Source organism: Camelimonas sp. FR25 (assembly GCF_059740505.1).
Window position 1 is genome coordinate 1 of record NZ_JCAWFG010000082.1, and the last position, 57,283, is coordinate 57,283.

46 protein-coding genes, 1 tRNA gene and 1 other RNA gene (1 of these 48 cut by a window edge) are annotated in these 57,283 nt (G+C 67.6%); 23 read left to right on the forward strand and 25 right to left on the reverse strand.

All coding sequences use genetic code 11. The annotated features are described in order from the left end of the window. Window positions 1–737: 737 nt before the first annotated feature. Complete coding sequence (locus AC6A67_RS10665; protein WP_498036538.1) at window positions 738–1,871, forward strand: helix-turn-helix transcriptional regulator; 1,134 nt, start codon at window positions 738–740, stop codon at window positions 1,869–1,871. A 155-nt stretch (window positions 1,872–2,026) separates the two neighbouring features. Here AC6A67_RS10665 and AC6A67_RS10670 read toward each other — a convergent pair. Further along, a tRNA-His gene (locus tag AC6A67_RS10670) sits at window positions 2,027–2,103 on the reverse strand. 389 nt (window positions 2,104–2,492) lie between these two features. On the opposite strand from AC6A67_RS10670, the gene AC6A67_RS10675 reads away from it, so the two are divergent. Next, window positions 2,493–6,014, forward strand: coding sequence for an ATP-binding protein (locus AC6A67_RS10675; protein ID WP_498036539.1), 3,522 nt, complete (start codon window positions 2,493–2,495; stop codon window positions 6,012–6,014). 173 nt (window positions 6,015–6,187) lie between these two features. Here the strand turns inward: AC6A67_RS10675 and bfr are convergent, their stop codons facing one another. The 7 genes from bfr to AC6A67_RS10710 form a co-directional block, all read right to left on the reverse strand. Further along, complete coding sequence (gene bfr, locus AC6A67_RS10680) at window positions 6,188–6,682, reverse strand: bacterioferritin (RefSeq protein WP_498036540.1); 495 nt, start codon at window positions 6,680–6,682, stop codon at window positions 6,188–6,190. A gap of 268 nt (window positions 6,683–6,950) precedes the next feature. Further along, window positions 6,951–7,427 carry a (2Fe-2S)-binding protein gene (locus AC6A67_RS10685; RefSeq protein WP_498036541.1) on the reverse strand — a complete coding sequence of 159 codons (477 nt, stop codon included), beginning with the start codon at window positions 7,425–7,427 and terminating at the stop codon, window positions 6,951–6,953. A gap of 552 nt (window positions 7,428–7,979) precedes the next feature. Then, the gene (locus tag AC6A67_RS10690) at window positions 7,980–8,231 is read right to left on the reverse strand and encodes a hypothetical protein (RefSeq protein WP_498036543.1); all 252 of its coding nucleotides are present in this window, start codon (window positions 8,229–8,231) and stop codon (window positions 7,980–7,982) included. Between the two features lie 114 nt (window positions 8,232–8,345). Next, window positions 8,346–9,032 (reverse strand): LutC/YkgG family protein, encoded by a 687-nt coding sequence (locus AC6A67_RS10695; protein WP_498036544.1) that lies wholly within the window; start codon window positions 9,030–9,032, stop codon window positions 8,346–8,348. Next, window positions 9,029–10,501, reverse strand: coding sequence for a LutB/LldF family L-lactate oxidation iron-sulfur protein (locus AC6A67_RS10700; protein WP_498036545.1), 1,473 nt, complete (start codon window positions 10,499–10,501; stop codon window positions 9,029–9,031). Before AC6A67_RS10700 ends, AC6A67_RS10695 begins: the two co-directional genes overlap by 4 nt. Then, window positions 10,498–11,331, reverse strand: coding sequence for a (Fe-S)-binding protein (locus AC6A67_RS10705; RefSeq protein WP_498036546.1), 834 nt, complete (start codon window positions 11,329–11,331; stop codon window positions 10,498–10,500). Before AC6A67_RS10705 ends, AC6A67_RS10700 begins: the two co-directional genes overlap by 4 nt. A gap of 283 nt (window positions 11,332–11,614) precedes the next feature. Further along, entirely contained in the window at window positions 11,615–12,049 is a 435-nt protein-coding gene (locus AC6A67_RS10710) for a c-type cytochrome (protein WP_498036547.1), read from the reverse strand. Between the two features lie 463 nt (window positions 12,050–12,512). On the opposite strand from AC6A67_RS10710, the gene AC6A67_RS10715 reads away from it, so the two are divergent. Next, window positions 12,513–13,415 carry a DUF2076 domain-containing protein gene (locus tag AC6A67_RS10715; protein ID WP_498036548.1) on the forward strand — a complete coding sequence of 301 codons (903 nt, stop codon included), beginning with the start codon at window positions 12,513–12,515 and terminating at the stop codon, window positions 13,413–13,415. Between the two features lie 124 nt (window positions 13,416–13,539). On the opposite strand, the gene AC6A67_RS10720 is transcribed toward AC6A67_RS10715, so the two are convergent. Both AC6A67_RS10720 and AC6A67_RS10725 read right to left on the reverse strand, forming a co-directional pair. Beyond that, window positions 13,540–14,406 (reverse strand): L,D-transpeptidase, encoded by an 867-nt coding sequence (locus AC6A67_RS10720; protein ID WP_498036549.1) that lies wholly within the window; start codon window positions 14,404–14,406, stop codon window positions 13,540–13,542. Between the two features lie 211 nt (window positions 14,407–14,617). Then, window positions 14,618–15,172 carry a MarR family winged helix-turn-helix transcriptional regulator gene (locus AC6A67_RS10725; protein ID WP_498036550.1) on the reverse strand — a complete coding sequence of 185 codons (555 nt, stop codon included), beginning with the start codon at window positions 15,170–15,172 and terminating at the stop codon, window positions 14,618–14,620. Between the two features lie 568 nt (window positions 15,173–15,740). Here AC6A67_RS10725 and groES point away from each other — a divergent pair. The 4 genes from groES (at window position 15,741) to AC6A67_RS10745 (ending at window position 21,571) form a co-directional block, all read left to right on the forward strand. Beyond that, entirely contained in the window at window positions 15,741–16,028 is a 288-nt protein-coding gene (groES, locus tag AC6A67_RS10730) for a co-chaperone GroES (RefSeq protein WP_498036551.1), read from the forward strand. A gap of 143 nt (window positions 16,029–16,171) precedes the next feature. Then, window positions 16,172–17,818, forward strand: coding sequence for a chaperonin GroEL (groL, locus tag AC6A67_RS10735; protein ID WP_498036552.1), 1,647 nt, complete (start codon window positions 16,172–16,174; stop codon window positions 17,816–17,818). 1,314 nt (window positions 17,819–19,132) lie between these two features. Then, window positions 19,133–20,908, forward strand: coding sequence for an ABC transporter ATP-binding protein/permease (locus tag AC6A67_RS10740; protein ID WP_498036553.1), 1,776 nt, complete (start codon window positions 19,133–19,135; stop codon window positions 20,906–20,908). Between the two features lie 276 nt (window positions 20,909–21,184). After that, entirely contained in the window at window positions 21,185–21,571 is a 387-nt protein-coding gene (locus AC6A67_RS10745) for a tudor domain-containing protein (protein ID WP_498036554.1), read from the forward strand. 239 nt (window positions 21,572–21,810) lie between these two features. Here the strand turns inward: AC6A67_RS10745 and AC6A67_RS10750 are convergent, their stop codons facing one another. The 6 genes from AC6A67_RS10750 to AC6A67_RS10775 form a co-directional block, all read right to left on the reverse strand. Beyond that, a complete protein-coding gene (locus AC6A67_RS10750) occupies window positions 21,811–22,218 on the reverse strand; it encodes an META domain-containing protein (protein WP_498036597.1) in 408 nt (135 codons plus the stop codon). Between the two features lie 294 nt (window positions 22,219–22,512). Beyond that, window positions 22,513–23,499 (reverse strand): ATP phosphoribosyltransferase, encoded by a 987-nt coding sequence (hisG, locus tag AC6A67_RS10755; RefSeq protein WP_498036555.1) that lies wholly within the window; start codon window positions 23,497–23,499, stop codon window positions 22,513–22,515. Window positions 23,500–23,514: 15 nt separating this feature from the next. After that, window positions 23,515–24,651: an ATP phosphoribosyltransferase regulatory subunit gene (locus AC6A67_RS10760; RefSeq protein ID WP_498036556.1), complete on the reverse strand. Its 1,137-nt coding sequence runs from the start codon at window positions 24,649–24,651 to the stop codon at window positions 23,515–23,517. Window positions 24,652–24,805: 154 nt separating this feature from the next. Next, a complete protein-coding gene (gene hisS / locus AC6A67_RS10765; protein ID WP_498036557.1) occupies window positions 24,806–26,353 on the reverse strand; it encodes a histidine--tRNA ligase in 1,548 nt (515 codons plus the stop codon). A gap of 236 nt (window positions 26,354–26,589) precedes the next feature. After that, window positions 26,590–27,120, reverse strand: a complete 531-nt coding sequence (locus AC6A67_RS10770) for a hypothetical protein (RefSeq protein WP_498036558.1) — start codon at window positions 27,118–27,120, stop codon at window positions 26,590–26,592. 21 nt (window positions 27,121–27,141) lie between these two features. After that, a complete protein-coding gene (locus AC6A67_RS10775; RefSeq protein ID WP_498036559.1) occupies window positions 27,142–27,459 on the reverse strand; it encodes a hypothetical protein in 318 nt (105 codons plus the stop codon). Between the two features lie 218 nt (window positions 27,460–27,677). Between AC6A67_RS10775 and AC6A67_RS10780 the strand changes: the two genes are divergently transcribed. Further along, window positions 27,678–28,373 carry an alpha/beta fold hydrolase gene (locus tag AC6A67_RS10780; protein WP_498036560.1) on the forward strand — a complete coding sequence of 232 codons (696 nt, stop codon included), beginning with the start codon at window positions 27,678–27,680 and terminating at the stop codon, window positions 28,371–28,373. Window positions 28,374–28,504: 131 nt separating this feature from the next. Next, a complete protein-coding gene (locus AC6A67_RS10785) occupies window positions 28,505–29,416 on the forward strand; it encodes a 50S ribosomal protein L11 methyltransferase (protein ID WP_498036598.1) in 912 nt (303 codons plus the stop codon). 481 nt (window positions 29,417–29,897) lie between these two features. Here AC6A67_RS10785 and AC6A67_RS10790 read toward each other — a convergent pair whose 3' ends face one another. Beyond that, window positions 29,898–30,122 carry a hypothetical protein gene (locus AC6A67_RS10790; RefSeq protein WP_498036561.1) on the reverse strand — a complete coding sequence of 75 codons (225 nt, stop codon included), beginning with the start codon at window positions 30,120–30,122 and terminating at the stop codon, window positions 29,898–29,900. A gap of 413 nt (window positions 30,123–30,535) precedes the next feature. On the opposite strand from AC6A67_RS10790, the gene AC6A67_RS10795 reads away from it, so the two are divergent. Further along, window positions 30,536–32,371: an aminopeptidase P family protein gene (locus AC6A67_RS10795; protein ID WP_498036562.1), complete on the forward strand. Its 1,836-nt coding sequence runs from the start codon at window positions 30,536–30,538 to the stop codon at window positions 32,369–32,371. A 288-nt stretch (window positions 32,372–32,659) separates the two neighbouring features. On the opposite strand, the gene AC6A67_RS10800 is transcribed toward AC6A67_RS10795, so the two are convergent. Next, on the reverse strand, window positions 32,660–33,091 hold the full coding sequence (locus tag AC6A67_RS10800) for a hypothetical protein (protein ID WP_498036563.1): 432 nt from the start codon (window positions 33,089–33,091) through the stop codon (window positions 32,660–32,662). A 231-nt stretch (window positions 33,092–33,322) separates the two neighbouring features. Further along, entirely contained in the window at window positions 33,323–35,857 is a 2,535-nt protein-coding gene (locus AC6A67_RS10805) for an ATP-dependent helicase (protein ID WP_498036564.1), read from the reverse strand. A 607-nt stretch (window positions 35,858–36,464) separates the two neighbouring features. Here AC6A67_RS10805 and AC6A67_RS10810 point away from each other — a divergent pair. The 4 genes from AC6A67_RS10810 (at window position 36,465) to AC6A67_RS10825 (ending at window position 43,878) form a co-directional block, all read left to right on the forward strand. Beyond that, window positions 36,465–36,875: a hypothetical protein gene (locus tag AC6A67_RS10810; protein ID WP_498036565.1), complete on the forward strand. Its 411-nt coding sequence runs from the start codon at window positions 36,465–36,467 to the stop codon at window positions 36,873–36,875. Window positions 36,876–37,122: 247 nt separating this feature from the next. Next, entirely contained in the window at window positions 37,123–38,103 is a 981-nt protein-coding gene (locus tag AC6A67_RS10815; RefSeq protein ID WP_498036566.1) for an NADPH:quinone oxidoreductase family protein, read from the forward strand. Window positions 38,104–38,420: 317 nt separating this feature from the next. Continuing rightward, window positions 38,421–39,845, forward strand: coding sequence for an FAD-binding oxidoreductase (locus AC6A67_RS10820; RefSeq protein ID WP_498036567.1), 1,425 nt, complete (start codon window positions 38,421–38,423; stop codon window positions 39,843–39,845). A 250-nt stretch (window positions 39,846–40,095) separates the two neighbouring features. Continuing rightward, a complete protein-coding gene (locus tag AC6A67_RS10825; RefSeq protein ID WP_498036568.1) occupies window positions 40,096–43,878 on the forward strand; it encodes a hypothetical protein in 3,783 nt (1,260 codons plus the stop codon). Window position 43,879: 1 nt separating this feature from the next. Here the strand turns inward: AC6A67_RS10825 and AC6A67_RS10830 are convergent, their stop codons facing one another. The 5 genes from AC6A67_RS10830 to ssrA all read right to left on the reverse strand — a co-directional run bounded on the left by AC6A67_RS10830 (window position 43,880) and on the right by ssrA (window position 47,087). After that, window positions 43,880–44,158 (reverse strand): ribbon-helix-helix domain-containing protein, encoded by a 279-nt coding sequence (locus AC6A67_RS10830; RefSeq protein ID WP_498036569.1) that lies wholly within the window; start codon window positions 44,156–44,158, stop codon window positions 43,880–43,882. 136 nt (window positions 44,159–44,294) lie between these two features. Further along, entirely contained in the window at window positions 44,295–44,498 is a 204-nt protein-coding gene (locus AC6A67_RS10835; RefSeq protein WP_498036570.1) for a DUF4169 family protein, read from the reverse strand. Between the two features lie 379 nt (window positions 44,499–44,877). After that, window positions 44,878–45,498: a glutathione S-transferase family protein gene (locus AC6A67_RS10840; protein WP_498036571.1), complete on the reverse strand. Its 621-nt coding sequence runs from the start codon at window positions 45,496–45,498 to the stop codon at window positions 44,878–44,880. A gap of 541 nt (window positions 45,499–46,039) precedes the next feature. Beyond that, window positions 46,040–46,711 carry an SspB family protein gene (locus AC6A67_RS10845; protein ID WP_498036572.1) on the reverse strand — a complete coding sequence of 224 codons (672 nt, stop codon included), beginning with the start codon at window positions 46,709–46,711 and terminating at the stop codon, window positions 46,040–46,042. Between the two features lie 23 nt (window positions 46,712–46,734). Further along, window positions 46,735–47,087, reverse strand: a transfer-messenger RNA (tmRNA) gene (gene ssrA, locus AC6A67_RS10850). Between the two features lie 268 nt (window positions 47,088–47,355). On the opposite strand from ssrA, the gene thyA reads away from it, so the two are divergent. The 8 genes from thyA (at window position 47,356) to AC6A67_RS10890 (ending at window position 55,412) form a co-directional block, all read left to right on the forward strand. Further along, window positions 47,356–48,198: a thymidylate synthase gene (gene thyA / locus AC6A67_RS10855; RefSeq protein WP_498036573.1), complete on the forward strand. Its 843-nt coding sequence runs from the start codon at window positions 47,356–47,358 to the stop codon at window positions 48,196–48,198. Between the two features lie 167 nt (window positions 48,199–48,365). Further along, the gene (locus AC6A67_RS10860) at window positions 48,366–48,743 is read left to right on the forward strand and encodes a hypothetical protein (RefSeq protein ID WP_498036574.1); all 378 of its coding nucleotides are present in this window, start codon (window positions 48,366–48,368) and stop codon (window positions 48,741–48,743) included. 150 nt (window positions 48,744–48,893) lie between these two features. Continuing rightward, entirely contained in the window at window positions 48,894–50,027 is a 1,134-nt protein-coding gene (locus tag AC6A67_RS10865; protein ID WP_498036575.1) for a copper chaperone PCu(A)C domain-containing protein, read from the forward strand. A gap of 223 nt (window positions 50,028–50,250) precedes the next feature. Then, window positions 50,251–50,823 carry a dihydrofolate reductase gene (locus AC6A67_RS10870; RefSeq protein WP_498036576.1) on the forward strand — a complete coding sequence of 191 codons (573 nt, stop codon included), beginning with the start codon at window positions 50,251–50,253 and terminating at the stop codon, window positions 50,821–50,823. A 439-nt stretch (window positions 50,824–51,262) separates the two neighbouring features. Then, window positions 51,263–52,408 carry an FtsH protease activity modulator HflK gene (hflK, locus tag AC6A67_RS10875; RefSeq protein WP_498036577.1) on the forward strand — a complete coding sequence of 382 codons (1,146 nt, stop codon included), beginning with the start codon at window positions 51,263–51,265 and terminating at the stop codon, window positions 52,406–52,408. Further along, window positions 52,405–53,313, forward strand: coding sequence for a protease modulator HflC (gene hflC, locus AC6A67_RS10880; protein ID WP_498036578.1), 909 nt, complete (start codon window positions 52,405–52,407; stop codon window positions 53,311–53,313). Before hflK ends, hflC begins: the two co-directional genes overlap by 4 nt. Before the next feature lie 262 nt (window positions 53,314–53,575). After that, window positions 53,576–53,761: a DUF2065 domain-containing protein gene (locus AC6A67_RS10885; RefSeq protein WP_498036579.1), complete on the forward strand. Its 186-nt coding sequence runs from the start codon at window positions 53,576–53,578 to the stop codon at window positions 53,759–53,761. Between the two features lie 181 nt (window positions 53,762–53,942). Beyond that, window positions 53,943–55,412 (forward strand): Do family serine endopeptidase, encoded by a 1,470-nt coding sequence (locus AC6A67_RS10890; RefSeq protein ID WP_498036580.1) that lies wholly within the window; start codon window positions 53,943–53,945, stop codon window positions 55,410–55,412. A gap of 133 nt (window positions 55,413–55,545) precedes the next feature. On the opposite strand, the gene serB is transcribed toward AC6A67_RS10890, so the two are convergent. Continuing rightward, window positions 55,546–56,496 carry a phosphoserine phosphatase SerB gene (gene serB, locus AC6A67_RS10895; RefSeq protein WP_498036581.1) on the reverse strand — a complete coding sequence of 317 codons (951 nt, stop codon included), beginning with the start codon at window positions 56,494–56,496 and terminating at the stop codon, window positions 55,546–55,548. Window positions 56,497–56,549: 53 nt separating this feature from the next. Here serB and miaA point away from each other — a divergent pair, with 53 nt between their 5' ends. Further along, window positions 56,550–57,283: the 5' portion of a tRNA (adenosine(37)-N6)-dimethylallyltransferase MiaA gene (gene miaA, locus AC6A67_RS10900; RefSeq protein ID WP_498036599.1), read on the forward strand. It continues 154 nt past the right edge of the window; 734 of the gene's 888 nt are visible here — the first part of the coding sequence; it begins with the start codon at window positions 56,550–56,552; the stop codon falls past the right edge of the window.

Here is a 57,283-nt window from a genome sequence, read left to right on the forward strand (position 1 = left end):
GCGGCTGTCTGGTCAAAAATTCAGGACCACCTCTCAGTATGCACGCTGTGCGGAAGCACGCGGACGCTGAAGCGCGGCGAACAGGGGTTCATGCCAGAGCCCTGTGACCCTGTCTCATCGGGTTCTGGTCTAGGCCGGGCGGCGCCTGGGCTTTGCAGGTCGCGGGTGCGCCAGCATCTGCATGGCCTGCCAAAAGGTGCGCCACTGGCGCTATCGCCCTCATGGGCCGCGCGGCTTTGCGACCGGGCGTTGCGACACGCTTGTGCAACTCCCCTACGGGAAGTTTCGAAGTGTGGCGTTTGACTGTCGCGCATCTCTGCGCCGGTCAGGTGGGGCGGGCAGGGTTCAGACGTCAGGCGCCGGCGAGGCGCGGGGCGACGCCAAGGTGCATGACGCCAAGGTGGATGACGCCAAGGTCATTGTTGTCTGCGGCGCTATAAATTGCGCGGCGTCGCACAAGTGCAATCCGCATCTTCAAGATCCGGCGCCACAGCTTTGGCCCCGGAGCGAGCGGGGTCTGGCGCTTCGGGGGGATTGGCGCCACCTGGCCGGTTTCGCCATGGCGCGCGTAGCTTCCGCTACGTCGCGGATTACTGGTGTAAGTCGCAATCATTAATCAAAGTAGTAATTTGCATTATTTGCCGATTGATCCAAAAATTGCTTGAATTGACGTTGAATATTTGACACGTGGCGTAGATCGAATTCATGAGAGCTGGGTGGGGAAGTGGTGGTGAGCGGTGGTTTTATTATTTTCCAACGATTCTGCGACCGGAATTGCTCCAGCTGAGCGGTTGCGGGCCTGCGGCGAGGTGCTGGTGAATCTTGCGGCGAGCCGCGCCGGCCTGTTGATGCTTGTGGATGTCTCTGGTGAGATACGCGGTCGCCTGCTGGTCGGCACAGCATCTGGCGATGACAGTCATTGTAGCTCGGCAGAGCTCAGTCTGCTGGCGCGGCAGGCGCCGCCGGGTGAGTGTGACTTCGTCGGCCTGCCGCCCTGCCATACCCTGGTGCAGCGCCTGCTCGGGGAGCCTCCAGCCGGGTTTGGCCATGCGGTGATCGGCCGGATTGCCTGCGACAATGGGCTTGCGCTGATTGTCGTGGCCGGCTGGCGCGCCAGTCCGCCCGATGCGCTGGAGTGCGCCATCCTCAAGCGCGGCGGGGTGATCTGCCGCGACGCCATGCGCGAGGTGCTGGCCAGTAGCGGCGGCGGCCTTGCGGAGGGCGGTCGGGGAGCTGGCTATTTCGATTTCCTCAACGCCGTGGCCTCACCGGTTTTCCGGGTTGACGAACGTATGACCATCATCACCCGCAATGAGGCAGGGCGTCGCGAGTTGCAGCATGGCGCGGTGTTGCAGGAACTGGCAGGAAGGCTGACCCATGCCTCGTGCCATGGCATGGAGGAATTGCGCACGGCGGTGCGGCGTTCCTTGCGCGATGTGGCGGGGGAGGGGCGGCGATCTTCGATCGTGCCATTGACCAGCGAGTCCGGTCTGCCGCGTTTCGCGATTGTCGCGCCCTCGCCATTGCATGGCAACGATCCCACCTGCCTGGTGGTGTTGCCGGTGGTGGATTCCGACGAGGGCGCGCGGCGGCTCGCGGCGCTGTATCATCTGACGCCGGCTGAGGAGAAGGTGGTGCGGCTTATTCTGACCGGCGCGTCGCCGGTGGCCATAGGCGCCGAGCTGACACTGACGGAGGCGACGGTGCGCACTTATCTCAAGCGCATTATGCTCAAGCTGGGCATTAACCGCCGTTCTGAGTTCTTCCTGCTCTACATCCTTACCATGTCGCCGTTCCGCTTCGGCGGCGACAGCTGCCATCCGGTGACGCAAAACCGGGGACGGCGCGCCGACAGCGGCGAGCGCCGCTAGGGCCATGACCATCGGTGGCGACGCGGGCGCACCAGGCGCGCGTCGCCGCTGGCCAACAAGGCGCGGGTGGACTGACTGCTGAGTGGATGTGGGCAAAAAAACAAGGCCGCACGCTGGCGGCCTTCCTGGTCACATCGCCCTCGCCATGGAGGGGGTGGTACAGCTACCCCGGCTCGAACGGGGGACCTCTAGATCCACAATCTAGCGCTCTAACCAACTGAGCTATAGCTGCATTGACGAGCGGAACCTATGGCGGGCGCTGCGAATTGGCAAGCCCTTTGCGCCGCCGCAGCGGCAGTTATTCAGCGCGATCTCTTGCGACATGCAGTCCCATAGGCTTAGCCTGGGGACAACTGGCGGCTGGCCTGTCGGTTGGCTGGCAGGCGATGGCGCAGGACGATTGACCTGACGCTTGCCCTGACCATTGCCCCGACACGCGGCGACCGGGCCCTGCGCGCTGAGGCTGGGTGACCGCGCCGCACTGAGCTGCGGTTTTGCCCCTCATTAACCGTGCCGCACTGCTTCGGCAGGCCAGGTCTCGGGTCGGGCGACATTGTCTGCTAGACTTGTTGCGCGTAACCACCGCCGTAGCAATGACCGCATGAGCGGGCAGAAATGGGTATGAGCGCAACGAGCGACGCCACATCCGGATCGGGCGACACGGCGGCCTTCGGGCCGGACGCATTCGCGTGCCTGATCGGCGCCGATGGCGCGCTGCTGCGGGCGTCTCCACAGGGGCGGGCGCTGCACGCGCGGCTCGATCGCCCATCGCGGGCGCGCATCCAGGCGTTGGCCGCGCAGGCGGCCACCGATATGCCGCCGCGAGCCGTCGCCTTACGGGCCGGAGGCGTGAATTTCGCGGCGCTGGCCCAGGCGCACCCGCTGGCGGATGGCGCAAAGGCGCTCCTGCTCGAGATTGATGGTCAGGCGCCGCGCGGGTGGAGCCAGATGGCGGCGGCGCTTCCCGCGACGCCAGCCAGTGGCGCGACTGGCGCGGCCACGACGAGGCCCCCGTCTGCGCTTGAGAACATGCAAGCGGCGGCCAACGGGCGGCCCAGCCTCCGGTTTGTCTGGAAAACGCATCCAGATGGCGTCATCGCCGCGCTGTCGGCGGCGTTCCTGCGCGCGGCGCCAGAGGCCGCCGGCTTCATTGGCAAGAGCTGGGCCGAGCTCGGCGCGTGGCTCGACAAGGCCGCCGGGATTGACGCCCAGGCGCGCTCCGGGCGGGCATGGTCGGGCGTGGTGGCGACGCTGCGCCTTGACGATGGCCGGCTTATCGCCCCGCTGGAACTGGGTGGGGCCCCGATGCGGGATGCCTCAGGCGCCGACGCCGGGCAGCGGGGCTATGGTTTCCTGCGGGTGAGCGCCGCACTCGAAGCTGCGCGTCCGGCCCGCGCCAGCGCGCTGGATATGCCGGTGGGCGACGCCGTCTATCTTGCTGCAGATGACGATGACGTTCTCCCCGGAGAGGCCAATGACGCGGCCCCGACCGCCGGCTTCGGCCACGCCGCCGTCGCCATTGACGCCGCCAGCCTCGGCGAGGGAGCGACGGATAGGCCCGCCCCACACGGGGAAACTGCAGCCGCCCAGCCCGGCGCAGCGCCGATTGACGCCAGACCACAGACGACGACCAGCCGGCGTGCTCCGGTTGAGACGGCTGTGGCGCCTGAAGCTGCTGGCGCGACTGCCGCTGGTCGTGACGGGGCGTCCGGTCTCAGCGTTGGCGAGCGTCAGACCCTCAGGGATATTGCCCGTGCGCTGGGCGCGCGCCCGGTCGCGGAGCGCAAGTCTGAACTTGCGCCCCCTGCGCCCCTCCAGCAGCAGGCCAGCGTAGCGTCAATCGCAGCCGTAGGGACCCCGCCCGCCCGGCGCAGTCTGCGCGATGTAGTGCAGGAGGTCACGGCGCGCCCGGCCGCCGTCGCCGGTGTGAGCGCTGGTGAGCGCGGTGATGTGACCGTCGATGACGCCGTTCCCGCTCCACAGACGGGTGAAGGCGGCCAGCCATTGTTGCCGGGGTTCGGGCCTCCGGCGGGTCAAAACGGCGAGGCGGCGGCCAGGGACGCGGCGACGCTCTCGGCGCAAGTGTGGTCGCTAACCTCGTCGCAAGTGTCGTCGCAAGTGTCGTCACAAGCGTCGTCACAAGTTTCGCCGCAAGGCCTGCCCGACGAACCGCCGCCAGTCGCCAAGCCAGGATCGGCGCAAACGAAGTCTGCCGCCACGGCGTCAGAATCCTTGCTTCCGCCAGAGATCCGTTCAGCCGATGACCGTAATAGCGGTCCGACTTCGGCGTTGGCTGCGGATGAGACAGACGCGACAGCAGGCCTTGATCGGGCGCAACAGGCCGCAGCAGGGCTATCTGCTGACGCCGATGCGCATAACGCAGCGCATCACCCGCATGAGGCCGGTGACCAGGGTGCGGCTGACGCCCATGACGCTGGAGCCTCTGGGCGCGCAGGCGCGGTCGCCCAGGCAGCGCCGGTTGAGCAGCACGCTCATGCGATCACAGCGTCCAGGGCGCGGCCACGACGCGATCCGGTCGCCGAGATGATCGTGGCGGCGGCGCAGGACGCCATGCCTGGAGCGGTCAATGACGCCACCCCTGGCGCGGCCACGACGCTGATGCTGTCGGCGGCGTCCCCCGGCGCCTCATCCAGTGACGCCGCAGCGGAGGCGGTGCGGTTGTTGCTTCAATCGGCGCCGGTGGCCGCCGTGGTCTGTCGCGGTGAACAGGTGCTGCACGCCAATCAGGGCTTTGTAGCGCTGTCGCGCTATGGCGGCGCGGCGGAGGTGATGCAGGTGGGGCTGTCGACGCTGCTGCCCGAGATCGCCCCCCACACCCGTTCAACTCGCAGCGCGACTGACCGCGCCACGCTGGTGGGCGCGCGCGGCGTGCGCACGCCGGTGCTGCTGGCGCGCATGCCGGCGCCCTGGCGTGATGGACCAGCGGAGCTAATCCTGGTCATCGGCGATGACAGCGCCGAAATGGAGGCGCGGGCGCGTCACCTTGAGGCGGAGGCGCTGGCGCATCGCGAGCGGGCCAGCGAGCTGGCCGCCATACTCGACACCGCCACCGACGGCGTGCTGCTGCTGGACGGCCAGGGGCGGATCCTTTCGCTCAACCGCCCGGCTGAGGCCCTGTTCGGCTATGAGCAAAACCAGCTGGTTGGCGAACCCCTGACCCGTCTGCTCGATGGCGAGAGCCATCAATTGGCGCTGGATTATCTGGCCAGTGTGCGCGGCGGCGGCGTCGCCGGCATGCTCAATGATGGCCGCGAGATTGTCGGCCGGGTCCGGCAGGGCGGCGTCTGTCAGCTGTTCATGACCATCGGTCGCGTAGAGACCGCCACGGGCCTGCGCTTCTGCGCCGTGTTGCGCGATGTCACCGCCTGGAAGCAGACCGAGCACGACCTGATTGAAAAAAGCCAGCGGGCCGAGGCGGCCAATGCGCAGAAGTCGGATTTTCTGGCGCGCATGAGCCATGAGGTGCGGACGCCGCTGGGCGCGATGATCGGCTTCGCCGAGCTGATGCTGGAAGAGCGGCTCGGCCCCATCGCCAACCCGCGCTATCGCGAATATGTCCGCGACATCCATGAATCCGGCCAATATGTCATCAGCCTGGTCAATGATCTGCTCGATCTGGCCCGCATTGAAGCGGGCAAGATGGAGCTGACCTTCGCCAGCATCGATCTGAACGCCGTGCTGACCTCCTGCGTGACGCTGATGCAGCCCCAGGCCGCCAAGGCGCGCATCGTGCTGCGCAGTTCGCTGGACGCAGCGTTGCCGCCAGTGGTGGCCGATGAGCGCTCCATGCGTCAGATCACGCTCAATGTGCTGGGCAATGCGCTGAAATTCACGGATGCCGGCGGCCAGGTGATCGTCTCGTCGCTGCGCAATGAGGCGGGCGAAGTGGTGATCCGGGTGCGCGACACCGGCATCGGCATGACCGAGGCTGAAACCGAAGAAGCGTTGAAGCCGTTCCGCCGGCTGGCGCGCGGTCGCAAGACGCCTGGCACCGGCCTTGGTCTGCCGCTCACCGCCGCCCTCACCGAGGCCAATCGCGGCGCGCTGCGCATCAGCAGCCGGCCCGGCGAGGGTACGCTGGTGGAGGTCGCCTTGCCGACGACCCGCGTGCTGGCCCATTAATCCAGTGTCGCGTCGCGCCCGACCGCCAGGCTGCGGCGGGGTGCGTCTGGCGCCGGCAAATATGGAAAAGGCCGGACAATGCCCGGCCTTTGATCTTCTGTCGTCCGCCACGCCTGTTTGCGCAGCGCTGCGCCAGGGAGCGCCGCAATTGGGCGCGCTCCACGTCAGGCGGATTAGTCGCCGGTCGCGCTTTCGCCGAGGGCGCCCATGTGGTGCTGGCAATACAGGGCTTCGCCGAGGCGGTTGATCAGGTCGAGCTGGGTCTCAAGGAAGTCGATGTGACCTTCCTCATCCTTCATCAGATCGACGAACAGATCGCGCGACGGATAGTCCTTGACCTCAAGGCAATAGGCGGCGGCTTCCTGGTACAGGGCGCGCGCTTCTAACTCGGCCGCAAGGTCAGCCTGGATAACCTCGGTCACGGTCTGGCCGATGCGCAGGGGGTCGAGCACCTGCATGTTGGGGAAGCCCTCAAGGAACAGGATGCGGTCGGTGAACCGGTCCGCGTGCTGCATTTCCTCGATCGATTCCTTGCGCCAGAACTGGGCGAGCTTCTTCAGGCCCCAATTGTCCAGAATGCGGAAGTGCAGCCAGTACTGGTTGATCGCAGTCAGTTCACTACGCAGGCCACGGTTTAGATACTCAATGACCTTCTGGTCGCCTTTCATCACGGGCTCCTTGTTTAGGATCATTCTAATCTAGGGCATTTGCTGCGCCGACGCAAGGGCATCGTAGGTCACGCGCCGCCGTGCGGCTTGAGGCTTTTGCTGAGGCCTGCGGGCAGGCGTGCCGGTGCGCGAAAAGGCGCAGTCTTGCGCGGCGCGGAAAGCGCGCGCGACGGCGCCCGCGCAGACCAGTGGGCCTGCGTGCTGCGCCGGATGGCTCGCTTATACTGAACTGGAATTGCGCCCTGGCGTTCCGTTGCACGCGCCAGGCTTATTCGGCGGCGATCAGCGCGGGGTGATCGTCGTTGGCGCCATGGCGCTGGGCTGGAGCATGCTGATGCGGGCCACGGCTGGCGCACGTGTGAGCCGTGGGGGGCTGGGCGAAACGCTGGGCCGCAGGCACCGCAAACTGGCGGCGGCCGATGACGGGGCTGGCAGGCTGGCCAAACGCCGGCTGCGCGGCTGGCGTGGCGAGCACAGGCGCATTGTTCGCCCCGGCGGGAATCTGGGCGGCGATGGCCTGGGCCGCCGTCTCACCCGGGCAGGTGGCGCAGCCAATCTGACAGGCGTGGCTGGCGGTGATGTCGGAGAACATCTGGCGGATCTGGCTGACGCAGCGACCGCAATTGGGCTTGCAGCCAAGGCACAGATACACCTGACCGGGAGAACGCGGGCGTGCGTCGGAATCGCTCGTCAGCGCATCCCGCACCTGGCGATCGGTCAACTGATTACAGGAGCAAACGATCATTCGCGTTCTTTAGAATAGTTAAAAACTATAGTTGTTTCAATTACTTATTTAGCGGTTCCACCGCCGCGGTCAAGCCCGCGTGAGCGATGGCGCATGAGAAATGAAGAGGCAGGCGCGTTCCTCTGGAGTGAAACTGTGGGGGCCCGGGCGCGACCTGAGACGGCGTTGTCGTCAGCAAAACGCGTGGATGCCCGCGACGAGCGCGGGCATGACGTGGTGTCTGTGGGGATCGTCAGAGACGGATGAGCGTTGTTCGTGGCTGACGAGCCCGACGGCGGCTGTTTCCGGAGTGAGTGCTCTGACCGGGCGGCGAGCCTTCCCTCAAAGCCACCCTTCCAGTACCAAGCCCCGCCAACAACGCCCCCCCGTCGTCATGCCCGCGCTCGTCGCGGGCATCCACGCTCTATCCACCAGTGCCCATGCAGTGCACACGACCCACCAGTGCATGGCGCCACGACGGCGGCGTTGCACACGGCCTGTCCATGGCCGAGCCTCGCTGACCCAGCGTTACTGGCGAGAACCCGCCGCACCAGCCCCTATGGTGGCGCCGATTCAGCCCTTTGGATCGGGCGAGCGCGGCGTTTTGCGATCAACGCTGTGCTCATCCGGCTCGACGGCGTAACGCTGCTCGCGGGGCGCGCGGGTGACCGACGAGGGATCGCTCGCCGGGAAGCTCTCCTCGATCGATTCGTCCAGCGCCGCTTCCTCGCGCGCCCGTTCCGTCTTGCGGGTTGCGCCAGTGGTGGCGGCTGACTGCGGCGGGGCGCCTGCGCCCTGGCTGGTTTTGGGCTGGTTGTCGTTCATGGCATCCTCCTGTCGCCACCGGGGGGGCGCATGCAGGGCATGGCCGCCACGGGCGGTGGCTTTACAGGGTAACGCGACGCGCGGCCTGCCAGTTCCCCGCCAGGGTCCGCCGGTTCAGACTGTGGCGTCGCGATCGATCAGGATGATGTGCAGGGCGCGCGGGCCGTGAGCGCCGAGGAAGATCGTGCGGTCGATGTCGCCCGAGCGTGACGGGCCGGTGATCATATTGACGGTGCGCGGCGGCGCGCCGCCGGCGGTCTCGGCGCGCAGCCGCGTCCACACATCCTCCAGCGCCGGCGTGAGATCGGCGCTGTCGAGCACGACGATGTGGTTGTCGGGCAAAAAGTTCAGCGTCGTGGGATTGTCGGGGCCGGAGGTGAGGATCAGCGAACCCGTCTCCACCACGCCGGCGAAAGCGTGGCTGACGCCGTTGAGATCGCCGCCGTCGCTTGGGCCGACGGTGGTCTCCAGCGCAGTGTCCGCCCATGGCATGGCGGCGAGGCGGGGGTCAGCGCCCATGCGCAGGCGAGCCGGCGCATTCTGGCCGCTGAGCCAGCGGGCGGCTTCCGCCGGAACCTCCTGGGCCGACCGCACGACGCTCACCGTCGCCTGCACCCCCACCGCATAATTGCGGAAGGTGGCGATGGCCTCGGCGCCGGTCTTCTGGCCCCGCTGCGGGACCACGCCGCGCTCTGGCTGGGCGAGGCGGTCCATCACCGCCTTGCGGCGCGGCGCTTCGGCCCCGGTGACGCCGAGCGCGCGGCGGATATTGGCGAACACCTCATCGCGGGCACGGGTCATGGCGCTTTCTCCGGCGTGGTGGCGCGTGCAGGCTGGCTTTTGTTGCGGCGGCTGTTCTGCGCCGCCCATTGCGCCTGGAAGGTCTTGCCTTCTGGCGCCGGAAAATCCCGCCCCTGGGTCCAGCCAGACGCGAAGGGCAGGGAGCGGAAGCGCCCCTTGCCCCGCGCCGCCAGCGCCAGCACGGCGGCGCCGGCGCGCGTCGCCTGGCGATACAGCCAGGGTCTGCGGGCGAAAAAGCCCCAGAAGGCGAGGCCAGAGCGCACTGTGGCCGGGGCGAGGTGGCGCTCAAACTCCTTCTCGCGCCAGTGGCGCATCAGCTTCGGCAGCGGAATGCGCACCGGGCAGACCTGTTCGCAGCGTCCGCAGAAGGTCGAGGCGTTGGGCAGATGCCCGCCCTTGTCGACGCCGATCAGCGACGGCGTCAGCACCGAACCCATCGGGCCGGGATAGGTCCAGCCATAGGCGTGGCCGCCCACCGCCTGATACACCGGACAGTGATTCATGCAGGCGCCGCAGCGAATGCAGCGCAGCATCTCCTCAAACGAGGTGCCGAGCATGCCGGTGCGGCCATTGTCGAGCAGCACGACGTGATAGGCGCCTGGGCCATCGACGTCGCCAGCGCGGCGCGGGCCGGTGGAGAACGTGGTGTAGACTGAGCTGTCCTGGCCGGTGGCCGAGCGGGCCAGCACCCGCAGCATCTGGGCGCAATCGTCGAGGGTGGGGACCAGCTTCTCCAGCGAGGCCAGCACGATATGGGCTTTCGGCAGCGTCTGGGTCAGGTCGCCATTTCCCTCATTGGTGACGATCACCGAGGTTCCGGTTTCGGCGATGAGGAAATTGGCCCCGGTGATGCCGACGTCGGCGGCCAGAAAATGCTGGCGCAACGCCTGACGCGCTTCATTGAGCAGGCTTACCGGCTCGGACAGGTCGCGGTCCGGCGGCAATTGCGTGTGCACGCGGCGGAAATCCTGCTCGACCTGGGCGGCGCTGAGGTGAAACGCCGGGGCGATGATGTGCGAGGGCGTCTCGTTACGCAGCTGGATGATGTATTCGCCCAGATCGGTTTCGACCGGGGTGAACCCCTCCGCTTCCAGATGCGCGTTGAGGCCGATCTCTTCCGAGATCATCGACTTGCCCTTGGTCACCGTTTTTGCGCCGAGGTCGCGGCAGATGTCGGCGACGATGCGCCGGGCTTCCGCAGCGTCGCGGGCGAAGTGCACATGGCCGCCGCTGGCGGTCACCTTCGCCTCATACTGCTCGAGGTACAGATCGAGATGCGCGAGGGTGTGGTCCTTGATGTCGCGGGCGCTGTCGCGCAGCGCCTCGAACTCGGGCAGCGCGGCGGCGGCCTCGGCGCGCTTCACCGAAAAGCCGGTGCGCATGGTGCCCAGCACCGCCTGCAATTGCTCATCCTTGAGGGCGCGATGGGCGTTTTCCCGGAAAGCGGGCGAGGTGATGGCGACGCTCATGCCTGTCCCCCTTCGGCTGTCTGGCGCGGTTGAGGCGCAGGCGCCGCGTCCGCCGGGGCGCCGATCGGCGGAAGTCCGGTCATGCCCGCCAGCACCTCGGCCACGTGGCGCACGGCGATGGGGCTCTGCTGCCGCGACAGCTTGCCAGCCATGTTCATCAGGCAGCCGAGGTCGCCGGCCAGCAGCATCGGCGCGCCGCTCTCGGTGATCCGCGCCGCCTTCTCGCCGACGATGGCGTTGGAGATCTCGCCGTATTTCACCGCAAAGGTTCCGCCAAAGCCGCAGCAGACATCTGAATCGGCCAGCTCGACCAGCTTCAGCCCGTCGACCGAGGCAAGTAACTGACGCGGCTGCGCCTGCACCTGCAACTCGCGCAAGCCGGCGCAGCTGTCGTGATAGGTGGCGACGCCGTTATAGCTGGCGTTGACGTTGCGCACGCCCATGACGTCGACGAGAAAACTGGTCAGCTCCCAGGTCTTGTCGGCGAATTCGGTGGCGGCGCGATGCAGGTCCGGGTCATCGGCGAACAACTCGGGATAATGCTTCCGCACCATGCCGGCGCAGGAGCCGGAGGGCGCCACCACATAGTCCACGCCAGCAAACGCGCGGATCATCGCTCGCGCCAGATCGGCTGCGGTGCGGCGGTCGCCGGAATTATAGGCGGGCTGGCCGCAGCAGGTCTGCGCCGGAACCTCAACGCGGCAGCCTGCGTCGGTCAGCAGCTTCGCCGCCGCAAAACCAATCGACGGCCGCATCAGATCCACCAGGCAGGTGACGAACAGCCCGACACGCGGGTGATGCGGTGGGCGCCGGGCGGCTGAATGCGACATGTCTCGTCCTGTCAGAAACTGCGGTTCTGGAGCTGGCCCGGGCTCAGCGTCAGTTGAGCCGCGTGTTCAGGCCGCGCGTAGCCCCAGTGGCCGCGTCAGTCTGCGCCAATCTAGCGTCTGGAACCATTCCAACAAGCGCACAGGCGACAATTCAGCTGCAATGTGCAGCAGTGCTGGCCAGCTGTGACGGCGTGCCGCCCGGCAGAGGTGCAGGAGACGCGCATGCGACGTGCGACGTGCGTTGGGGCGGCGGGCGTGGCGACAGTCGACGTGCGATCGGCGGCTAGCGGCTGGTTTTGCCGTCGACGCCGAACTGGCCGAGATAAGCGAGCAGATCGTCGATCTCCTTGTCCTTGGGGAGGCCGAGGAAGATCATGCGCGTGCCAGGCACCTTGGCGCGCGGTGATTTGAGATAGCTGCGCAGGGTGGCGGCGTCCCACGTCAGGCCCGCAGACTTCATGGCGTCGGAAAAGCGGTAGCCGTCGCGCACGCCGGCCTTGCGACCGATCAGCCCGTTGAGGTCTGGCCCTGCCGTGTGTTTGGCGCCTTCGCCGACCTGGTGGCAGGCGCGGCACTTCATGAACACGCGCTGGCCGGCGTCGATGTCACCTGTGAGGGCTGGCGCGGGCGGCGCCGGGCTGGCCGCAGGCTGGGCGGGAACCTGTGCCGCAGGTGGCTGTGCGGGCGTCTGCGCCAGCGCAAGGCCAGACGTCAGCATTGCTGCGGCCAGCACAACGCCACGGACAGTCGCTGTCCCCCGACAGGCGGTGGTGGTGTGACGGAGCGTTGTCAGTGGCGGACGCAGCGGCATATCGGTTCCTTGTCACGCATGGCCTGAGGCGCATGGGGTCGTGCGGGCCCAGAGGCGGGGGAGCCCAGAGGCGGGCGGACGCCATCGCCGGAGGTCTGGACCAGATTCCGGGCGGCGCCGCCCCACCGGCAGCACAGACAAACGGGTCGGCGCATGGCGAGCGGCGCGGGGCTGCGGCGCGCTTGCCGCGAGGGTTCAGGCAAGGCTTGTACCCTGCCGCACCGTCGCCCGACAGGCAGCGCATCGCCGCAGTGAAAAATTGCCGGATATATCTGGCGCCGGCCCTCGGGAATCCCCATGTCTGGACAGGCGCCCACGAGCGGCGACGGGCCTGTGCGACAGGTCTGGGTTTTTCACGGAGACGAGGTACATGGACGCGCAGGAACGCGAGGTTATTGACGGGATCTTCCATCGGCTGCGCGAGGCCGAAAACCAGCCGCGCGATCCTGAGGCGGAGCGCTATATCGCCGATCTGGTCGCCCGCCAGCCCTACGCGACTTATGCCCTCGCCCAGTCGGTCTATGTGCAGGACATGGCGGTGCAGCAGCTCTCGGGCCGTAACCAGGAACTGGAGCAGCGTGTGAGCCAGCTTGAGGCCGAGGTGCGCGCCGCCCGCGAAGAGGCGAACGCCGCCCGTCAGCAGGCCCAGCAGGCGCCGCAGCCACAGGCTGCGCCGCAGCCGGCGCTGGCAGGTGGCTTCCTGTCCGGCCTGTTCGGCGGCGGTCGCTCCAGCGTGCCGCCCACTGGTCCCGGACGCGCGCCGCAGGGCGGCGCCTTCGCCCAGCAGGCGCAGCCTGGCGCAGGTGACGCGGGTGGCGCCCCTGGCCGCAGCGGCCCATGGGCGCGCGGCACGATGCAGGGTGGCCCGAACCAGCCTGGCCATAACCCCGGCATGGCGGCCGGTCCGTGGGGCGGCCAGCAGGCCCAGGCGCCGGCTGGCGGCGGCTTCATGCGCACGGCGCTGACCACCGCGGCTGGCGTGGCTGGCGGCGCGCTGCTGTTCGATGCGGTGAAAGGCATGATGGGCGGCTCGTCCGCAGCCAACGCTACGCCGACCGACAAAGCGGATGCCGCAAAGGAAGACACGGCTGCCAAGGACGATGCCACCGCTGACGCCGGCAAGGAAAACGCCAGCGCCCAGCCCGCGGCGGACCAGGGCCAGGACGCCAGCTATCAGGACGCAAGCTATGAGCAGGGCGGCTGGGGCGATGACCAGGGCTGGGGCGACGCTGGCGGCTGGGACGACGGCGGCGGCGACGACAGCTGGCTCTGAGGCTGACGCCCGACTGGACCAGGACTGCCGGATCAGAGCCTGATCGGGCAGGCCATGGGGCCATGGCGACAATGAATGTTATGGTGACGCGCGCCTTCGGGCGCGCGTTATCTGTTCGGCCGCCCTACATCACCACGACTTTCGCGCCGACGCGGACGCGGTCATACAGGTCCATGACGTCCTCATTGGTCAGGCGGATGCAGCCTGAGGAGACGTTCTGGCCGATGGTGTTGGGTTCGTTGGTGCCGTGGATGCGATACAGCGTGGCCCCAAGGTAAAGGGCGCGCGAGCCGAGCGGGTTATCGGGCCCGCCGGGCATGAACACCGGCAGGTCAGGGCGGCGTTTGCGCATTTCCTTTGGCGGACGCCAGTCCGGCCATTCGCGCTTCATGGAAATGCGCTGGCTGCCCTTCCACTGGAAGCCCTCGCGACCGACGCCGATGCCGTAGCGGATCGCCGTTCCGTCGCCCTGCACCAGATAAAGAAATTTGCGGCGGGTATCGATAATGATGGTTCCGGGGCTCTCGCCGCCACGCCATTGGATGATCTGGCGCTGAAAGCGCGGATCGACAGCCTGTTGTGTGGCGCCATAGGCGTCGTCATGGCCCCAGGCGCCGCCATAGGCAGACTGGTCGTCAAGCTGCTGGGACGCGCCACCGTAGCTCCGCGCGTTGCTGCGTCCGCGTCGCGTTGCCGGCCTTTCGCCGTCCGACCACGAGCCATAGCCCTGGCCGTCAAGGTCCGGCGCGCCATAGCGCCAGTGGCCTGCAGGCGGCGCGCCGTAGCCTCCGTAGCTGCGATCAGCGTAATCCTGGGCGTAAGCGGCGGACGCCGCCAGCATGGCCCCGACGAACAGAACCGGGGCCAGCGCCGCAGCAAACGTCCGTCGTGACATGGGTGAGGTGGGGCGGGTCAGCCAGCCAATCGGGCCCCTGTCGGCGTCAGCCCCGGGAGAGGTCGCCCACCCAGGACACCCCATATCGCCGGTCATGCTGCTCTCCCTGACGTTGGGTTCAAGGTCATGCTGCGCCATCGACAGCGGCGGCAGTTGGGGAAGCCCCCTCATGACAATGCGTCGGGGGCGCATCAGTTCCCGCGGCGCAACTGCGACGGGCCGCGCGGTATGGCGACCGCGCGTCAGTGAGTCTCACGCACATCGCTGTCCGGCGCCGATCACAGCGCGCTCCGCGTTGGGCGCCGGTTCAGCGGCTGGTCGGCCTGTTTGACGTCGCATCGGCGTGCGTCGCGGCGGCACCTGGCGCGCCCGTCTGGTCACGGGCGGCGCGCCGCAGGGCGCGCAGACTGAGGCCTGCCTCGCGCCAGCCGGCCTCGCCCATGGCGGCCTCCACCGCGTCCTGGGCCTTGCGCCACAGGGGGGCGGCCCGCGCCAGCGCCTCACGCCCCGCATCGGTCAATTCATGGGCGACGGCGCGCCCGGCGCCCGGGCGCGGGGCGATCAGCCCGGCGTCGCCCAGCAGCTTGAGATTGCGGGTGAGCGTGGTGCGCTCCAGCGCCAGCCGGTCGGCGAGGGCGCTGATCGAGCCGGGGACGCCCTGGGCGATGGCGGCGAGCAGCGACAGTTGCGTCACCTTCAGCCCCGTCGGCCGCAGCGCCTCATCATACATGCGCGTCAGCGCCCGGGCGGTCATGCGGGCTTGCAGGCAGGCGCACAGATGCCCTTGGGCCATCAGACCTGATTCCGGCGCGCCTGGCTCCAGCGCATCGGCGCTTGCTGGCGGGCGTGTGGCGACAGTCATGCTGGCGTCTCCCTCATGCGCGTCATGCTGATGAGCGAAACCGTCATCCGCCCGTGGCGCAGGCAGGTGATCTGGCGGCAGTCAGGCACGGTCGCGGCCTGGGTCGCCTCACCAGGCGCCATGCACGAGCCCGCGGGCCATTGCCCGCAGGTCGCGCCAGCGCCCGCCTGCACGCCGAAAGCCTGCACCCAGGCCTGCTCACCAAATCCGGCTCGCCCAGGCCTGCTCACCCAAGACTGCTCACTCAAGCCTGCTCGCCAAAACTTCCCTGGCCCTGGTCCGCGCCGCGTCCGGACCGCGCATGGCGTGGCGTCACTGTTCTGTCACCGAACATGGCGCATTGTGCAGCTGGGGTAAACCGCAGCCATGGCAAAGGCTTCCGTTCGCCAAGTCGCCGGCCCAGGGCTGGCCGTATCAAAAAAATGCCGATCGGCCGCTTTTGCCATCCTTGACACACCAAGGGGGCAGTCCTATCTCCGGAGGGCAGTTAGCACTCGCCTTCAGGTAGTGCTAACGATCCCATTTATTGCACCTCGCGCGTCCCGCGCTCTATCAAGAGGAATGGTCCATGAAGTTCCGTCCGCTGCATGATCGCGTCGTCGTTCGTCGCATTGAAGGCGAAGAGAAGACCAAGGGCGGCATCATCATCCCCGACACCGCCAAGGAAAAGCCCCAGGAGGGCGAGGTTGTGGCCGTGGGCGCCGGCGCCCGTGACGATCAGGGCAAGCTGGTTGCGCTCGACGTGAAGGCTGGCGACCGCGTCCTGTTCGGCAAGTGGTCGGGCACCGAGATCAAGATCGACGGTGAAGACCTGCTGATCATGAAGGAGTCGGACATCCTCGGCGTCGTTGGCTGATCAGCCCTGACGCTGGCGCTGGCCTGAGGGCTGGCCCGATGGTTCCGTATTCCCAGCAACAGTGAATTTTCGGGGTCCCGCAGGCGCGCGACAGGCAAGGGCCGTCGCTGGCGCCACAGGACCTGGACAACAGGAGCAAGCACATGGCTGCCAAGGAAGTAAAATTCGGTGGTGAAGCACGCGAGAAGATGCTGCGCGGCGTCGACATCCTCGCCAACGCCGTCAAGGTGACCCTGGGCCCGAAGGGCCGCAACGTCGTGCTGGAGAAGTCCTTCGGCGCGCCGCGCATCACCAAGGACGGCGTCTCGGTCGCCAAGGAAATCGAGCTGGCTGACAAGTTCGAGAACATGGGCGCCCAGATGGTGCGCGAAGTGGCCTCGAAGACCAACGACAAGGCTGGCGACGGCACCACAACCGCCACCGTTCTGGCCCAGGCCATCGTGAAGGAAGGCGCCAAGGCTGTCGCCGCCGGCATGAACCCGATGGACCTGAAGCGCGGCATCGATCTGGCCGTCGCTGCGGCCTTGGAAGACATCGCCGCCCGCGCCAAGAAGGTGTCGGACAGCTCCGAGATCGCTCAGGTCGGCACCATCTCGGCCAATGGCGACGCGTTCATCGGTCAGGAAATCGCCAACGCGATGCAGAAGGTCGGCAACGACGGCGTCATCACCGTTGAAGAAGCCAAGACCGCTGACACCGAAGTCGAAATCGTCGAGGGCATGCAGTTCGATCGCGGCTACCTGTCGCCGTACTTCGTGACCAACGCCGAGAAGATGGTCGCTGACCTCGAAGATCCCTACATCCTGATCCACGAGAAGAAGCTGTCGTCGCTGCAGTCGCTGCTGCCGGTGCTGGAAGCTGTCGTGCAGACCGGCAAGCCGCTGGTGATCATCGCTGAGGACGTCGAGGGCGAGGCTCTGGCCACCCTGGTCGTCAACAAGCTGCGTGGCGGCCTGAAGGTTGCGGCTGTGAAGGCTCCGGGCTTCGGCGATCGCCGCAAGGCCATGCTCGAGGACATCGCGATCCTGACCAAAGGTCAGACCATCTCGGAAGACCTCGGCATCAAGCTCGAGAACGTCACCCTCGACATGCTGGGCCGCGCCAAGCGCATCCGCATCGAGAAGGAAAACACCACGATCATCGACGGCTCGGGCGCCCGCGAGGACATCGAGGCCCGCGTCGCCCAGATCAAGGCGCAGATCGAGGAGACCTCCTCGGACTACGACCGTGAGAAGCTGCAGGAGCGTCTCGCCAAGCTGGCTGGCGGCGTGGCCGTGATCCGCGTCGGCGGCTCGACCGAAGTCGAAGTCAAGGAGAAGAAGGACCGCGTTGACGACGCCCTGAACGCCACCCGCGCTGCGGTGGAAGAAGGCATCGTCCCTGGCGGCGGCACCGCCCTGCTGCGCGCCAAGGGCGCCGTCCAGAAGCTGGACAGCGACAACGCCGACATCCGCGCCGGCATCAAGATCGTCTCGCGCGCTCTTGAGGCTCCGATCCGCCAGATCGCCGAGAACGCCGGCGTGGAAGGCTCGATCGTTGTCGGCAAGATCCTTGAGAACGTCGACAGCAACACCTTCGGCTTCAATGCGCAGACCGAAGAGTTCGTCGACATGCTGCAGGCTGGCATCGTCGACCCGGCCAAGGTCGTCCGCACCGCCCTGAAGGACGCTGCGTCGGTCGCTGGTCTGCTCATCACCACCGAGGCGATGGTCGCTGACGCGCCGAAGAAGGACGCGGCTCCGGCCATGCCGGCTGGCGGCATGGGCGGCATGGGCGGCATGGACTTCTGATCCAGCCCAGCCAACTGACATGGGGCCCCGGCGTTTGCCGGGGCCTTTTTTATGCGCGCTCGACAGCGCCGGGGCCGCAGGCGATGGCGCCGCCTGATACCAAAGTGCGGTGCGCACGATTGATCGCACTTTGGTCAAGCCCGTGCGGCGTCTGAGCAATCAAGGATGCGGATGCGTTAGCATCTTCGCATCCTGGTATGAGTGAGGCACGACATGCCCCAAGGGGCTGCCACATCGCCCACGGGGCCCACGGGCTGATCCGTGTAGCCATCGCAGACAATGTTTTGCTCACGGCGGCGCGGTGTTTGAAATATGCATGTAGCCGATACCTCCCGGTGGTCGCAGCCAGCCAGACGCAACCGCGCGTCAGTATGGTCGCCTTCTGTATGCCGCCAGTTCGTGCGCAATCACGCTTTCGCTGCGTTTTCGCCGTGGCGGCGTTTGCCTTCAGCCGCACAAGACGCTAGGACATTCTGGAATTGTGCTGGAGTTGCGGGCGGCGTCGACACATGCGGCGACGCGCGCCCCGGATGCGCCGTGCGCTCCGGCTGGCCCGCGCGCTGGCCGAACAGAAATTTGGTCGTGGGGGCCGGGTGCGGCCCTGACGCTCACCGCAGATGCTGAAGAGGTGTACAATGCAGAACGATGACGTCGACAGCCCGGTCGCTGGTGTTTTCTGGGCGCTGATTCTGGGGGTCGCCGTTTGCGCCGTGATCGCCTGGCATCTGTTCGGCAAATGATCGGCTGACAAGTCGCCGGTAGGCGCGAGGCTGCGAACCAGCCAGCGTTCGGGCGGATGCGCTGATCCGGTCAGCCCGTTGTACGGTTGCAACTGCCGGGATTGGCCGCCAATTCTTGCACGCCATGAATAACGCGCTCCTTCCGGAGCGCGTTTTTGTTTGCCGTGGGCGGTTCGATAATCTGCTCCACGATGCCGCCGGCGCTCTGCCCCCGAAATGACCAAAATTTAACACGCGATTGACCTGTGGATCGCGTAGATTGTGGTCATCGGCAGCAAGCCGGATAGATGTGGCGACAGGTGACGATCACGTTGATGCAGGCCGCCTGGCTGCCTCGCAGGCGCGTGTTCCCGCGTGAACGCAGAGGCGCCGCTCCGGCGCGCGCCTTCGGCGTCCCATCACTCCACTGATGCTGAAAGCCTTTCGACCCCTGGCGGGGCAGGGGGCGGCTGCGGCTGGTTACAGCTATGCGGCGCGCTACGCCTGACCACAGGGGAGCAGCAATTTTTCTCAGGGCGGCGCTGACGGACCGGCTCAGGTCTGCTCTGACGCTGCGCCCCAGCGGGCGGACACCATGCACGGACTGAAACAGGCTCTGGTCGATATCTGGCGGCTAGCGCTGCCCTATTTCATCTCACGCGAATTGACTACAGTCAGGCTCTGGCCGCTGGCTCCCTTCCAGGTGCAGCAACGGGTGCTGGCCTTTGGCTTTGCGGTTGTGATCATCGCCATCGAATTTGCGCTGGTGGCGATCAATGTGCGGATTTCGTATTTCTCGCGCGACTGGTTCAACGCCATTCAGAACAAGGACGCAGCGAGCTTCTGGACCCTGCTGCTCACCGTGTTCCTGTTCTGGGCGGTGATCTACATTGTCTCGGCCATCTACCAATATGCGCTGAAATCCTATCTGCGCATCCGCTGGCGCGCTTTCCTCACCGAGCGTTATGTCGGCCACTGGCTGGATGATAATGCGCATTATCACATGCAATTGCTCGGCCATGGCGCTGATAACCCCGACCAGCGCATCCAGCAGGATATTGATTCCTTTATCCTCAGCACCATGACGCTGTTCCTTGGCCTGTTGTCGTCGGTCACCACTCTGGCGTCCTTCGCGGTGGTGTTGTGGCAATTGTCCGCCGATTTCACCTTACCCGGCACGTCCGTGCAGGTGCCAGGCTTCCTGCTGTGGGGCGCCCTGATCTTCGCGGTGGTGGCCACCTGGATCACGCACACGGTCGGCAAGCCGCTGATTAATCTTAACTTCGAGCAGGAGAAATATGAGGCGAACTTCCGCTTCGCTTTGGCCCGCCTGCGCGAGTATGGCGAACAGGTTGCGTTGATCGGCGGCGCGCCGGCTGAAAAGCAGCATCTGGCCGGACGCTTTGGCGCCGTGGTCGGCAATTTCCTCGCCATTGTCAGCCGCACCAAGAAGCTGACCGCCGTCACCGCAGCCTATGGCCAGATCAGCAACGTCATTCCCTATGTGCTGGTCGCGCCCTATTACTTCGCCGGCAAGGTCACGCTGGGCGGCATGCAGCAGACCGCCGGCGCCTTTGGCCGGGTCAGCGACAGCCTGTCATTCTTCATCAGCGCCTACGCCACGTTGGCCGATTACAAGGCGGTGGTCGACCGTCTCACCACCTTCACCAGCGCGGTCGAGCTTGCCCGCCACACTGGAACCGAGGCCAGCAAGATCCGGCGTGTCGCCGCGGGCGATGGCAATCTGGTGATCCCGAAGCTGACGCTCGACCTGCCGGACGGCCAGCCGATCGTTTCCGTCAACGCGCTGTCGCTGCGCCCAGGCGAGACCACGCTGTTCACCGGCCCCTCCGGCTCCGGCAAATCCACCCTGTTCCGGGCGATCGCCGGCATCTGGCCGTTTGGCGAGGGTGAGATCCTGTTGCCCAAGGGTGCGAGCCTGTTGCTGCTGCCGCAGCGCCCCTATCTGCCCATCGGCAAATTGCGCGAGGCGGTGGCCTATCCCTCGGCGCCCGACGCCTGGAGCGACGCCGACATGCGCGCGGCGCTGGAGGTGGTGCAACTGCCGCATCTGGCCGCACGGCTTGAAGAGGAGGGCCATTGGGCCCAGACCCTGTCGCTCGGCGAACAGCAGCGGCTGGCGCTGGCGAGGGCGCTGCTGGCCAAGCCGGACTGGCTGTTCCTCGATGAGGCGACCTCGGCCATGGACGAGGGGCTGGAAGCGGTGTCTTACGGTCTGCTGGCGCGGGAGTTGCCCAACACCACCATCGTTTCGATCGGCCACCGTTCGACGCTGCACGCACTGCACGCCCGCCGCATCGACATGGCCAACATCGGCGCGCGCCTGTTCGAACCGCGCGATCACCGCTAGGCCTCAGCGCGCCGTCTGCGCCTGTCCAGGGCGCAGACGGCGTTTAGCCGGTGACCCGGTTGTTTATGGACATGGATGCCCGTGACCTGCACCTGCATGACGACGGGCCAAGTCGTGACGCGCCGCCCTGTCGGGCTGACGCAGCGACTGAGGTGCGGACAAGCGCATTCGGCGCCCTTTCCCTTATGGACGCAAGGTCATGCCCATGCTTATGCGGTGGCACAAGCAAGTGTCCGGCACAGGGCGTGATGGTCACGCAGCCGGCGAGGGGGGCAAATGACATCAATTCGTGCGACCGTGGCCATGGGGCTGTCGCTGATGCTCGGCGCCGCGGCGCTGGCGACGCCAGCGCAGGCGCTCAATGCTGGCGACTGGGTGCTGGGGCGGTTCAATAATGGGCCATATTGGTTCCCTGGCGTGGCAGTGCGGGTCTCGGGCGACCAGGTCACGGTGAAATATGATGACGGCGACAGCGAGATCCTGACGCGCGCCCATGTCCGTCCCTACACCTGGAAGGTCGGCACGCGGGTCGAGTGCAATTTCAAGGGCGGCGGCGACTGGTACGCCGGCCGGATCACGGCGCTGGAGAGCGAGAAGCTGTCGATCGCCTATGACGATGGCGATCGTGAGCGCACCACCACGGGCCGGTGCCGTTCAAAATAAGCCATGGGTCCCGCAAGGCGGCCTGACTTTGCTGCGTCGCGAACACGGTGATTGCAGTTTGCCCGCGCCTCTGTGAGCCCGGGCAAATTGCAACGCGGCCGCGCCGCCGCAGCCTCATTGGCGACCAATGCGGCTCCGGCCCCGGCGCCATCAACCGACGGCAGCGCCGTGACCAGCGGCGCACGAAAAAAGGCCGGGCGAGACCCGGCCTTGATCCAGATGCTGTGTGGGGCTGGCGCTTAGAAGGTGCGGTCGAAGCGCAGCTCGCCAGCCGGACCCTTCATCACCAGCTGGCCGCCGACGATGTCCCATTTCTGGGCGTAGCGCAGGGCCGACAGATAGGCGTTTTCAGCCGCGAGCGTTCCCTTGTCGCAGGCGCGACGGGTGAGGGCCAGCGGGCCGACGGCGATGCCCATGTCGCGCAGCGGGAAAGCCACCGCCGAGAAGGTGTTGCAGCCGCCAAAACCACGGGCGCGGAACTGCGAGTCAAGCACGAAGGACGGCTTCTCGGCGCCGCCATAGCGCTTGCCATTCAGGCTGACCGCGACCCAGTTCTTGCCGAGCGGGAAGTTCTTCTCGATCTTCTTGGGCTGGAGCGGCGCGGTCTGCGTCCCACGCTGCTGCGCATCCGCTGTCGTAAGCGTCATCGCGCCAGCCGCCAGAACTGCGGCTGCTGCTGTCAGTGCAAGGCGAACTGTCGTCACGTGCATCCACTCCCTCAAACAGACCGCTCCTCGCGACCCGCCGCGTTGTTCGCAAAATCCGGTCCAGCGTAGCCATGCCCGTCCGGGCCGTGATACGCAGCGGCTGCTGCGACTTTTCCAGCAATATCGCTGACTTTGCAAGCATCGCCCGGTCAAGAGCCGGTTGGGCCCTGCGTTTTACGCCGGGCCCGTCCAGCTCAGTTCAAGCCTGAAGCGCCGCTTACCGGCATATTTTGGCTATACTTGGTCCAGCCGGGCAAAAAGTCGCTCGGCCAGCGCGTTTTCCCGGCGGAAGGCATATTCCAGCTTCCGCACCCCGACATGGTCGGCGCCAGCCGCCGTCAGCGCCTCGACCAGCGCAAACATCTGCTTCGTCGGCACGATCAGCGTCGCTGGCGCGTCATGGGCAGGCGCGCCGAAGGGCAGGCGGGCGCTGAAACGCCCCGCCAGATTTTGCAGCGCTTCGGCGTCGAGCGATGGGGCGATCGCCGTCACCTCGCGGCTGGTGCGCGCCTCCTCTTCCGCGTTGATGCGGGTGAGGATGGTGCGCACGGCGGCGCGGGCCGTGGGGCCCCAGCTGGCCCGCATCGAGGCGACCAGATTGGCCCAGGAACGCAGCATGACGCCGTCGTCGAGGATTTTTAGATCATTGGCCGCCAGCGTCGCGCCGGTGGTTGTGATGTCGACAATGATCTCCGCCGAGCCAGCGGCGGGCGCGCCTTCGGTCGCCCCGAGGCTCTCGACGATGCGATAATCGGCGAGGCCATGGGCGGCGAAGAAGCCGCGCGTCAGATTGATATATTTGGTCGCCACCCGCATGCGCGCGCCGGTGCGGGCCCGCATGTCGGAGGCGACGTCGTCGAGGTCGGCCATGGTGCGGACGTCGATCCACGCCTGCGGCACGGCCACCACCACATTGGCGTTGCCGAAGCCGAGCGGCGTCAGCATCTCCACGGCGGTATCAGCGTCGAGCACCTGCTCGCGCACCAGGTCTTCGCCGGTGATGCCGAGATGGGCGACGCCGCTGGCCAGCTGCGAGACGATCTCCGAGGCGGACAGGAACATCACCTCGACCCCAGGCAGGCCCTTGATGGCGCCGCGATAGTCGCGGGCGCCGCCGGGGCGGTGCATCTCGAGGCCGGCGCGGGCGAAGAACGCTGCGGCGTTCTCCTGCAGGCGACCCTTGGAGGGGACGGCGATGACGAGCGGGGTATCGGCGGACATGGCGGTTTCCCCGGATCAGGCGGTCAGGGTCAGGCTGTCGAAACGGTCGAGCCAGACGGCGCAACCCACGGCGGGCAGCGGCTCTGCGGCGCCCAGCCGCTCGGCGAGGCCGTCATAGCGGCCGCCAGCGGCGACCGGGCGGCGGTCGGCGCGCAGCGGGTCGTCGATTTCGAAAATGAAGCCCGAGTAATAATCGAGATTGCGGGCGAAGGTCGCCGAGAAGGCGATGCTTTCCACCGGCACGTCGCGAGCGGCGAAGAAGCCAAGCCGCTCCTCAAACTGGTCGATGGCGGCGTCAATGGCGAGGCCGGTGTCGCTGGCCAGCTGGCGCAGGGCGATCACCGCATCGTCCGGGTTGCCGGAAATGCCGAGGTAACGCTCCAGGATGGCGCGCTTTTCGCCACCAAGCGCCGCAGCCCGGCGCTCGGCCCGGGCGAGAAAGCGCCGGGCGATGTCGCTGGCGCTGCGACCACCGACCGTGGTGATGCCGGCGATGGTCAGCACATCCTCGACAAAGGCCTGGGCGGCGCGCGGGTCCTGGCCCTCGAGCGCGCCGAGCAGACCGGCGTAATCGCCATCGGCGGCGGTGTCATCGGCCAGGGCGGCCAGCGGCTGGCCAGCGGCGACGCCGCGCAGCAGGCGGCGGCGGGTCGGGGCGTCGGCGCCCAGCGCCTCGACCACGGCGGTCAGCAGGCCCATGTCGCCGAGCCGCACGGCAGGATTGCGCAGGCCGAGCGTGGTGGTGGCCTCCATGGCCAGCGCCAGCATCTCGGCGTCGGCGGCGCCCTTGTCGTCGCGGCCAAAAGACTCCGCGCCAGCCTGGGGGAACTCGCCGGTCTCGCCAGCCCGCAGCCGGAACACCGGGCCGAGATAGCTCACATTGCTCAAAAACGCCCCGCCGCGCGCCCGGGCGGCGACCGCCATGCGCGTCACCGGGATGGTGTATTCCGGCCGCAGGCACAGCTCGGCGCCGTCACCGCTGGCGGTGATGAACAGGCGGCGGCGAATGTCCTCGCCGGACAGGTCGAGGAACACCTCGGCGGGCTGCAGCACCGGCGGCTCGACGCGGTGGTAGCCTTCGCGTGCGAACAGCGCCAGGAGACTGGCGCAGGCTTGCTGCGTGGCTGGTTCGTCGGTCAGCTGCGGCGACATCGCTCTTCACCTGTAGCGCCGGCCCGGAAGGCGGCGTCGCATGTTGGGGCCTGGGCCAGAGGGCTGGCCGGCGGCGCCTGTGTATCAGGAAACGGCGCCGCCGGCGACCGTTGTCCACGGGGCCGGCGGCAAGGGGTGTCGGTAGGCGGCGCCCTCAGGCGTAGCGGGCGAGCACCCGCTGCACGGCGGCGACCAGCTCGCCCTCAGAGGCGGCGAACTGGGCTTCGGCCTGCTTGGCCAGATAGGTCTCGCGATCCTTGATCTGGCGGATGGTGGCGCCGAGGCGCAGGTCCTTGATGGTGACCTCGCCCTTGTCCTTCTCATTGCTGCCCTGGATGACGACGCAGACGCTGCTGCGCTTGTCGGCATATTTGATCTGCGCCTGCATGCCAGCCTGGCCCATATACAGCTCGGCGCGCACGCCGGCAGCGCGCAACTGGCTGAGCATGGCCTGGTAATCGGCCAGCCGGTCCTTGTCGAGCACGAGGATCACCACCGGGCCGAGCGGCTTCTCAACCGCCACCACCGGGCTCTGCACCGCCAACAACGCCGCCATCAGCCGCGAGACGCCGATGGAGAAGCCCGTCGCCGGAACGTCCTCGCCGCGGAAACGGCCAACGAGGCCGTCATAGCGACCGCCGCCGCCTACCGAGCCGAAGCGCACGGGGCGGCCCTTGTCGTCCTTGACCTCGAAGGTCAGCTCGGCCTCGAACACCGGGCCGGTGTAATATTCCAGGCCCCGCACAACGGAGGGGTCGATGATGACCCGGCCATCGTCATAGCCCGCCGCCGCCAGCAGGCCGGCGATCTCGGCCAGTTCAGCGCAGCCCTCGCCGCCAGTCGCGGTGTCGGCGAAAGCCTCGGCCAGCGCCGCCACCGTGCCGCTGTTGCTGTCGCCACGGGCGGCGAGCACGGCCAGCACCCGCTCGGCGGCCTCTGGCGTAAGCTCCGCGCCCTTGGTGAAGTCGCCGCTCTTGGCCTCCGGGTTCTCCCAGCGGCCCTTGCCGAGCAGGTCGCGCACGCCGTCGACGCCGACCTTGTCGAGCTTGTCCATGGCGCGCAGCACGATCAGCCGCCGCGCCGCATTGGCGTCGCCGCCGATGCCAATGGCTTCCATCACCCCATCCAGCACCTTCCGGTTATTGATGCGGATGACGTATTTGCCCTTGAGGCCGAGGGCGTCGAGCGTGTCGGCGGCCATCATGCAGACTTCGGCGTCGGCGGCGACCGAGGCCGCGCCGACGATGTCCGCGTCAAACTGCATGAACTGGCGGAAGCGGCCTGGGCCGGGCTTTTCGTTGCGGAACACCCAGCCGCAGCGATAGCTCTTGTAGGGCTTGGGCAGCGCGTCAAAATTCTCGGCGACGTAACGGGCCAGCGGCGCCGTCAGGTCATAGCGCAGTGACAGCCACTGCTCATCATCGTCCTGGAACGAGAACACGCCTTCATTCGGCCGATCCTGGTCCGGCAGGAACTTGCCGAGCGCGTCGGTATATTCGATGAACGGCGTCTCCACCGCATCGAAGCCGTAAAACGCATAGGTCTCACGGATTTTATCGAGCATGCGGGCGCTGGCGGCGATCTCGGCGGGGCCGCGATCGATGAAGCCACGCGCCAGCCGCGCCTTGGGGCGGTTTTGCGCCTTGCTGGCCTGCGGCGCTCCGGCGCTGGTCTGGTCGACGGTCTGATCGTTCTGGGACATGGCGATCGCATACTCCGCGACAGGCAGAGGGGCAAGGCGGAAAGCTCCGTCATGCCGACGTGCAATGGGCTAAAGCCATCACAGGCTGTCCATGACAGGCTGGCGATTAGCCCAGCCACGGCGCCGAAGCGTCATACCAGATACCGATGAGCATGACAGGTCGGGTTCTGGATAAGCCCTTGCGGCGCCTGAGCATGACAGGATGCGGATGCGTCAGCGTCAGTCGCAGCCTGGCGTCAGTCGATCGCCGGGACCCGCTCCGGCGCGCCGGACCACGTCCAGGCCATGCCCGGACGCGACACGCCCAGCATCATGCCGCCCAGCGTGTCGGGATGCAGCCACAGCTGGTCGGGCATCTTGTCGGGCGCGCGGCCCGCCGGGCGATCGACGGTGACGCCAACGCCGGCGGCCCGCGCCCGCGCCTCGATCTCGCCGATCCGCGCCGATTCTGCGAAGGCCATGTACATCACCGGCCCGTGCTTGTGCATCTGCCGGGCCATGGTGGTGTCTGGCTTCACCGGATTGATCACCTCAAAGCGGTGCAATTGGCCAGGCTGGAACAGGGTGAGGATGCCCTCATAGCCGAAGGTCTCCGAGACGATGGGCGATTCGATGCTGCGGTCGAGGCTGAACAGGCTGGCGAAGCGGGCGGAGGTCAGCTCCGGCGCGGGGTCGAGCAGCGTCGCCTCATAAAAGAAGTCGAGCAGCCCCACGGCGCTGCGCTCCTCATGTGGCGAGACGATCACCCTGAGGCCGGGGATGCGCATGGAGGCTGGCTCCAGAAACAGCTAGCCATTGCTGCTAGCGGCGGCGACGCCGCGCTCCGCGAGCAATTGCTTCGCCATGGCGACGTTGTGAGACGAGACGCCGGCGGCGAACATGTGGGCGCGACCGCGCGCCGCCAGCGCTGCGGCGACGGGGCCAGCGCCATCTGGCTCAAGCAGCTCCACGAAGCCCTGGGCGGTGCGCAACAGGGTGCGCCGGGCCGACAGGGCGTCCACCCGGTCTTCGCCGGCGATCTCGGCGTCGAGCAGGCTGATCCAGTTCTGCGCCGTGGCGCGCGCATCCGGGGTTGCGAGCGCAACCCGGTCGATGTGCTTCAGCATGGGCGTCGTCCTCCATTGGCGCGCCTTGCGCGCCCGCTGACAGGGTCAGACGGGGCCGGTCGCGCTGCGCCCTCCGGCGGGCTTTGCCAAAGTGTGCCGCCTGATCATTGGAATGTCGATGATTTCGGGGCAGTGTGGCGCGATCAGTGTGGCTCAAGCTGCGCGCAGGCCAGCAGAGTCTGGGCTGACGATGCGGCCCTGGTCGGGGGGAGTGGGGCATGGGCGAACCAATTGTGCTGATCCCGGGGCTCGGGTGCTCGGCACTGCTCTATGAGGCGCAAACGCCGGCGCTATGGCCGCATGGGCCGGTGCAGGTGGCCAATCATCTCGACGGCGACAGCATGGACGCCATCGCCAGCGCCATTCTGGCGGCGGCGCCGCAGCAATTCGCTTTGGCTGGCCTGTCGATGGGCGGCTACCTCGCTTTCGCCATCATGCGCATGGCCCCGGCGCGGGTGACGCGGCTGGCCCTGCTCGACACGGCGGCGGTTGCCGATACGCCCGAGGTGGCGGCGCGACGGCTTGCGGCGATCGCCATGGCCGAGCAGGGCGACCTCGACGGCCTGGTGCGGGAGAACTGGCCGCGCGCCGTGCATCCGCAACGGGTCGATGACGCAGCCCTGCGCGCCGTCTACCGGGCGATGAACGCCCAGGTCGGCCTCAGCGCTTACGCAAGGCAGCAGCGGGCGATCATGGCGCGGCCCGACTCGCGCCCGACGCTCGCCGCCATCCATTGCCCGACGCTGGTGCTGGTGGGCGATCGCGATCAATTGACCCCGCCGGAGCGGGCGCAGGAGATGCACGCGGCGATCCCTGGTTCGCGGCTGGAGGTGATCGCCGACTGCGGCCATCTCGCCACGCTCGAGCGGCCCGACGCGGTCAACGCCGCGCTGCTCGACTGGCTGCAGATGTAATGGCGGCGGGCAATCCCGAGATCAGCTGGGGCTTGCCGCAGCTCACCGCCATCAGGCCGGGGCGGGGGGCGCGCTGGGTGCGCCATGTTTTCGCCTCGCGGCGCGGCGCTGGCTGTGCTAACGGCCTGGCCATGATCGAAGGACTGCAACCCCACAAGGCTACGCGCATCATGCGCCTCGCCACCGACGAGCGCAGCGCCCGCCGGACCACCGAAATTCTTGGCGAGATTTTTGATCCCGTCGAGACCGCCGTCTCGGCCTTCGAGACGGACGAGGGCTGGCTGCTCGAAGCCTATTTCGCCCATCCGCCGGATGAAGCGATGATCATCGACATCATCCGCCCGGTGGTCGGCGACGCCGCAGACCATGCCGTGTTTGACGACATTCGTGAGCAGGACTGGGTGCGCGCCTCGCTCGACGGGCTGAAGCCCGTGCGGGCTGGCCGCATCCTGGTCTATGGCAGCCACGACCGGCACGTGGTCAAGGCCAATGACGTCGGCCTCGAAATCGAGGCGGCGCTGGCCTTCGGAACCGGCCATCACGGCACCACTTCGGGCTGTCTCGACGCGCTGGTGCGGCTGGCCAACCGGCGCAAACCGGCCTCGATCCTCGATGTGGGCACTGGCACCGGCATTCTGGCCATCGCCGCCGCCAAATGGCTGCGGCTGCCGGTGACCGCCGGCGACCTCGACCCCACCGCCATTGACGTCGCCATCGATAACGCCAAAGCCAATGGCGTGGCCGATCTGGTCAGCTATTACGTGGCGCCTGGCGTGCAGCATGCGCTGGCGCGCGGCCGCACCTTTGAGATGGTGTTCGCCAACATCCTCGCCCGACCGCTACGGCTGATGGCGCATGATCTGGCCGGGGTGCTGGCGGCTGACGGCAATCTGGTGCTGTCGGGACTGCTGGCCCGCGACGTGCCAGGCGTGCTCGCCGCCTATCGCGCCCAGGGGCTGTATCTGCACGAGCGCACCGATCGCGAAGGCTGGGCCTGCCTGGTGCTGCGCCGCGGCGGCGCGTCGCCACGCCCGAAGCACTGAACGGATAAGGGCGCGCCGATCCTGACGGGGCGGCGCGCGACCTTCTCTGGCGCTTCAGGGGGTGCGACCGAAAGGCGGGGCTGACGGCCTCGGGCAGGGTTGAGGCGCAGCAGCGCCCGACAGTTGTGCGCCAGAAGCTGCGCACAATGGCTCCTCCGCACGAGAAGCTTGCCCGCAAACTATGTGTGCGCGACGCCCGTACCCATTTGACGACACAGCCGGCCATCGCGCCGGCTGTTTTTGTCAGGTCACGCCGATCGACCTCTGTCAGGCGCCGACTTCCAGCGGCCCCAGACCCGCGATGCGCGGCCATGCCGGTCTTGCGGGCTCCAGACATGCAAAAGCCCGAACATCCAGACGTCTACAAGGACATCACGGATTTCGGGCCATGCATTGGCGCGCTATGCAGCGCGCCGACAGTGTTGGTTCAGCGAATACTGCGGCGGCGCATGATATGCCGCGCCGTGCCGCAGGAATTGTTTCAGCGCTGCGAACCGTAGACCAGACCGGTCTCGAGATCCTGGAAGCCGCCGACTTCCTTGAGCTGCTCCGGGCCGAGCTGCGCTGCGACCTGCAGCGTATCGCCCATGGCGCCCGCGCCGCCGAAACCGGCGAAGAACGAACGAAGGGCGGAGCCGAAGCTGACGGTGTTCGCCGAACGGGCGGCGGACTTGACTGAAACGTTGGTAAGCGTAGCGGTGGCCATTGGTCTATCTCCACATCTGAAAGACAGCCCCAGCGTTCCTCTTGTTCTTGTATGCAGCCTATGTAGGCCCAATTGGGTCCGTCCAGTAGTCATCTTAAAGCATGGCGCCCATTACCCTTGTGCATGTCAGATGGTTACAGAAAAAACTGTCATATTTGTGTTTTAAAACAGAAAAAGTTTCGTACATTACTTTCCGCATTCCGTACGCATCAGTACGACGTGCGGGGCAGGGCGTACGCAAGCGCCCCGCTGACGCCGGAAGCTGCGCCTCAGGGCGATGAAACGCTGAGCTTTGGGCGTGTGGCGCTGGCCTTGCGTCAGCCAGTTGATTGCGGCCATATCGCTGCGGGCCAGGGCGGATGGCTTGCGTTGGCGCAAGTGGCCTGATGTCTGGCGGATGCAGGGAGTGCGGAATGTTTCAGGCGATGTTTCAGGGTTTTGGCGACAGCGCCGACGGCGCCGCCGGAGCGGAGCGCCTCGCAGCCCTGCGCGCCGAACTGCGTCGCCATGGCCTCGACGGCTTCGTCGTGCCGCGCGCCGATGAGCATCAGGGCGAATATGTGCCGGCCAACGCCGAGCGGCTGGCCTGGCTGACGGGCTTCACCGGTTCGGCTGGCTCTGCGGTGGTGCTGGCCGACCGGGCGGCGCTGTTTGTCGATGGCCGCTACGTGCTGCAGGCGCCGGCCCAGGTGGATGCCGGAGTGATCGCCGTGGTTCCCCTGCTCGACATGAGCCCGGAAGCGTGGATCCGCGCCAATCTGCCGGCCGGAGCGCAGCTGGGCTATGACCCATGGCTGCACACGCCAGCCGCTGTGCGGCGCCTGGCGGCGGCGGCGACGGCCGCGGGCGGGACGCTGACGCCGGCGGCGCACAATCCCGTGGACGCCATCTGGACCGACAGGCCGGCGGCGCCCTGCGGCGCCGTGCGGCTGCATCCGCAGGCGCTGGCCGGCGAGGGCGCCGCCGAGCGCCTGCAGCGCCTGCGCGAGGCGCTGGCGCGCGAAACCGTCGACGCGCTGCTGGTCAGTGATCCGCACAATCTGGCCTGGCTGTTCAATATTCGCGGCTCCGACGTGCCGCATACGCCGCTGGCGCTTGGCTATGCGCTTGTGCCGTTGCGTGGCGAGGCGGAGCTGTTCATCGATGGCCGCAAGCTGACGCCGGAGGTCACGGCGGCCCTGACGCCGCTGGCCAGGATGTCGCCGCCGGCCATGCTCACCGAACGGCTGGCGCAGCTGGCGGATGGCGGCGCGCGCATCCGCCTCGACGCCGCCACCGCCGCCTCGGCCCTCGCCGACATCGTGCGCGACGGGCACGGGGATGCCGGCGGCGAGGCGGATATTGGCGATGACCCGCTGACGCTGATGAAGGCGCGCAAGAACCCCGTCGAGATCGCCGGATCCCGCGCCGCCCATTTGCGCGACGGCGTGGCGGTGGCCCGGTTCCTGCAATGGTTCGACGGCGCGGCGCCAGCTGGTGATCTTACCGAGATCGACGCGGTGGCGGCGCTCGAGACCTTCCGGCGCGAGACCAATGTGCTGGAGGATGTGTCGTTCCCGACCATCTCCGGCGCCGGCCCGAACGGCGCCGTGGTGCATTACCGGGTGACTGAAGACAGCAACGCCGCCATCACCGAGGGGATGTTCCTGATCGATTCCGGCGCCCAATACCGCGACGGCACCACCGACATCACCCGGACCATCGCCGTGGGCGAGCCAGATGATGAGATGCGCGACCGCTTCACCCGGGTGCTCAAGGGGCATATCGCCGTGGCGACGGCGATTTTCCCGAAAGGCACCTGGGGGGCGCAGATCGACAGCTTCGCCCGCCGGCCGCTGTGGGAGGCGGGGCTCGATTTTGACCATGGCACGGGCCACGGCGTCGGCAGCTTCCTGTCGGTGCATGAGGGGCCGCAGCGCATCTCGCGCCTCGGCAATGTGGCGCTGGAGCCGGGGATGATCCTGTCCAACGAGCCGGGCTATTACAAGGCCGGCGCCTGGGGTATCCGCATCGAAAACCTGCTGGTGGTCGAGGAGCGTGTCATCGACGGGGCCGAGCGGCCGATGCTGGGCTTCGAGACGCTGACCCTGGCCCCCATTGATATCCGCCTGGTGGAGCCCGCGCTGCTCAGCGAGGCCGAGCGGACCTGGCTCAACGATTACCACGAGCGCGTGCACGAGGCGCTGGCCCCGGCCATGACCGGCGAAGCCAGCCGGCACTGGCTTTGGCAGGCGACCCGGCCGGTCTGAGCCGGCCCAGCGCTACGAAGACAGGTATGGCGGCTGAAATGAGGTCGCCCAACCGGGCGCTGCAGACAGGTTAAGCCTGCCAGCGCCAACGCAAACGCCGCGCGTCAGGGACGCGCGGCGGGAGCATCGGCAGGCGTGGCGCGCCGCGTGAGCGCGGTCCACTATGTTATACCAGAATGCGAAGATGCCGACGCATCCGCATCCTGAAATGCTCAGGCGCCGCAGGGGCTTGGCCAGATCCCGATGCGTTGCGCTCATCGGGGTCTGGTGTTACGCGGCGCCGCTGGCTCAGCTGCTGCTGGACGGCGTGCTGGCAGGGCCGGTCGCGGCGGGCGCGGCGTCGGCAGGGCGCTGCAGCACCGGGCCACGGCTGAGATGGGTCGACTTCTCGGCGTTGCGCGGCACCAGCGTGGTGACGTCGCCGCGAATGCTTTCCAGCAGGTCGAGGGCGCTGCGGCCATCGGGGAAGGTGAGCTCGCGCAGCGCCTGGGCCAGCACGTCGATCTTGGTCGACAGCTCAAGGCCGCTGCGGGCCGAGACACGCGACATCGACTGCTCGACGGTCTTCAGTTCCTGCAGCAGCTCGCGGCGCAGCTCACGCTGGTCGTCGGCGTCGATGAGCGGCGAGCCCAGCATGCCGCGCAGAGCAGCCCAGCGCAGGCCAAGAGCCGGAAGGGTGCTGGCGTCGCCTGCGTCAGAAGCCTGTGGGATGTTCGCCATTCGGAATCTCCTTGATAACGTCGGTGAGCGGTGACGCTCTATTGTGGCCATTGCGCGGCCTTGCGGCGTCCGCGTCCGCCTGGCTGCGAAAAAGGTGAACAATGCGTTAACGCACTCTGCCGTGGTTTTGCCGCGACGTGCAATCCGTTTCCCGCTCAATTCCCGGCTAGTTTTGCGCATGGTTTACGCCAGGGCTTCATGCCCTTGCGTCAACCTCACCACGCGCTGGCGTCAGCCGCCCGCCGCCTCGACGAAGCTGTCGAGCACGGTTTTGCGGCCAGCCTTGTCGAAATCCACGGTAAGCTTGTTGCCGTCGACGATGGCGACGAGGCCGGGGCCGAACTTCTGGTGGAAGATACGGGCGCCTACGGCGAAGGCCGAGACGCCGGTGGAGCGGGCGACCAGTTCGCCCTCGATCACCGGCCCGCCGCGCTGGCCGCCTTTGCCAAACCCCTTGCCAAATCCCTTGCCATGACCGGCGCCGCGCCCGGCGGCGAATTGAGAGCCGCCGCCAAAGCTGCCTGCGCCGTTCTGGCCAAAACCGCCTTGACCAAAACCACGCGCCTGGGCGCGCTGCCAGCCGGGGGTGGCGTAGCTGGAGGGGGCGGTTTCGGCGGCCCCGGCATAGCCGCCGGCGGCGCGGTCGAAGCGGCTCTGGCCATAGCCCTGGTTGCTGGCGTAGCCGCCGTAAGAATAGGACGCGGGCGCATCCAGAACTTCCACGGCGCTTTCCGGCAATTCATCAATGAAACGCGAGGGAATGGTGGCGTTCCACATGCCATGGATGCGGCGGTTGCTGGCGAAATAGATGCGGGCGCGCTTGCGGGCGCGGGTAATGCCGACATGGGCGAGGCGACGCTCCTCCTCCAGCCCGGCGCGGCCGCTCTCATCCAGCGCCCGCTGGTTGGGGAACAGCCCTTCCTCCCAGCCCGGCAGGAACACCGTGTCGAACTCAAGCCCCTTGGCGGCGTGCAGGGTCATCAGCGAGACGCGCTCGCCGGTGTCGCCATCCGCCGCTTCCATCACCAGCGACACATGTTCGAGGAAGCTCTGCAGGTCGGGGAACTCCTCCAGCGAGCGCACCAGTTCCTTGAGGTTGTCGAGGCGGCCGCTGGATTCGGCCGAGCGGTCGCGTCGCCACATCTCGGTGTAGCCAGATTCCTCCAGCACCAGCTCGGCCAGCTCGCCCTGGCGCATACGGCTGGCGGCGGCGGTCCAGCGGCCAAAGTCGCTGAGCAGATCGCGGATGGTCTTGCGCGGCTTCGGCTTCAGTTCCTCGGTTTCCACGAGGAAGCGCGCTGCTTCCATCAATGGGATGCGCGCGGCGCGGGCGTGGCTGTGCAGCACCTGCAAGGTGGCGTCGCCGAGGCCACGCTTCGGCGTGTTGATGATGCGCTCGAACGCCAGATCGTCAGCCGGCGAGACGACGCAGCGCAGATAGGCCATGGCGTCGCGGATCTCGAGCCGCTCATAGAAACGCGGGCCGCCGATGACGCGATAGGGCACGCCAAGCTGCACCAGCCGGTCTTCCATCTCGCGCATCTGGGCCGAGATGCGCACCAGGATGGCCATCTCGCCGAGCGAATGATCGCGCGCCTGCAGCGCCTCAATCTCTTCGCCGACGAGGCGGGCTTCTTCCTCGGAATCCCAGGCGCCGGTGATGGCCACCTTCTCGCCGTCCACATCCTCGGTGCGCAGGCGTTTGCCGAGGCGACCTTCGTTGCGGGCGATGAGCTCGGAGGCGGCGTGCAGGATGTGGCCGGTGGAGCGGTAATTCAGCTCCAGCCGCACCACCTCGGCCCCGGGGAAGTCGTGGTCGAAACGCAGGATATTGTCGACCTCGGCGCCGCGCCAGCCATAGATCGACTGGTCGTCATCGCCGACGCAGCACAGATTGCGGTGCGCGGGGTCGCGGCCCTGGGCGAGCAGGCGCAGCCACAGATATTGCGCGACATTAGTATCCTGATACTCGTCGACCAGCATGTAGCGAAAGCGCTGCTGATACTGCGCCAGCACATCCGGATTCTCGCGGAACAGCCGGATGGTCTCCAGCAGCAGATCGCCAAAATCGGCGGCGTTGAGGGTTTTCAGCCGCTCCTGATACATGGCGTAGACCTTCGTGCCCCGGCCATTGGCGAAGGCGGCGCCTTCGCCAGCCGGGACCTGCGCCGGGCTCAGGGCGCGGTTCTTCCAGCCGTCGATCAGATTGGCCAGCTGGCGTGGCGGCCAGCGCTTTTCGTCGACGCCTTCCAGCTGCAGCACCTGCTTCATCAGGCGGATCTGGTCGTCGGTGTCGAGGATGGTGAAGCTGGGCTTCAGGCCGATAAGCTCGGCATGGCGGCGCAGCAGGCGGGTGCTGATGGAGTGGAAGGTGCCGAGCCACGGCATGCCTTCGGCGGCGGGGCCAACCAGATGGGCGATGCGCTCTTTCATCTCGCGCGCCGCCTTGTTGGTGAAGGTGACGGCGAGGATCTGCGACGGCATGGCGAGGCCGCGCGCCAGAATATAGGCGATGCGGGTGGTCAGCACCCGGGTCTTGCCGGTGCCGGCGCCAGCCAGCACCAGCAGCGGCCCCTCAGTTGTCTCGACCGCCCGTCGCTGCTCCGGGTTCAGCCCCTCCAGCCAGCTGGCTGCTGCGCCTGGCGCCACGGCGGCGACAGGCGCATCGCCGCCCGCCGCGGCGCGGGCGCGCGCGGCGATGCCGCCCTCGCGCGGAGTGTAGGCAGGCGCCGGGCTGTGGCCGGAGTTGTCGTCAGAACCTTGCATCGACCTGATGTGCTTCCCTTGGCTGTCGCCGCGCCAGTGGTGCGACGACGTGGATTGGGCGCCATTGCCGCAACCTGAACACCGCCCTCGGGCGGCAAAGGCGCTTGCGGCGGATGATGCATAGGGCGTTCGCGCCAGCGCGTCATCCCTGGCGGGCTTGCCGCCGCCATGCCTGCGGCGCGAGACCGGCCGAATCCGTCATATGGGCGCGCCGCCCCGCCGCCGCCAGTTGATTCGTCACAGGGCTGACGCAACAGGACCTTGGACCATAACGGGAACGAAAGTCGAGCGCGGCGGCATGGACCATGGGGGCGCGTATTACCAGAACCCGATGAGCGTGACTCATCGGGTTCTGGCCAAGCCCGTGCGGCGCCTGAGCATTTCAGGGTGCGGATGCGTCAGCATCTTCGCATCCTGGTATAAAAGGCGGGCGGCTATAGGCGTCGACTTAAGCGCCCTTGCGTCGGGTGATGACGTTGCATGCGCTTTGGGGTTTTTCGTCGCAGACGCTGGGAATTCACGCGCGCGCTTCTATATTCAGGAGGAAGCCACGGTGAACGGCGCCTAACAGCGCGGGCAAGCCGGGCGGGCATGCGGGATGAGAACAATGGCCGACCGTTACAGCCAGCAGATGTTGCGTGACGCAGGTGAGGCTGAGGCGCGGCGCCGCCACGGCGCGCGCAGCAAGGTCAGGGCCCGGGCGATTTCGCGCGAGGAGCAGGCGCGCCTGCGCCGGCTGGTGGCCCTTGGCGCCGCCGCCGCCGCGCTGGCCGCCGCTGCGGCGCTGTGGGCGTTGAGCGCCGCCCCGGCTTTGGCCCAGGGCGTCACGCAGGGCTATAACCAACGCCAGGAACAGACCCTGCAGCAGATGAACCGCTCGATGCAGCAGGATTTGCAGATGCAGCAGATGCAGCAGCAGGGTCAGCAGCAATATATGCGCCAGCAACAGCAGATTCAGCGGCTGGAACAACAGAACCAGCCTGGCATGTTGCGCCCCTGCGCCACGGGCCTGTGCTGACAGGGGCCAGCGCGCGGGCGCATATCATTCGCGCCGTCCATCACGACGCATATTGAACTGCCCGGCAGAGCCATGCCCAAGGCGGTTTTTTTGCGTCGCGGCGGCGCTTGCCTCCGGCCCGCTTGCCGGGTCATACCGCAGACAAGGCTTCTTGGCGCCCCGCCAGCCGCAGGCCAGACTGGCGGTGACGTCAGGACCGCGCGGCGGAACAGGCATGGCGCTCATCAAACGATCGGGGGAGAACATCATGAGGGCAGTGCAGTGTCTGGCTTATGGCGATCCGGATAATCTGGTCATCGCCGACATTGACGAGCCGGTTCCGGGTCCGCATGACGCCATCATCGCCGTTGAAGCGGTGGGCCTCGGCTATGTCGACGGCCTCGTGGTGCGCGGCGCCTATCAGGTCAAGCGGCCGCTGCCATTTGTTCCCGGCAGCGAACTGGCCGGCACGGTGGTGGCGGTGGGCGAGCAGGTCTCGCCAGCGCTGATTGGCCAGCGGGTCATGGCCCTGGCCGAGCGCGGCGCCCTGAGCGAGAAGGCCGTGGTGTACGCCGCCCAATGCGTGCCGCTGCCGGAGCAGCTCAGCTCCGACGCCGCAGCTGCGGCCCTGGTGAATTATTCCACCGCCATCTATGGCTTTGAGATGTGCGGCCATCTGCAGCCCGGCGAGGCCGTGCTGGTGCTCGGCGCCTCGGGCGGCGTCGGCATGGCGGCGATCGATGTGGCCAAGGGGCTCGGCGCGACGGTGATCGCCGCCGCCTCGTCGGACGAGCGGCTGGCGGCCTGCGTTGCGGCGGGCGCCCATCTCACCGTCAATTACAGCCAGCCCGAGTGGCGCAAAACGCTGGAAGCCACCCTCGACGGCCGCAAGCTCACGGTGATCTATGACCCGGTGGGCGGACAGTGGTCGGAGACGGCGTTCCGCTGCCTGTCGCCGGGCGGCCGCCATCTGGTGATCGGTTTCGCCGGCGGCGAGATTCCGAAGATTCCGCTGAACCTGCCCCTGCTCAAGCGCTCCAGCATCGTTGGCGTCGATTGGGGCGGCCATGTGCGGGCCGAAAAGGATGCGGCGCGCGCCATTTTTGAGCGGATGATCGCTTTGGTGCGTGAAGGCCGCATCGCCCCGCAGCCCAGCGCCACCTTCCCGCTGGAAGAAACCCCCGCCCTGCTTGCCCGCATGCTGCGCCGCGAGAATATCGGCAAGCCGGTGGTGGCGATCGGCGGCTGAAGCCTGCGCTCTTGGCGCGCCGTTTTGGCTCGCCAGGCGCCTTACATGGCCTTGCAACGGCTTGCGAGCTGGCGCGCGCCAGCGCAAGATTTGCCGGCCAATATTTGCAAGGCGGCTTGGGCAATCCAGATTTGGCAAACCAGCTTAGGCCAGGCAGGATGTTCGGGGTGGAGCGCCGCCTGGCCTTATACCAGGATGCGAAGGTGCTGACGCATCCGCATCCTGACATGCTCAGGCGCCGCACGGGCTTAACCAGAACCCGATGAGTCATACCCAGCGGGTTCTGGTATTAGTGCAACGAGATGAGGGGTTCGGCGATGAACGCGGATGTCCAGGCGACGGCTGCATCAGACCAGCAGGGGCTTGCCGTCGTGCTCGCCGCCCTGGGCCAACGGTTTGGCGAGCGGTTCACGGTCAATGAGACCATTCGCGAGCAGCACGCCAATACGCTGACCTGGCAGGGCAACCAGCCGCCGGATGCGGTGGTGTTCCCGGACAATACCGGCGAGGTGGTGGAGATCGTCCGGCTGTGCGCCGCCCATGGCGTGCCGATGATCCCCTATGGCACGGGCACCTCGCTGGAAGGGCACGTCAACGCGCCGTTCGGCGGCGTCTGCATCGACACCAGCCGGATGAAGGCGATCATCGCCATGCACGCCGAAGACCTCGACGTGGTGGTCGAGCCAGGCGTGACCCGCAAGGAGCTAAACGAATATCTGCGCGACGCCGGGCTGTTCTTCCCGATCGACCCCGGCGCGGACGCCTCGATTGGCGGCATGGCCGCCACCCGCTGCTCCGGCACCAACGCCGTGCGCTACGGCACCATGCGCGAGAATGTGCTGGCGCTCGAAGTGGTGCTGCCCGATGGGCGGGTGATCCACACCGGCACGCGGGCCAAAAAGAGCGCCGCGGGCTATGATCTGACGCGGCTGATCGTTGGCTCGGAAGGCACGCTCGGCGTCATCACCAAAATCACCTTGCGGCTGCATGGCATTCCCGAGGCGATTTCAGCCGGATGCTGCCCGTTCCCTACCGTCCACGCCGCCTGCGACGCCACCATCCAGACCATCCAGTCGGGCATCCCGGTGGCGCGCATCGAATTGCTCGACGCCGCCTCGGTGCGCTCGGTCAACGCCTATTCGAAGATCGACCTGCCCGAGACGCCGATGCTGTTATTGGAGTTCCACGGTTCCGACGCTTCGGTGAAAGAGCAGGCCGAGCGCTTTGGCGAGATCGCCGAGGGGCTGGGCGGCGGGCCGTTCCAGTGGGCGACCCGCGCCGAGGATCGCACCCGGCTGTGGCAGGCCCGTCATGATGCCTATTGGGCGGGGCGCGCCGCCAATCCGGGCATGCTGACCTTCGCCACCGATGTCTGCGTGCCCATCTCGCATCTCGCCGATTGCGTTGAGGAAACGGCGCGCGATCTGGAGAGCCTTGGCATCGCCGGCGGCACCGTCGGCCATGTCGGCGACGGCAATTTCCATACCCAGCCGTTCTTCGATGTCGATGATCCCGTGAAGCGCAAGGCGATCGAGGGCTTCCTTGAGCGGCTGGCGGCGCGGGCGCTGGCGGTGGGCGGCACCTGCACCGGCGAGCATGGCGTCGGCCAGGGCAAGATGAAGTTCATGGCCGCCGAGCACGGCGCGGACGCGCTGGACGTGATGCGGGCCATCAAGGCGGCGATCGATCCGGCCAATCTGATGAACCCCGGCAAGATCCTGCCGCCCGCCCAGACGGGTTGACGCCGGCCCGCCTTGGTCAATCGTGGGGCTGGCCTTGGGTCGCATCGCGGCGAAACGCTCATCGGGCTGGCGGCTTTGGGGATGGCGGCGGCGTGACGCCAGCGCTACTGGCGGCCATGTCGACGGTTGAGGTGACGCAGGGCCGGGGCGCAACATGGCGTCCTGGCGCGGCGCCTGTGGTAGCATGTGCTGATCCGCCGTGAGGCCGGGGCATGGGGTCCGGTCGTGAACAACAGGGAGTTCAGGGCATTTGCGCGATCTCCTGACCGTGTGCGCCGTGGCGGTGATCGCGGCCCTGCTGGCGGCGTTAATTGGACCGCATTTCATCGACTGGACCGCCCAAAGGGCCCGCATCGACGCGGCGCTGGGCGAGGCGCTCGGCCTTGAGGCAGCGACCCATGGCGCGCTGGAGCTTAGGCTGCTGCCGGCCCCGGTGCTGCAGGCGGCGGGGGTTAGCCTGCGCCAGCCGGCGCTAGGCGGGATGGATGGCGCGGGGCACCCCGCAAATCCGCCGCTGCTGGCCACGGGCGCGGTACGCGCCGAACTGGCGCTGGGGCCGCTTCTGGGGGGGCAATGGCGCATCGTCAACGCCGCCATCGACAGGCCGGTGCTGCGTCTCATCTGGCCGCCTTCAGCCTCGCCCGCCGCTTCGCCCGCTAAGACGCCCCAGCCCACGCCCACACGTGCCGCCCAGGCCCCAGCTGTCGCCGCCGCCCTCGACACCCTGCGCATCAGCGATGGCACGTTGATCCTCGTCGACGCGGCGGGCCGACAGACTGTCGCCCGCACGGGCGTCAACGCCGAACTGAGCGCCACGGCGCTGACCGGCGCCTGGCGCGCCCAGGGTGATGTCGCTGGGGCGCCCTTCAGTCTGAACAGCGGCGAGGCCGATGGCGACGGCCGGCGACGGTTGCGGCTGGCGCTGGGCGAGCCCCAGACTGGCCGGCTCGAATATGATGGCGATGTCGCGCTCTACGGCGCGGCGATCGCTGCGGCGAACGGCAAGTTGCTACTGTCGCGCCGCAGCGCCGCAGCGCCACAGCAGCAAGGGGGCGCCAGCTCATCCCCAGGCCTTGACAGCGCTGCTGGCGATATGCGGGTCAGCGCCGACATCGCGCTCGGGGGCACGACGCTGACTGCCAACGCGATCTCGGTTGAACTCGGCGATCCATCGGCGCCGCTGCGGCTGGAAGGCAAGGGCGGCGGCGATCTTGCCGCCCCCGACAGTCTGGCGTTCACCCTGGCGGCGGCGCGGCTGGATATGGCGGCGCTGGCTCCAGGCTCGAACAGCCATGGCGATGTGCTCAGCGAAACCCTGGCCGCAGTGACGCAGGCGGTCAACCGTTGGGCGGCGCTGGCGCCCTATGGCAGCGTGCGGCTTGAGGCTGGCGCGCTCGTGCTCGGCGAGGAGGAGACCGGCGCGGCAGCTGTGACCCTGAAGCCGCGCGACGCGGGCGTCAGCGTGTCGGAGGGCCTCATTGCTTTACCAGGCGAAGCGACGCTGCGCTTCAGCGGCGATATCAGCAGCGCGCCACGGCCGTTTATCGCTGCCACCGCGCAGTTCAGCGCGCCGCAACCGGCCTTGCTGGCCCCGTGGCTGGCGCGGCTTGGCGCTGACGCCGGGCTGACGGCGTGGCTGGCCCGGCAGCCGCAGCTCACGCTGTCTGGTCGCTATGGCCTGTCGCGTGAGGCGCTGACCGTCCATGGCCTGCGGCTGCAGCTGGGCGCGGGCGAGCTCGGCGGCATGCTGGCGTCGCATGCGGGTGATGTGCGCGCCCCACGGCGCTTTGATGCGCAATTGTCGGCGCGGGAGATCGACCTCGCCGATCTGCCGCCTGGCCTGATGCAACTGTGGCGCGGCGCCTGGCTGCATGGCGATGACGCCCCCGGTGAGGCCAATCTGAGTCTTTCGGGCACGAAATTGCGCCTCGGACGCGCGACTGCGCTGGGCGATGTCCACGCCCAGGCCAGCCTGACTGGCGATGGCCTGCGGTTGAAGCAATTGCGCGTCAGCAATCTGGGCGGCGTCGATATCGACGCCAACGGCGCTCTCACCGGGGCGGGCGAGCCGCTTTCGGGCGCGGTGAGCGCCCGCTCGCTGGCGCAACTGGCGGCGCTGGCCCGCAGCCTCGCGGGCGGCGACACCGTCGCCGCGCCGTGGCGCAGCCTGCTGCAGGTTTTGCAACGGCCAGAGCTGGCCCTGCCTACGCGCATCAGCTTCAGGACCGCCATGCGCGACGATGGCGGCGCCCAGATCAGTTTTGAGGCGAGGGCCGGCGAGCGCGCGGCCCCAGCGACGGGCCCGGCGACCGCCGGCCTTACGGCAACCGGCCAAATCGCTCTGGCGCCGCCAGATACCGGCATCGCAGCCATGACCTTGCGAGAGGCGCAGGTGAGCGCGGGCGGCGGCGACGCCAGGCTGTTGCTGGCGGCGCTGGCGCCGTTGGCCCCGCAACTGGCCGTCGCACCGCAGACGGGGGGCGGGGCATGGACCGCATCGTGGCGCCTGACGCCTGCCGTCGACGCCGGAGCCGCCGCGCCCTGGCAGGCGACGGCATCCGCCTTCGGCGCAAGCCTGAGCGCCAGATCGGCGCCGCAGGGGGCGCAGCTGTCGCTGGCTGCGGCGGACGCCACGCCGCTGTTGCGGGCGCTCGGCGTCAGTCCGCCCCAGGGGGAGGCGCGGCCCTGGCGGCTCGATGGCCAGTTGGCGTGGCCGGCCCAACAGGCGGCCGAAGATGACTGGCGTCTGTCGCTCACAGGAACGGCGGGCGCCATGCCGTTGCAGGCGGAGGTGACGCCGCTGGGCCAGCGCGGTGTCGCGGCCCAGGTCCAGGTGGCGCAATTGTCGCTGCCGCAGCTGGCCCAGGCCCTGGCGCTTGGCCCGGTTGCCGACAGCGACGGCTGGCCGAGCGCGCGCTTCCTTGCCCCGCTGCGAACCGCGGATGGCGTAGATGGTTTGCGCTATGAGCTGACGTTCAAGGCCGATCAGCTGGAGCTGGGGCGTGGCGTCGCGGTGAACCAGGCTAGTCTCGGCGTTGCAAGCATTGAGGACGGCGTGCGCTTCGCCATGGCCGGCGGCGCCGTGCGCACGCCATCGGGCCAGGCTGGCGGCGCGCTGTCTGGCGCGCTGCTGCTGCGCCGCCAGAGCGCCAGCGCGTCGCTGTCGGCCGATCTGCGCCTTGCCGACGCCCGCCTCGCGGCATGGGGCGTAGAACAGCTCGGTGGCGTGGCCGATGTGGAGTTGCGGCTTGGGGCCAGCGGCGAGAGCGTCGCGGCGATCGTCGCCAATCTCGCCGGCAATGGCGTGGTCAGGCTGCGCGACGGCATCTTGGCGCAGGCAGCGCCCGAGGCGCCTGCGGCGACGGCCCGCCTGCTGATCGCCGACCCCAATGCCCTTGAGGCGGCGACGCTGCAGCGCGTGGCGCAGCAGCAGCTGGGCCTGGCGGCGTTTCCGCTCGGCACGGTACAGGCGCCGGTGGTGATGACTGGCGGCATGGCGCGGATTGACCCGCCGGCGGTCGCCGCTGGCGGCGCGACGCTGGATGGCGAGCTGAGCATTGATGTGCGAAATGGCGCGCTAGCTGCCGCCGCCCGGCTGCAGGCCCTGGCGCCGCCACCGCGCTGGAAAGGCGGGGCGCCTGCGCTGGCGCTGACCTGGCGCGGGCCGCTCGCCGCGCCGCAACGCGCCACAGGCGTCGCAGAAATGCAGACGGCGCTGGCCGCCTTGCGGCTTGAGGATGAGTTGCAGCGGGTCGAGGCGTTCCGGCGTGAGGGGCAGCGCCTGCAGGAAGAGGCGCGCAAACGCCAGGAGGAAGCGCGCCGCCGCGAGGAAGAGCGGGCGCGGCAGGCGGCGGAGGCGGAGCTGCGCCGGGCCAGGGAGGACATGGAGGCGCAGGCGCGGCAGCTGGGCGCGCCGCAACCGCCCGGAGGCGCATCGCCGCAAGTGTTGCAAACGCCGCCAGCATTTCAGGCGCCGCCAGCGTTTCAGCCGCCAGCCATGGCGCCGGTCGCCCCGCTGCCGCCGCAGCGCTAATTCAGTCTGGATCTGTGTGGGCAGCCAGCGCCTGTTCGAGCACGAAGACGCGGATGGCGGAGGAGAGATTGGCGCCGTTGCGGCGGCGGTCGATTTCGCCGATCAGCCGCGCCATGGACATCTGGCGCGCCGCCGCGATGTCGCGCAGGGCGCGCCAGAAGGCGTCTTCAAGCGAGACGCTGGTGCTGTGGCCCGCGATAACCAGCGAGCGTTTGACCACGCCGCTGCCGGCAAGGTCTGTCTGCCCGGCAAGCGGTGTTGTTGATGGCTGGCGGGCCATGCGCTGATTGCTCGTGTGCGGCGCGCTAGCTGAAGCATCAGGCGCCTGCGTCTGGGCAGCAAGCGCCTGCGGCTTGGTAGCGAGCGCCTGGGGCTGGGCAGCGAGCGCCTGCGGCTTGGTAGGAAGCGCCAGCACGTCAGGCCGGGGCGTCGCCATTGTCATCAGGAGCTTCGCGGCGGTGGCTGTCGAGGCGACGCTGGGCCAGTTCGGTGACGGCGGCGTCGCGCTGCTTGTCGGCTTTCTTGCGTCCGAACGACGCCCGGTTGCGGGCGGCGGCGCTTTCTTTCTGCTTGCGCGCCATGTCCTTGCGCGCCTGGCGAAAATTGATCACGTCACCCATGTGTCGCCTCCACCCATGTCTGGCCACCGCTCATGGAGCCGCCTGATACCGGCGCCCGGTGAGCATGGCTCATCAGGCGCTGGCCAAGCCCGTGCGGCGACTGAGCATTTCAGGTCGCGGATGCGTCATCATCTTCGCGGCCTGGTATGAGCAGCCTTTCAGCATGCACCGACTTACTGACGGTTGTCACCTGGCGCAGCAGCACAAACCGTGCGACGCGGGATGTTGCGGCGTGGCGCTGCGCGAAAGGACTGTGTCCCACGCGAGCAGATTGACATGGGCATTGCGCCAGCATTGCGGCGACTGGGCGCTGATGACTGGCGTCTCCGGTGGGGCGTCGCCGCCCCAGCCGGAGGGTCGCCGATGACCGAACGGCGGTTCAGCCGCCGAAGCCCTCGCTGGCGAGGGCGCGCTGCACGGCCGGGCGGGCCAGCATGCGCTGATAATGGGCGTCGAGATTGGCCGGCAGCTGCTCTTTCAGGCGGAACACCTTCCACCAGCAGATGTAGAACAGGCCGTAATCAGCGACCGACAACGCGCCGGTGACATAGTCGCGCTCGCCCAGCTCGTCGCTGAGCAGCGCAATGCCCTTGTTGGCGACGTCGGCGCCCTGGGCGCGGATCGCGTCATACTGGGCTTCATCGGTGGTGAAATAATTGGGCCGGAACATGCGGGTGAAGCCCTGCGGGTGCACCGTTCCCGCAATATAGCTCAGCACTGACAGCGCTTTGGTCTGGGCGTCGATATCCGCCGGGATGAGGCCCAGTTCCGGATTGGCGAGGCCGATCCACCAGGCGATGGCCGGGAACTCGGTGACCAGCACGCCATCGTCGCGCACCAGCGCCGGCACCTTGCTCTTGGGATTGATGGCGGCGAACTCCGGCTTGCGTTGGTCGCCTTCGCCGAGATTGAGCCGGATGGCGTCAAACGGCTTGCCCGTTTCCTCAAGCAGGGCATGGATGCCGATGGAGCAGGCGCCGGGAGCGTAGAACAGCTTCATGTCAGATACCTTTTGATGTGTCGCCCGGGCGGTCCAGCCGGTGCGCGCCGGTTGGGCGCACTGTGTTGGGGCGAGGGCGCCGCCTTGTGGCTAAACTGCGCCTGGCCAGCGCCCAGGCCGGATACCGGGGGCGCCTGGGAGCGCATGATGCCAGACCTCGATCAGCATGACCCATCGGGGTCTGGTCAAGCCCGTGCGGCGCCTGAGCATTGCAGGATGCGGATGCGTCGGCGTCTTCGCATCCTGGCATGAGCCGAAGCGCAGATGGGGCGCACGCCTCAGACAGGCGGGGCAGTCGCCGTGGGCGGCCTGTATTGGCCAGCGCGTCTGCCCACGCAAGCACGCGCGCAGCAGTGCGCCGCGCTTGTGCCGCCTCAAAATGCATCATCTGTCGAAAAAGTCAGCGGCCTCACGCCTGGCGCGGTGAGCAAGGCCAGTCGCGGCCGCTCTGGAGGCAGCGCAAAAGCTATGCCCGACGCAACAGGGGCGCTGGGCGCTGCAACCGGGGCGCGCCGCTGCACAGCGTCGTTAACGGAGGCTGTCAGTGCTTCTTGCGGAAGGCGTCGAGGCTGACGACCTGGGCGCCGCCGGAAGCTGGCGCTTCGTCGGCATCTGCGGTGGGCTCCGTAGCGTCGGCGTCCGCCCTGGTCGCAGCGTCGGCTTCCGCTTCAGCTGCTTCGGCGATCACTGCGTCGGCGTCGTCGGAATTGGCGCCGGCGTCCTCGATGCGGGCGACAGGCGGCAAGGTCTCGCTGGCGGCTGCGTCAGCGGCGGCGCGCTCACGCAGCGAGCGCGGCGTGAACGGGCGCGGCTGCGCCTCGCTGGCGGCGGCCGCGTCGGCTGCGCCGTCGGCGTCGTCCTTGACCTCGAACTTCAGGCCGAACTCAACGGAAGGGTCGTAGAAGCCGGTGATGGCGTCGAACGGCACAATCAGCCGCTCCGGCACGCCGCCGAACGACAGACCGACCTCAAACAGCGCCTCGGTGACGTTGAGGTCCCAGAACTGGTGCTGCAGGACGATCGTCATCTCTTCCGGGTATTTCTCCTTGAGACGGTTGGAGATCTTGGCCCCGGCGACATCTGTGCGGAACGACACGTAGAAGTGGTGGTCCGGCGGCAGGCCTTCCCGGCTGGCGTCGGCCAGCACCTTGCGCACGACGCTTTTCAGCGCGTTCTGCACAAGAAGATCGTAGCGGATGTGATCTTTCGACATGGAGCCCCGCGCACCGCAAATCAGGTGGAGGCTTCTGTTGCCAGGCGCCTCCGGGCCCCGCCTTACGGGGCTAACCGCAAGGGCTTGAGTCGAGGATGCTCAACCGCTTACGCGGCTGCGCGGACCTCAGCAAAGTTGTCGTTGGCAACTATTGCAACGGCCCGATAACGGCGGAACCATGCCGGGCAAAAGTACACCCTTTACACCCTCGTCGATCCTGTTTCGCCCCCGCCAAAAACCAGCCACGCTGGGTTTTGGTGGAGGCGCCGGGCACTGCCCCCGGGTCCGAAAGGCTTATTCCGATGACCGTTTATCACCATAGCCGCCTTGCGACGGCACTCTGAATATAGGGTGCGCCGCAGTCCGGGGGAAGGGGGAATGACGCCTGATCGCTGCGACAGCCCCACCCTGTGGACGCTGCGTCCTGAAGCGCCGGCGAAAGCTGGCGCCGCCGCCTCTTCGGTGTGGGATGACCCGCCTGCGCCGCGCCGTCGCGCTTGCCGACCATTGCGCGCGCGCCTTATGCTCGCCAGCCTCATCCTCCCGCTCCGTTGCGCCGGCTTTGGCGCCGTCGTCGCAGCGGCCGCCGTCGCGCAAGACTGCTGATAAAGACTGCTGACACCGCAAGCTGCTGGACCCGCCTCATGCAAAGCTATCTCGACCTGCTCACGCGGATTTTGAATGAGGGGGCGCCCAAGGGCGATCGCACCGGCACCGGCGTGCTGTCGATTTTCGGCCATCAGATGCGGTTCGATCTCAGCGCCGGATTTCCGCTGCTCACCACCAAGCGGGTGCATTTCCGCTCGATCGTGCATGAGCTCATCTGGTTCCTGTCCGGCTCAACCCATGTGCAATATCTGCAGGACAACGGCGTTTCTATCTGGGACGAATGGGCGACCGAGGAGCAATGCGCGCGCTTCGGCCGCAAGCCCGGCGACCTCGGGCCAGTCTATGGCCACGCCTGGCGGAATTTTGGCGGAACGGAGCTGCCCGACGGCACGTTCGCCAAAGATGGCGTCGACCAGGTTGCCTGGCTGATCAATGAGATCCGGCGCAATCCCGACAGCCGTCGCCTGATCATCACGGGCTGGGACCCGCGCCAGCAGGATCGCGTAGCGCTGCCGCCCTGTCACACGCTGTTCCAGTTCTATGTGGCCAATGGCAAGCTGTCATGCCAGCTCTATCAGCGCTCGGCCGACGTGTTCCTTGGCGTGCCGTTTAACATCGCCAGCTACGCCTTGCTGACCCATCTGATCGCCCAGGCCTGCGATCTCGGCGTCGGCGACTTCGTCCATAGCTTCGGCGACGCCCATTTGTATCTCAACCACCTCGACCAGGCCCAGGAGCAGCTCGCCCGCGCGCCGCGCGCCCTGCCGCAACTGTGGCTCAATCCGGATGTGCGCGATATTCTGGCCTTCCGCTATGAAGACGTGCGGCTGGAGGGCTATGACCCGCATCCGTTGATCCGGGCGCCTGTGGCGGTGTAAGGGGTCGGCTGCCTGGGCGGCAGTTGTGAGGCCATCAGCCGGATCAGCCGCCTGGCCTGCGCCGCCAGCGCCGATAGATCGTGATCGGGGGCGGCCGTGTCCGCCGAGAAGGCAGGCGTTGCGCACATCGCGCGGCGCCGCAGCCCCAGCCATGAGGAGGCGCCGGAATGTTCGACGACCTCAGGCTTTGCGCAAGGCTGTTGCGTGGCGTCAGGGCGATACTGGCGGTGGCCGCCGTCTATGCGCTGACGCTGCAGCCGATGTTGAGCCCGGTCGCGGCGGCCGCCGGTGGTGGCGGACCTGGCGGCCTGTATGGCCTGTGCGCCAGCGAGGGGGCTGATCACGATGGCTCCGCGCCCGTTCATCACGACGCCTGCTGCTGCACCATTGTTTCCGGCCAGCCAGGACTGACCGGCGGCGCTGCGCCAGCGCCGGCGCGGCCAACCGGCTTTTTTATCCAGGTCGCCGCCTGGGGGCAGACCGACGCGCCAGTTGTGGCAAGTCGTCGTGGCCCGCTCCTGCCCAGAGCTCCGCCTGTCGCCTGACGATCGCCATCCAGCGGAACCCCTTGTCACGCAGCGCCGCCAGGCGCCGCCGCGGCTAGCCAACGTCCTGTGCTCGCGTCTTTGCCAGGCGTTTCGGCGCAGGTGGGCAGGTGGGACCGCACTCCGTCAGGTTAATATACAGGTTTTTCCATGAGCCCGATCCGTTTCACCCTTCTCAGCCGGCTGGCCTGTGGCCTCGCCGCCGCCACGGCGCTATCCGCGGCGCTGCCCGTCGCCGCCTCCGCCCACGCGGTGCTGACGCCCGATACCGCCGTTGCGGGCCAGACCTGGCGCGGCGCCGTGCGCATCGGTCATGGTTGCGAAGGCACTGCGACCCGGCTGGTGCGGGTCACCATGCCCCAGGGCGTCGTTTCGGTGCGTCCCAAAGCCAAGAACGGCTGGCTGATCGAGACCATCTGGGCGCCTTACCCCGCGCCGATCACCGTGCACGGCAAGACCGTAAGCGAAGGCGTGAAGGCCATCATCTGGAAGGGCGCCTCCCTGCCAGACCACATGTATGATGAGTTCGAATTCACTGCCCGCATCGAGTCAGACGCTCCGGCGCGCGACGGCAAGCTGGTGTTCCCCGTCTATCAGGAGTGCGAAAAGGGCGCGTTCAACTGGACTGAGGTCGCCGCCCCTGGCGCCGACGCCCACGCGCTGAAGACCCCGGCGCCGACCCTGACGCTTGCGCAAGCATCTCCGGCCAGGGGGGCGCATGCTCAGGCGGCGCAGGCTGCCGCAACCCATGGCCATCATCACGGCGCTCATGGCGGCCACGCCGCCGGCGAAGCCGCCGGCCATAGCCATCTGACCGTGAGCGGCGGCTGGACCCGCGCCACGCCCGCCGGCGCGAAGGTGGCTGGCGCCTATATTGGGGTGGCCAATGGCGGTGAGAAGGCCGATGCGCTGGTCGGCGGTCGCTTCGACGTCGCCGGTCGGGTGGAAATTCACGACATGACCATGGTCGATGGCGTGATGCGCATGCGCAAGCTCGACGACGGCCTCGCCATTCCGGCCGGCGGCGCGGTTGAACTACGCCCTGGAGGCCTGCACATCATGCTGATGGATCTGAAGCAGCCGCTGAAGCAGGGCGAGACGATCAGCGGCGTGCTGACCTTCCGCAACGGCGGAGAGGTCAAGGTCACGCTGCCGGTGGAGGCGGCTGGCGCGCCTGGCCCAGGCAAGGCGGGCAAGGGCAATGCCGGCGGCAAGGACGGTCATGGCGAAGGTCATGGCGCAGCGGGTCATGGCGCGGCGGGTCACGGCGGGCACGCGCACTGACGCCACGCCTTCCGGCGCGCGAGCGGGGCGCCGGCGCGTGCGCGGGTCGCCGTCTGGCCATGGGTCAGGCGGCGGCGAGGCGGCGTGTGCGTGACGCGGGTATTGCGACCGGCAAGTCTGTAGCGCCGGCGGCGCGGGCCTCGCGCGGACGCGCCTCGCGGCTTCGGCGGCGGCGCGCGTGGCCCTGTTTGGGGACATGGCCGGACAAAATGGGGGTAGGACGATGGGCGAGCGGCGGCTGAGACTGGCGCAGGTGGTGGCGATGGGGCGCAATGGCGCCATCGGTCGCGACAATGGGCTGTTGTGGCGGCTGCGCTCGGACATGCGGCGTTTCCGCCAGCTGACCACGGGGCATCCGCTGATCATGGGGCGGAAAACCTGGGAGTCCATCGGCAAGCCGCTGCCCGGTCGCGACACGATTGTGCTCAGCCGTCGCGGCGCGGTGGACGTGGAGGGGGTGCACACCGCCGCCACCCTGGAGGCCGCCATCGATCTGGCGCAGGACTGCGCGGCGCAACGTGGCGTTGACACCGCCATGGTGGTCGGCGGGGCCGAAATCTACGCCGCCACCTTGCCGCTCTGCGACCTGGTTTATCTGACCGTGGTCGACGATGCCCCGGAGGCCGATGCGTATTTTCCTGGCGGGCCAGACGGGGCGTGGCGGGCGGACTTCGTTGAGCTTGGCCGCGAGGCGCATCCCGCCAGCGACGAGGATGAAAAGCCCTTCTGCTTTTTCGATCTGCAGCGCCATGCGGCGGGGGGCGGTAAGGCCGTGGGCTGGGGCAATCCCGCCTGAAGCGCACGGCATGTTGATTGGGTGGCCGCAGGCAAGGCGTCGTCGGGGTGGGCGTCGCGGGAAGCGGTTCCGCCCGGCGCCGCCCCATCAAATTGGCCATAAACCGGCGAAAAGCGCGCCAGGCGCCTGCAATCCGCCGTCAGCGCATTGTACGCGGCGGCGACAGTCACTATCTGCCGTGGTTGACAGGCGTGCGCGCACAACCAACAAAATGCAATCAGGACAGGTTGATCGCGGAAGGCATCAGCGCCGGGCGGGCTCAGGCTTTGCATGGACACAGCCGATGCTGGCGAGGCGCGCTTGGGTGAGACCGGCGCGACGGTCGCGACCAGTCGGCTGCAGGCTGCGTCACCGCCGGGAAACCGGCGTGCGGTGGACGCGGCCTTCAGTTTGTCCGGGCGCAACATATGGCGCGCCGTGAAAGGGGAATGACAGATCGATGCCTTGGAGCAATCAGAGTGGCGGCGGCGGCAGCGGCGGTGGGGGAGGTCCCTGGGGCCCGCGCAATCAGGGACCCTGGGGACAGGGCCCCAAACGCAATCAGGGTCCGCCGGACCTTGAGGACATGTTGCGCCGTAGCCAGGACCGGCTGAAGCAGATCTTCCCGGGCGGCTCCAATGGTGGCCCCGGCGGACGCACCGTGCTGTTCGCCGGTCTTGGCGTGCTGGCGCTGTGGCTGGCCACTGGCTTCTACCAGGTCGGCCCCACCCAGGTCGGCATCAATCTGGTGTTCGGCAAATATGTCGGCCAGACCGGCGAAGGCCTGCGCTACAACTTCCCCTGGCCCATCGGTCAGGTGCTGCGTCCCGACGTGACGACGCGCCGGACCATCGAGATCGGCATGCGCACCACCGACAGCTCGCGCAGCCGCGTGCAGCAGCGCGCCGTCGCCGAGGAAGGTCTGATGCTGACCGCCGACGAGAACATCGTCGACATCAGCTTCGAGGTGCAGTGGGAGGTCAACAAGGCCCGCGCCCAGGACTATGTCTTCAACCTGCAGAATCCGGATGGCACCATTCGCGTCGTGGCCGAAAGCGCCATGCGTGAGATCGTTGGTCGCCGCAACATTCAGGCCATTCTGACCTCTGACCGCGCCGCCATTCAGGAAGACGTGCGTCAGCTGATGCAGAACACCCTAAACAGCTATGGCGCCGGCGTGATGATCGTCCAGGTCAACCTGCTGCGCGTCGACCCGCCGCAACAGGTGATCGACGCCTTCCGCGACGTGCAGGCGGCCCGCCAGGATCAGGACCGCATGCGCAACGAGGCCGAGACCTACGCCAGCCGCATCGTTCCGGAAGCGCGCGGCAAGGCGATCTCCGTCGTGCAGCAGGCTGAGGGTTACAAGCAGCGGGCCGAGGCGGAAGCCACGGGTCAGGCGGCGCGTTTCACCTCGGTGTATGAGGAATACCGCAAGGCGCCGGCGATCATTCGTGAGCGCATCTATCTGGAGACGATGGAAGAGGTGTTGAAGAAGGCCGACAAGACCATTCTCGACCAGAAGGGCGGGCCAGGCGTCGTGCCTTATCTGCCGCTGGGGCAGCTGCGCCGTGACGGCGCTGCAACCGGGGAGGCGGGCCGATGAACGGAGCGCTCAAGGTTGGCGGCGTCATCCTCGCCGCACTGGCCGTTTTCCTGCTCTACACAGGCGCCTTCACCGTCGGCCAGACCCAGGAAGCCCTGGTGCTGCAGCTCGGACGCGTGCGCAGCGTCATCAAGGAGCCGGGCCTGAACTTCAAGATCCCGTTCATCGAGAACGTGGTCTATGTCGACAGGCGCGTGCTTGACCTCGACCTGCCGGTGCAGGAGGTGATCGCCGCCGACCAGAAGCGGCTGGTGGTCGACACTTTCACCCGCTATCGCGTGGTTAACCCGCTGCTGTTCTACCAAACCGTCGGCAGCATTCCCGGCGCCAACCAGCGCCTGACCTCGATCGTCAATTCGACCACCCGTTCGGTGCTGGCGGAGGCGACCTTCACCGCCATCGTCAAGGACCAGCGCGATGCGCTGATGAAGCGCATCCGCACCGACGTGAACCGTCAGGCGGCCAGCCTTGGCATCGAGGTGGTGGACGTGCGTCTGCGTCGCGTTGATCTGCCCGAGCAGAACAGCGAGGCGGTCTATCAGCGCATGAAGACCGAGCGTGAGCGTGAGGCTGCGGACATCCGCGCCCAGGGCTCGCAGATCGCCCAGGGCATTCGCGCCAACGCCGATCGTGAAGTGACGGTGCTGCTGGCCGAGGCTAGCCGCACCAGCGAGCAGTTGCGCGGTCAGGGCGATGCGGAGCGTAACCGTATCCTCGCCGACGCTTACGGCAAGGACCCGTCGTTCTTCTCGTTCTTCCGATCGATGCAGGCTTATGAGCAGTCGCTCAATACGCCGGACACCCGCCTGATCCTGTCGCCGGATTCGGAGTTCTTCCGCTATTTCGGCAACCCAGGCGCCGCGCCGGCCGCAACGCCTGCGCCGGCACAGCCCGTGCGGCCCTGAGCCAGAAGGGCTCCGAGCCAGAAGGGCCTGGAGGCCGAAAGGCCTCCAGGCAGGTTGGCTGCGAGCCAAATGGTCGGGAGCCTCTCCCGGCCAATTGGCGCGAGCCCTTGCCGAGCCCCTGTGCAATGACCACGGCGCGTGAGCATTGGCAGTCGACGGCGCCGCCGCTTTGGCCCCCCGGCCTTTGCGCGAGCGGACCGTCCTCCGTCCCGGCCTTTCGCCGGTCGTGGCGCGATTGTGATGCACGTCAGGAGAGTACGGTTTGACAGAACTGGCGATTGCGCTCGGTCTGGTCCTCGCCATTGAGGGCATCGTGCTCGCCGGCTGGCCATCTGTGGCCCGTCGCGTCGCCGCCGAAATCCTGGCCACGCCGGAGGAACGACTGCGCCTTGGCGGCATTGTGGCTGCAATCGTCGGCTTGGTCATGATTTGGCTGCTTCGTGGGTGAATGATGGCGCTTTGGGCCATGTGCGCCTGAGCGCCGTGGCGCTGTCACGCCAGCGGGCGCTGCGCAGCGCGCGGTGTCCTCAGGGACATATTTCAGCCATGTCCGTAAGGGTATGGCGCAGATAACCTCCCATGCCCGGGCCGGCCGCAGGCCGCCTGTGCGGATGGGGTGAGGAGGATTTATGAAGGCAGCTGGATTGAAATTCGTCGCTGCGGCGGCGCTGGCGCTGTCCATGGCGTTCGGCGCAGGCGCCGCCCAGGCGCGGGGGCCGGAAGGGTTTTCCGATCTCGCCGACCAGGTGACCAACGCCGTCGTCAATATTTCGGCGACCACCACGGTTGATCCTGGCAAGGATCGCATGTTGCCGCAAATCCCGCGCGGCACGCCGTTTGAAGACCTGTTCGAAGAGTTCTTCAACCGTCGCGGCGGCCCTGGCGGCCCCGGTGAGGAAGGTCCACGCCGTCAGCGCAAGTCCAGCTCGCTCGGTTCGGGCTTCATTATCGACGCCAGCGGTATTGTGGTGACCAATAATCACGTGATTGGCGAGGCCAATGACGTCGAGGTCATTCTCAACGACGGCTCGAAGATGAAGGCTGAGATCCTCGGCAAGGATTCCAAGCTCGATCTGGCCGTGCTGCGGGTGAAGCCGACGGCCAATATCAAGCTGACCGCCGTCAAGCTCGGCGATTCCAACAAATTGCGCATCGGCGAGTGGGTGCTGGCCATCGGTAACCCGTTCGGCCTCGGCGGCTCGGTGTCGGCGGGCATTGTCTCGGCCATCAACCGCAATATTTCGTCTGGCCCCTATGATAGCTACATCCAGACCGATGCGGCCATCAACAAGGGCAATTCCGGCGGTCCGCTGTTCAATATGGCGGGCGAGGTGATTGGCATTAACACCGCCATCCTGTCGCCCAGCGGCGGTTCGGTCGGCATCGGCTTCTCAGTGCCGTCGTCGCTGGCGGCGCCGGTGATCGAGCAGTTGCAGAAATATGGCGAGACCCGCCGCGGCTGGCTCGGCGTGCGCATTCAGAACGTTGATGAAGCCACCGCCGAGGCGCTTGGCCTCGACAAGGCGCGCGGCGCCCTGGTGGCCGGCATTGACGACAAGGGCCCGGCCAAGCCGGCCGGCATGCAGGTCGGCGACGTCATTATCCGGTTTGACGGCCAGGACGTGAAGGACAGCCGTGAACTGCCCCGCATCGTCTCGTTCACCGCTGTCGGCAAGGAAACCGACGTGGTGGTGCTGCGCAAGGGCAAGGAAGTCACGCTGAAGATCAAGCTCGGCCGCCTTGAGGATGGCGAGAAGGAAATGGCCGCGCGCGGCGAGATTCCTGGCGGCAAGCCGGCGATCAGCAAGACGCTGGGCCTCGACCTCGCGCCGCTGACCTCCGAGGGCCGCAGCCGCTTCGGCGTCAAGGACGACGTCAAGGGCGCGCTGGTGATCAGCGTCGATCCGGACTCGCGCGCCGCAGAGCGTCGCCTGCAGCCGGGCGACGTCATCGTCGAGGTCAACCAGGAGCAGGTGCAGTCGCCCGCCGACGTCACCCGCCGCATCGACGCCCTCAAGAAGGATGGCAAGAAGTCGGGCCTGCTGCTGGTCGCCAATCCGCGCGGCGACGTGCGCTTCGTGGCGCTGCCGATCGAATAAGCCTCGCGCCCGCGCTCTCTGGCGCATGCGCCAGAGAGCGTCCACACAAGACGTCAACCATAGAAAAAGCCGGGTCAGTCGCCCGGCTTTTTTATGTGCAGTAGTCCCTGGCCGCCCTGGGGCGGGCGTGCGCTCAGCGCACGAAGTCTTCCTCGCAATAGCCCTGGGCGTAGAGCAGCGTGGTCAGATCGGTGTGGTTGATGCGGGCGCTGGCGGCTTCGGCGACCGCCGGCTTGGCGTAGAAGGCGACGCCGAGCCCGGCCTCCTGCAGCATGTCGAGGTCATTGGCGCCGTCGCCCACCGCCATCACCAGCTCCGGCGGCAGATTGTAGTGGTCGCGCAGCCGCAGCAGCGTCGCCTTTTTGGCTTCGCGGCCGAGAATCGGATCGATGACCTGGCCGGTGAGCTTGCCGTCGCTGACGTCCAGCGTGTTGGAATGGTGTTCGTGGAAGCCGATTTTCTCACTGACCGGGCCGGTGAACACCGTGAAGCCGCCAGAGACGAGGCAGGTGTGGGCGCCATGGGCGCGCATGGTCATCACCAGCTCGCGGCCGCCAGGGGTGAGGGTGAGGCGCTCTTTGACGATGGTGTCGACCACGCCAAGGTCCAGGTCCTTCAGCAAGGCGACGCGTTCGCGTAGCGCCGGTTCGAACGCCAGCTCGCCGCGCATGGCGCGCTCGGTGATGTCGGAGACCTCTCCCTTGAGGCCAACGAAATCCGCCAGCTCGTCGATGCATTCCTGGCCGATCATCGTCGAATCCATATCGGCGAGGAACAGCATCTTGCGGCGGGCAGCGCGCTTCTGGACGATGATGTCCACCGGCGCGCCGACCTCGTCGATCAGGGCGCGCAATTGCGCCTCGATCAGCGCAGCAGGGGCGTTGGAGGCGAAGGCCAGGTCGATGGCGCGGCCTTCGGCCAGTTCGCTGGTCATCACCGGACCACTGGCCATCGAGGCGGCCAGCATTTTAAGACGCGGCGCCAGGCTGCCGGGGCCGCCGGGCATGAGCAGGCCGGACGCGGCGTGGGCTGGACTTGCGACCAGCGTCGCGACAGAAGCTTCAGGCTGGGATGCGAGGGACATGGCGCGTGGCTACAATCGTGGATGAACCGGAACGGATGGCCCTCGCGGACGTGATGGCGTCGCCAGAACCCGTGGATGCGGTTCTCATCGCAGGCCCGACCGCTTCGGGCAAGTCCGCGCTGGCCATCGCCATCGCCAACCAGCTGGGCGGCGTGGTGATTAACGCCGATTCCATGCAGGTCTATGGCGATCTGCGCGTGCTGACGGCGCGTCCGTCGTGCGATGAGGAACAGCAGGCGCCGCACCGCCTTTACGGGGTGATCGACGGAGCGGTGAATTATTCGGTGGCGCGCTGGCTGGCCGACGCCAGCGCCGAGTTGCAACGCGCCAGAGCGCTGGGCCTCATACCGATCTTTATCGGCGGGACGGGCCTGTATTTTCGGGCGCTGCTCGACGGTCTGTCAGACATTCCGCCCGTGCCGCCGGCGCTGCGCGCGGCGCTGCGGCTGGAGGTCGATGGGCTGGATGGCGCGGCGTTGCACCAGCGGCTGGCCGAGCGCGATCCGCTGATGGCCGGACGGCTGCGGCCCAATGACCATCAACGCATCCTGCGCGCGCTGGAGGTGGTGGAGGCGACTGGCCAGTCGCTGGCGACGTTCCAGCAGCAGCGCACGCCGGGGCCGCTTGCGACAGCCCGCACCCGGCGGCTGTTCCTCGCCCCCGAGCGGGCGACGCTGTATCAGCGCATCGACGCCCGCTTTGACCGCATGCTGGAAGAGGGGGCGCTGGACGAAGTGGCGGCGCTTGCGGCGCGGGGCCTTGATCCAGCCCTGCCGGTGATGCGCGC

Coding starts and splice junctions, on each gene's coding strand:
- AC6A67_RS10715 (WP_498036548.1), top strand. CDS start 12,513: ATGGACGCGCAGGAACGCGAGGTTATTGACGGGATCTTCCATCGGCTG.
- AC6A67_RS10745 (WP_498036554.1), top strand. CDS start 21,185: ATGACATCAATTCGTGCGACCGTGGCCATGGGGCTGTCGCTGATGCTC.
- AC6A67_RS10815 (WP_498036566.1), top strand. CDS start 37,123: ATGAGGGCAGTGCAGTGTCTGGCTTATGGCGATCCGGATAATCTGGTC.
- hisG (WP_498036555.1), bottom strand. CDS start 23,499: ATGTCCGCCGATACCCCGCTCGTCATCGCCGTCCCCTCCAAGGGTCGC.
- bfr (WP_498036540.1), bottom strand. CDS start 6,682: ATGAAAGGCGACCAGAAGGTCATTGAGTATCTAAACCGTGGCCTGCGT.
- AC6A67_RS10720 (WP_498036549.1), bottom strand. CDS start 14,406: ATGACCGGCGATATGGGGTGTCCTGGGTGGGCGACCTCTCCCGGGGCT.
- serB (WP_498036581.1), bottom strand. CDS start 56,496: ATGTCCCTCGCATCCCAGCCTGAAGCTTCTGTCGCGACGCTGGTCGCA.
- AC6A67_RS10740 (WP_498036553.1), top strand. CDS start 19,133: ATGCACGGACTGAAACAGGCTCTGGTCGATATCTGGCGGCTAGCGCTG.
- AC6A67_RS10790 (WP_498036561.1), bottom strand. CDS start 30,122: ATGGCCACCGCTACGCTTACCAACGTTTCAGTCAAGTCCGCCGCCCGT.
- AC6A67_RS10835 (WP_498036570.1), bottom strand. CDS start 44,498: ATGGGTGACGTGATCAATTTTCGCCAGGCGCGCAAGGACATGGCGCGC.
- AC6A67_RS10780 (WP_498036560.1), top strand. CDS start 27,678: ATGGGCGAACCAATTGTGCTGATCCCGGGGCTCGGGTGCTCGGCACTG.
- AC6A67_RS10685 (WP_498036541.1), bottom strand. CDS start 7,427: ATGATCGTTTGCTCCTGTAATCAGTTGACCGATCGCCAGGTGCGGGAT.
- AC6A67_RS10750 (WP_498036597.1), bottom strand. CDS start 22,218: ATGACGCTTACGACAGCGGATGCGCAGCAGCGTGGGACGCAGACCGCG.
- hflC (WP_498036578.1), top strand. CDS start 52,405: ATGAACGGAGCGCTCAAGGTTGGCGGCGTCATCCTCGCCGCACTGGCC.
- AC6A67_RS10830 (WP_498036569.1), bottom strand. CDS start 44,158: ATGGCCCGCCAGCCATCAACAACACCGCTTGCCGGGCAGACAGACCTT.
- AC6A67_RS10800 (WP_498036563.1), bottom strand. CDS start 33,091: ATGGCGAACATCCCACAGGCTTCTGACGCAGGCGACGCCAGCACCCTT.
- AC6A67_RS10770 (WP_498036558.1), bottom strand. CDS start 27,120: ATGCGCATCCCCGGCCTCAGGGTGATCGTCTCGCCACATGAGGAGCGC.
- AC6A67_RS10860 (WP_498036574.1), top strand. CDS start 48,366: ATGTTCGACGACCTCAGGCTTTGCGCAAGGCTGTTGCGTGGCGTCAGG.
- AC6A67_RS10865 (WP_498036575.1), top strand. CDS start 48,894: ATGAGCCCGATCCGTTTCACCCTTCTCAGCCGGCTGGCCTGTGGCCTC.
- AC6A67_RS10700 (WP_498036545.1), bottom strand. CDS start 10,501: ATGAGCGTCGCCATCACCTCGCCCGCTTTCCGGGAAAACGCCCATCGC.
- AC6A67_RS10820 (WP_498036567.1), top strand. CDS start 38,421: ATGAACGCGGATGTCCAGGCGACGGCTGCATCAGACCAGCAGGGGCTT.
- AC6A67_RS10890 (WP_498036580.1), top strand. CDS start 53,943: ATGAAGGCAGCTGGATTGAAATTCGTCGCTGCGGCGGCGCTGGCGCTG.
- thyA (WP_498036573.1), top strand. CDS start 47,356: ATGCAAAGCTATCTCGACCTGCTCACGCGGATTTTGAATGAGGGGGCG.
- AC6A67_RS10870 (WP_498036576.1), top strand. CDS start 50,251: ATGGGCGAGCGGCGGCTGAGACTGGCGCAGGTGGTGGCGATGGGGCGC.
- AC6A67_RS10805 (WP_498036564.1), bottom strand. CDS start 35,857: ATGCAAGGTTCTGACGACAACTCCGGCCACAGCCCGGCGCCTGCCTAC.
- AC6A67_RS10845 (WP_498036572.1), bottom strand. CDS start 46,711: ATGTCGAAAGATCACATCCGCTACGATCTTCTTGTGCAGAACGCGCTG.
- AC6A67_RS10785 (WP_498036598.1), top strand. CDS start 28,505: ATGATCGAAGGACTGCAACCCCACAAGGCTACGCGCATCATGCGCCTC.
- hflK (WP_498036577.1), top strand. CDS start 51,263: ATGCCTTGGAGCAATCAGAGTGGCGGCGGCGGCAGCGGCGGTGGGGGA.
- hisS (WP_498036557.1), bottom strand. CDS start 26,353: ATGTCCCAGAACGATCAGACCGTCGACCAGACCAGCGCCGGAGCGCCG.
- AC6A67_RS10695 (WP_498036544.1), bottom strand. CDS start 9,032: ATGACCCGTGCCCGCGATGAGGTGTTCGCCAATATCCGCCGCGCGCTC.
- AC6A67_RS10810 (WP_498036565.1), top strand. CDS start 36,465: ATGGCCGACCGTTACAGCCAGCAGATGTTGCGTGACGCAGGTGAGGCT.
- AC6A67_RS10690 (WP_498036543.1), bottom strand. CDS start 8,231: ATGAACGACAACCAGCCCAAAACCAGCCAGGGCGCAGGCGCCCCGCCG.
- AC6A67_RS10775 (WP_498036559.1), bottom strand. CDS start 27,459: ATGCTGAAGCACATCGACCGGGTTGCGCTCGCAACCCCGGATGCGCGC.
- AC6A67_RS10760 (WP_498036556.1), bottom strand. CDS start 24,651: ATGTCGCCGCAGCTGACCGACGAACCAGCCACGCAGCAAGCCTGCGCC.
- AC6A67_RS10725 (WP_498036550.1), bottom strand. CDS start 15,172: ATGACTGTCGCCACACGCCCGCCAGCAAGCGCCGATGCGCTGGAGCCA.
- AC6A67_RS10675 (WP_498036539.1), top strand. CDS start 2,493: ATGAGCGCAACGAGCGACGCCACATCCGGATCGGGCGACACGGCGGCC.
- AC6A67_RS10710 (WP_498036547.1), bottom strand. CDS start 12,049: ATGCTGACGTCTGGCCTTGCGCTGGCGCAGACGCCCGCACAGCCACCT.
- groL (WP_498036552.1), top strand. CDS start 16,172: ATGGCTGCCAAGGAAGTAAAATTCGGTGGTGAAGCACGCGAGAAGATG.
- AC6A67_RS10840 (WP_498036571.1), bottom strand. CDS start 45,498: ATGAAGCTGTTCTACGCTCCCGGCGCCTGCTCCATCGGCATCCATGCC.
- groES (WP_498036551.1), top strand. CDS start 15,741: ATGAAGTTCCGTCCGCTGCATGATCGCGTCGTCGTTCGTCGCATTGAA.
- AC6A67_RS10705 (WP_498036546.1), bottom strand. CDS start 11,331: ATGTCGCATTCAGCCGCCCGGCGCCCACCGCATCACCCGCGTGTCGGG.
- AC6A67_RS10795 (WP_498036562.1), top strand. CDS start 30,536: ATGTTTCAGGCGATGTTTCAGGGTTTTGGCGACAGCGCCGACGGCGCC.